The sequence below is a fragment of the Pirellulales bacterium genome, assembly GCA_035939775.1.
Classification (GTDB): Bacteria; Planctomycetota; Planctomycetia; order Pirellulales; family DATAWG01; genus DASZFO01.
Window position 1 is genome coordinate 1 of record DASZFO010000336.1, and the last position, 40,684, is coordinate 40,684.

Consider the following 40,684-nt stretch of genomic DNA (forward strand, 5'->3'; position numbering starts at 1 on the left):
CCGATCCCCAGCGCTCGCGGATTGATTGCGCCGCCGTGGTCGATCGTCTGCGAGAGGCGATAGAGAATGTGCTGATGGCCGTTGCCTTGATCGACGAGGCCGAACAAGTTGCCCACCTGGCTGATCGCGATGAGCACGCCGGCGCCCGCCATGAACCCCAGCACGACCGACTCGGAGATATAGCGTGTCAGGTCGCCGAGCTTGAAGAGCGCGATCGCGATTTGAATCCCGCCGACCATGACGGCCAACAGGAACATCGCCTCGGCGACTTTTGTCGGATCGGGATGCACCGACGAGCTGAGAAACGCCAGCGCGCTGAACACGACCAGCGAAATGGCGTTCGTCGGGCCGTTGATCAGAAACGACGATGAGCCGAAGACCGAACCGACCGCCGTCACCACGATGGCCGCGTAGAGCCCATAGCGCGGCTCGACGCCGGCGATCAGGGCGTAGGCCATCGCTTGCGGGGTGGCGATCGCGGCCACGGTCAGCCCGGCGATCGCGTCATGTCGCACGCCGCTCCAACCGTAGCCGCGGCGCGCGGCGACCCGTTCAGGACGCTCGGGAGTGGATTCCAACGTCAAGGCCATCGCAATCGGCTACTTCGGTTCCCAGCCCGGACGATACTCGCGAGCCCACAGTCGCATCGCATCGTCGTCGTGCAGAATGTGCCCGGTCTGCGGATCGCAGTCAAGAGCGCGGCCGACACGGTAGGCAATATTGCCGAGATGGCAGAGGAGCGACGATTTGTGCCCTTCCTCGATGTCGGCATGCGGACGGCGTCCGGCGCGAACGCTCGCCACAAAGTCGGCCATGTGGACTTGATCGCCAGCGGGGCCGGTCCCCTTGCCGATTTCCTTATTCATTAGGTCGTAAGCGGCGTAACCACCGCTGTTGATCACCATCGTTCCGCGCTCGCCGTGGAACGTGGCCCCGAACGTCTCGCCTTCCATGCCGCGCGGCGACCAGCTCAGTCCCTCCCAAAGAATCGACTTGCCGCCGAAGTCGAATGTGACCGTGTGCGTGTCGGGAGTTTCCTGGTCGTCGTCATAGCGGTATTTGCCGCCGCCGCTCACGACGCGCCGCGGATAATCGACGCCGAGGCCCCAACGGCAAACGTCCAGCGCGTGTACGCCGTTGTTGCCCAGTTCGCCGGTCCCCCAATGCCAGAATCCGTGCCAGTTATAGTGCAGATAATTATCTTTGAACGGGCGCTCGGGAGCGGGGCCTTGCCACAGGCTGTAGTCGAGCCAATCGGGGATCGGCGCGAGCTTCCCTTTGCCGATCGACGGTCGATGGTTGGCATACCAGCCGCGAGAGTACAGCACGCGGCCGATCGCACCGCTGCGAACTTTGTCGATCGCCTCGATGATGCCGGGCCAGCTCCGCCGCTGCGTGCCGACCTGAACGACGCGGTCGTGCTTCCGCGCCGCCGCGATCGCCAGCTCTCCTTCGTGCGGATTTTGGCAGCACGGCTTTTCGACATACACATGTTTGCCGGCCGCGCAGGCGAGAATCGCCGCCGGCGCGTGCCAATGATCTGGGGCGGCGATCACCAGCGCATCGACGGCCGGATCGTCGAGAATCTTGCGAAAATCGCCGACGCCTAGCGGCTTGCGCGGCTGTTTGCCGCCGATGAGGTCCAGGCCGCGCGCGAGCGCGCGGCTATCGACATCGCAGAGATAGGTCACCTCGGCATCCGGAAGCGCGGCGACGGCGGTCGCCAGCGCGCTGCCGCGCCCCAGGCCCATCACGCCGATCGCGAGCTTATCGTTTGCCGACGTCGCTCCCCGGGCCAGCGCACTAGCGGTCGCCGCGCCGACGGCCGCGGCCGCCACCGAAGATTGCAAAAAATCGCGACGACACAGTGCAGCCGCCATGGTGAATCCCCGGTATTTCGTCAATCGTCGGTTCAGTGCCTGGGTGCCACTGCTGGACAAAGCCAGCAGTGGCACCCGCTGAACCTACTAGAATACCGGCACTATAAGCGGCGGCGGCTCGGCTCACAATCGGCTTCGCACCGAAGAATCCGCGGTGTTTGCCGCGAGCCGACGGCGCTTGCCTTCCTCGCGCCGCATAATGAGCCACACGACAAGGAACAGCAACAGATAAACCAGCGTGACGATAATGCTCATCGCCGTCATCCAATACGGCCAGTGGTAGGCCCAGGGCTCGAAAAAGCTTTTAGCCGCTGGGTCTTGTCCATTGCCTCCCATCGCGTGAACGCCAAAGGCCGTCCCGCCGAACGCATAGTAGCCGCACGCCAGGCCCCCCATCGCCACGATCCCGACTCCGAGGCCGCCCCAGGCGAAGCCCCCCAGCGCCAAGCCGCCGAACGCCCCCAACAGCCCCACGGTGACGCCGCCGAGCGTCAACAATCCAAGCGACATCCCGCCAAACGCCACTCCGCCGACAGCCAATCCGCCAAAGGCAAACACCCCGACCGCCATGTTGCCGAACGCGAAGATCCCTTTGGCAACTCGATTCCGGCCCGTCGCCGGGTCGAGGCCGTACGCGACGTGGACCAGCGGCAGCCCGAACAACGTGGCCTTCGAGCGAAACTCTTTGCCGAACGCGCGCTGAATCGCCAACGGCGCGACGCCGGAGATCTTATCCAAGTCGATTCGGACTTCGCTGGCGTTCTGATAGCGCCGCTGCGGTTCGCGCTCGAGCGCTCGGAGCACGACCTCGTCGAGCCGCACGTCGACATGCACGCTCTTCGACGGCGGTTCGAATCGCCCCATCGGAAGATGGCCGGTGAGCAGCTCGTAGAACACCACCCCCAGGGAATAGATGTCGGCCCGATGGTCCACATCGTGCGCCCCTTCCATCTGCTCGGGGGCCATGTAGCGGAGAGTCCCCATCACCTGATTCGTGGCGGTGAGCGCCTGCACCGCTTGCTCCTGCCGAAGTAATTTGGCCAGCCCGAAGTCGGCGATTTTCACTCGGCCGCGCTTGTCGATCAGGATGTTCTCGGGCTTGATGTCGCGATGGACGACTCCCTCGTCGTGGGCGAATTGCAAGGCGTCGCAGATTTGCGGGACGATTGCCAAAGTCTCTTTCGACGAAAGGTGGGATTGGATCGCCTGCCGAAGGTTGACGCCGTCGACGAATTCCATCACCAGGTAGTAAAGCCCATCCACCTGGCCGAAATCGTAGACCGTGACGATGTTCGGATGATTGAGGTGGGCCAGCGCATGGGCTTCGCGCGTGAACCGGTCGGCGAAGGCTGGGTCGCGCCCGACCTCCGGCGGAAGAATCTTGACGGCCACGATGCGATTCAGCCCGCGTTGCCGCGCCTTGTACACCGCCCCCATCCCACCCTTGCCGAGCAGCTCGAGGAAATCGAGCAGCGGAAAGCGGGCCGAAAGCTGCTCGGGCGTCGGCGGCACGAAATCCCCGAACGACGATCGCGGCGGCTCGGTCGGCCGCGTCTTCGGATCGATCCCCGACTGGCTCCCCAACCCCGCCTTGAGCAAGCACTGCGGGCAAAGTCCGGCCGGCGAACCGGCCGGAATCTCGACACCGCAACCTGGGCATTTCAGAATATCGGGCATGAAGGAAGTCCTTGCTTGCGGGCAGCGTCTCTACACATCCGTGCAGGGAGCACCCTCCGCAGCGTTCCGGCTGAGGGAAGTCGTCGCTTTCGGGCAATGTCCCTACACTCTTCTAAAGCAATGCGTGCCCGTTGTGACCACGATTTCGGAGAAAATGGCTCCCTCTCCCTCTGGGAGAGGGCGAGGTGAGGGGAACTGACTTAAGTTGTTACGATCCCAGCGTCGTAAATAGGCTGCGGATTTCGTCGTCCACGTCCGCGGGGTCGGCGACCGTTTGGGCCAGCTCCTCGCGGAGCAGTTCCCGATATCGCCGCCGGAGGCGATGGGCCGTTTGGCGGACGGCCTCTTCCGAGATATCAAGCTCGCCCGCCACTGCGGTATAGTCAATCGCGCCGCGACCCCCTGCGAGCGCCTGCTTGAGCAAGTTGAACTGCCGCGATTTGCCTTCGGCGGCAAGCTCCGTCTTCAAACGCTCGACGACCAGCTCCAGCAGCGTCATCGCCCATTGCCGGTCGTAGAGTTTTTCTGGAGTCAGATCGTGGGCCGGTTCAAGGTTCAGCCGCGATTCGGCCGTGTCGAGCGCGAACGGCAAGAGCTGTCGACCGCCGCCGCGTTTCTGCGTCTTGGCCTTGTCCCACTCGTTGGCCAGAAAGTTCTTCATCGCCGAGAGCAAGAAGCTGCGAAAACGGCCGCGCTCTTGCGACGCGGCGGCCAGCACATTCTTTTCCAAAAGCCGCGCGAAGAATTCCTGCGTCAAATCTTGGGCCTCGCCCACGTCCTTGACGCGGCGCCGCACGTAGGCATAAAGCGGATACCAATACCGCCCACACAACTCAGCCAGCGCCGCTCCCGCCTCCCGACTCGCGCGATTCCCCGCATCGAGCACAAGGCTCCAATGCGTCGTCCGAAATTCGTCGGCGGCAAAGGTTGCAGGAGTTCGTTCGTCGGGTGCGCTCATGGCGTCAATTGTAGTCGCCGCGCAATTGTGTCGCACGCAAAATGTCGAGGGTCTACAGCGGCGCCGGTAGGTCGCGGCGGGAGAAGATCGCGGCCGCGACGATGTAGCAGACCATGCCGATCAGTAGCAGGGGCAGATTGTAGCTCATGGCAATTGTCGTGGCGTCGTATTGCGGATCGACAAATCGTTGCGGCTCATAAGCCGTAAGAAACGAGCCATAGAGCAGCCCCGGATAGCCGTCGGCCATCCGGCCGACGACTTTCAGCACGAGCGACACGACGTAGAACCCGGCGGCCAATCCAATCGTTCGCCCCCGATAGCGGTCGGCCGACGAGAGCAAGGTGGTGAACCCCGCCAGAAAGAACGCGTAGGCAAAAAGATTGAGCGCGCAGTAGCCATACGGCATTGCCGGCACGTCGTGCAACTTGGGGATCAGCGCCAGGCCGGTGCATGTGCCCAGCCAGCAGGCCGCTGCCATCAGGGCCGCCCCGACCGTGGCGATCACGGCGTTGCTCGCCAGCACCTCGACGCGGCGGACTGGCTGGGCCAGCACCATCTCGAGCGTGCCTCGATTCAGCGGCCCGCTCACCGCATCCGATCCGCGGGCGATGGCCCAGAATGCCATGCCGAACGCCACGAGCGGATGGTCGTAGCCGATGGCGATCCGCCCCGAATACGTGGCCATGCTGTCGACCGAGACGGGCAAAAGCCGCTTCCAATAGTCGGGCATGTTTCGCAGAAAATGCTCGAAAAGTTGCAGATCGAGTTGGCTGGTGACCCAAACGAAGAGCACCTGAAACCCGAACATCAATACCAGAAAGCAGGGGAGCGCCACCCGCACTTCGCCCAATGCTTTTTTCCACAAGGCGCGATTCATGACGCGGACACCGCATGATAACGGTCGTAGATGACTTGCAGCCCCACCGGCTCGATATGCACCTCAGCCAGCGGCAGCGTCGCCAGCCAGCCTAAGAGCGGCGCGAGTTCTCCCGGCGTCTCGATCGTGACTTGATTGTGAGGTCCGTGCGCGATCTTGAGTTGCTGAGCTAACTCCGGCGGAGGGACGGGAAACGGGCCGCTGAGCATCGCCCGAATCCGATGCTGCCGCCGCAGCTCGGCCACCACCTGCTCAAAAACCAAGCGTCCCTTTCGCAGCAGAACCACGCGATCGCATGATTGCTCGACCTCGGAAATCACGTGCGACGAGAAGATCACCGTCCGCCCGGCATCGCGAGCTTCAGTGACGAGCGCAATCACCTCCCCGCGCACGGTCACGTCGAGGTTCGAGGTCGGCTCGTCGAGGATCACCAGCGGCGTGTCGGCCGCCAGAGTGCCGGCCAATGCGAGCTTCCGTTTCATGCCGGTCGAAAGTTGCGACACGCGCCGCGATAGATCAAGCTCCAGCCGCTCGGCCAGCTTGAGCGAGCGCTCGTAAGAGCCAAGCCGAGAACCGCCTGCGGAGAGGGGGACAGTCCCCTTTTTCTCCGCCGACCTGCCTTCGGACGGTGGCCGCGAAAAAGGGGACAGTCCCCGGCGGTTCTCGGCTTGGCCATAGGTCGGTTGGCGGCGCACGTCGGCGAAGAACCGCAGCACCTCGCGGCAGTTCATCTCGGGAAACATCTGCATCTCACCGGGCAGATACGCGACGCGGCGACGCACTTCGAGCGATCGGCGATAGCAATCCAGCCCGTCGATCGCGGCCTCGCCGGCGGTGGGCCGCAGATAGCCCAACAGCAGCCGCAAGAGCGTAGTCTTCCCTGAGCCATTGGGACCGAGCAGCCCCAGCACTTCGCCGCGCCGCACCTGCAAATCACACCGATCCAGCGCCGTGACCCGGCCATAGCGTTTGGTGAGCGACGCGGTGCGAACGATCATGGCGGTCGGATGAGATGGAAAGCGACTCTAAGCGACCGCCCGATTTTTACGGATTCATCTCGCGAGACGGCGTATATCGTATTGTTTTAGCCTGATCGGAGTTTGCCAAGGGCAATTGACCAACGCATTATCCGCCGGCGGAGCCAAGCAATTGCTCCAGTCTGCGAGTCAATTCGGGACCGCGGGCGTTGAGCGACACGACATTGCCGCTTTGATCGATCAGGATCGCGGTGGGAACGCTGGTCACACCGTAATACACCGCCAGCGGGCTGTCCCAGCCGGCGCCGGTTTCGTCGTTGCCCATCATCACTGGCCACTTAATCTGTTCCTTGGCCAGAAACTCGCGAAGCGCGTCAGCATCCGTATCGAGGCTCACGCCGACGACTTCAAATCCGCGGTTGTGAAACTTTTCGTAGTTGCGTTTCACGTTGGGCAGCTCGCGGCGGCACGGCCCGCACCATGTGGCCCAGAAATCCACGAGCACGACTTTGCCCGCCAGCGGTGACGCGTCGAGCGGCGCGCCGTCGGGAAGCGAGCCGAAGATCTTCATCCGATGGCCGAGCATTCCGAGCCGGCGGGCGATGCCGGCGAATTTGGCTGCGCCGGCGGCGATCCGCTGATCTTTGCTCGTGCCGAGAATGGCGCTCAAATCGCGATAGGCGCGGATTGCCAGCTTCGCGGTCGCCGGTTGGCGTTCGAGCTGTTGCGCCGCCGCGGCCGCTTGCCGCAGCGCTTGCTCGTCGTCAGGTGCCTGGACCAGATTGGCCTTGGCAGCTTGCCAGAGTTGGGCTGCTTCAGCGGGGCTCACCTTCGAGCCGGTCTCGGCCGATGCAGCCGCTCGCGCCATGAGCGCAAGAATCGCCAGGGCGCTAAAGGCCGCCAGATAACGGAATCCACGTCGAAAACTGAGCCGTTCCATGACACTTCTCCGCGGTAAAGTTGACAGAATCAGACTGCGGGCCCAGTTGCCCAGTCTTCTGCTAAGCGCAACGCCGAGTGAAGTGTTACAGATTTGAGCGGTTAAATGGCCGTTTGAAGCGCCGCTGCGGCTTCGTCGGCGAACGTGCCGCGGATTGAGATGAACTGCTCTTGGCAGTCCAAGAACGCGGCCACAACGTCGGGGTCGAAATGCGTGCCCGACTCGTTGATGATGATTTCGCGGGCGGCTTCGTGCGAGTAAGCCTCTTTGTAAACTCGCTTGGAGGTCAACGCGTCGTAAACGTCGGCCAAGGCCACGATTCTGCCACAAAGTGGAATCTCAATTCCCTTCAGCTTGCGGGGATAGCCGGCGCCGTCGAACCATTCATGGTGCGAGGCCGCGATATTGCGGGCCATTTGCAGGAACTTCGCGCTCGGATACTCGCGCACGGCCGCTTCGAGCGTGTCGGCCCCCAGCCGCGTGTGCGTCTTCATGATCTCAAACTCTTCGGCCGTCAGCCGCCCCGGTTTGAGCAGCACGTGGTCGGGCACTCCCACCTTGCCGATGTCGTGCAGAGGGCTGGTCAGATAGATCAAGTGGATGAAGTTCTCGTCCACCTCGCATTCATGCTTCGGTTGCCGAGCAAGTTGCCGGGCCAAAGCGCGCGAATACGAGCGGACCCGTTCCAAATGCGCGCCGGTGTCTGGATCGCGCGACTCGGCCAGCTTGGCCAGCGCGAAGATCGCCAGATCGCGAGTTTCCAGCGACAAGATGCGCTCGCCCGCTTGCACGCGGGCCAGCAGCTCGGGGGGATGGAACGGCTTCGAGATGTAGTCGTCAGCGCCGGCCGACATCCCTTCCGCAACCTTCTGCGGGCTTTCGTGGCTCGTGAGCAGGATGACGTAAACGTATCCGCGGCTATCAAGGGCGCGAATCCGCTGGCATAGTTCGACCCCAGTCATCTCCGGCATGTCCCAATCCGAGATGACGAGGCGGCAGCCGGTGCGGCGCAGCACGTCGAGCGCTTGGCGCCCGTCGCCGGCCGATTCGACCTCGTGGCCAGCCGAGCGCAGCGCGTCGCCGAGCAGCTCCAGGGCGATGTCGTCGTCGTCAACCGTTAGGATCCGCATGACGACATCAACTCCCGGAAACCGCGGCGGCGGGTTCGTTGCAATCGGTCTGGTCGGACGACACGGTTTCGATCAACGGCGGAATCGCCGCTACAATCGCCTTTAACTCCGCATTCAACCGATCGAGTACTGAATCCGGCGGCAGACACTTTTCGTGAGCTGACCGCTCGATTTGCGCCGCGGCGTGGCGCAGGCGCTCGGCCGACAAGTTGGAAGCTGCTCCTTTGAGCGCATGAGCGGCGCCAGCCAGTCGCTCGCAATCGCCATCCGCGACTGCCGTGACGATTCGCTCACACCATTCGCCGGCGCGGCCGGCGAACTTCGCCAGCACGCGGGCGCACAGATCACGTTTGCCTTGGCAGCGAACGAGCAAACCGGCCAAATCGATCGGTTCCGCTGTCGCATCGAATTCGTTGTTGATCGCCTCGTCGCATGATTCCACACGCGCCGGCTTATCCGGCGCACAGGTCGCTGGCACTCGCTCGCTCGTCGGCCGCGATTCATCGGCGCTCGCCAACAGGGCTTGGATGGTTTCAATCAGCCGGATTGGATCGATCGGCTTGGTCACGTAACCGTCCATTCCCGCTTCGAGACAAAGCTCGCGATCTCCTTTGATGGCATTGGCCGTGAGCGCGACGATCGGCAGCCGTGCGGCACCGTCGCCAAGCTGCCGCTGACGCTCGCGGATCGCCCGCGAGGCCTCGAAGCCGTCCATCTGCGGCATCTGGCAGTCCATCAGCACCAAATCGTAATGGCCGCGGGCGACAGCTTCCGTCGCGGCCAGACCGTTATCGACCACATCGCAGACAAAGCCGGCTTGAGCCAGAATCTCGGAGGCGACGAGTTGGTTGACCTCGTTGTCCTCCGCCAGCAGAATTCGCCGCGAGCCGGCGGGAATGGAGTCGAGGTTCGAAGTGGATCGGGCGAGTCCCGAATCAACGTCGCGAAAACCGCGCGGATTGGCTGCCGCCGCGATGATCGCGTCGAAGAGCCGCGATTGCCGCGCGGGCTTGGTCAAATGGGCTGCCAAGCCGCATTCGTTCATTCGCTCGGCCGCGATCGACTCGCCGATTGAGGTGAGCATGATCAGCAGCACGTCGGCGATCGCCGGGCGGCCCTTGATCGCCGCGGCCAATTGCAGCCCGTCCATCTCAGGCATCTGCATATCGAGAATCGCGAGTCGGAAGGGCATGCCGGCCGTGGCCGCCTCTTCGAGCTTGCGAAGCGCCTCGGGGCCATTCTTCGACGTGGCGTAATCGAACTTCCAGGCGGCCAGTTGGGCTTCGAGGATTTCCAGATTGGTGGCATTGTCGTCCACGGCTAGCACGCGCAACCCCGTCAGCTCTACGGGGAGTTTGGTCATGCGATCGGCGGCCGGCTGTTTTTCCAAGCGGATCGTGAAGAAGAAGGTCGAGCCGCGGCCCGGCTCGCTCTCGACACCGATCGCGCCCCCTTGCAGTTCCACAAGCTGCTTGCAGACGGCCAAGCCCAGCCCGGTGCCGCCATAACGCCGCGTCGTCGAGGCGTCGACTTGCGAGAACGTCTTGAACAGCCGGTTCATCCGATCCGGCGGAATACCGATCCCCGTGTCGCTCACTTCGATCCGCACGACGGCGTCGCCGGGCGTCTCGGCCTCGAGCGACACGCGAATCACGACCTCGCCGCGCTCGGTGAATTTGATCGCGTTGTTCGTCAGGTTGACCAGCACCTGCCGCAGCCGGTCGGGATCGCCGCGAACAGCGGCGGGAACATCGTGCCGAACGTGGCAGGCCAATTCGAGCCGCTTATCCTCGGCCCGTTGGGCGAACATCTCCGACATGTCTTCGACCAACTGGTGAAGATCGAAATCGGTGTGGTCCAATTCCAGTTTGCCCGCCTCGATTTTCGAGAAATCGAGAATGTCGTTGATCAGGCTCAAGAGCGAATCGGCCGAGCTGCGTGCGATGCGGGCATAGCGCTGCTGCCGCGCGTCGAGGCTGGTCCCCGACAGCAATTCGAGCATTCCGATCACGCCGTTGAGAGGCGTGCGAATCTCGTGGCTCATATTGGCCAAGAACTCGCTCTTGGCGCGGCTGGCCAACTCGGCGGCCTCTTTTTGCCGCTCCAGTTCTTCCGCTTCCTTGCGCTTGTTAATGTCTTCGACCGTGCCCTCATAATAGAGCAGCTCACCCGACTCGTCGCGCACGGCTCGGGCGCATTCCGAAATCCAAATGATCGAGCGATCGCGGCGATAGATTTCCGATTCGAATCCCTCGACCGTGCCGCGCTCGGCCATGATGTCGATGAATTCCTGGCGGCGGTTCGGATCGACATAAAGCTGCCGGCTAATGTCGCAGATGCCCGACATCAAATCGGGAACAGAATCGAAGCCGTAAATCCGCGCCAACGCCGGATTCACGCTGAGATACTGCCCGCCGGGGGAAGTTTGAAAGATTCCTTCGACGGCGTTTTCGAAAATGCTGCGGTACTTGATCTCGGTCAGCCGGGCGGCTTCCACGGCCCGCGATTGGGCTTCGATCTGATCGCGGAGGATCGCCACCTGCTCGCTGAGCAAGCGGCAGCGCTGGATCAGCCGCAAATCGGCTGCATGCGCATCGCTGGCGAGCGGACCGCTCGGCGGGGAATTGAAATCGAGTGGCTCGGACGGATCGGTCATCGCGGCTCTCTTGCTGCGGCGCGCGGGACGGTCCCGCTCGCCTCGGGTGCGAGCAATCAAATCACAATGGAGCGCGACCTTGGAACGGCGCTCATCGCGCCGTTTTCCGCCCGAAAGGTCTGATGGAGCGGCAACTTCGCAATCCGGCGCGGTTTGCGCGGGCTGCGAAACGTGCCCCAGGCCGCAGGTTCCAAGTGCGAACCTTCAGCCAGAACTACCATAGCTTATCATTCCGTCGCGGTTAGCAGAAATCGGCGGCGCCCAATTTCGAAATCATGGGTGCCAGAAAACCCGCGGTCCGACAGCTTGGACCTCAATCGAGAAACGGCGGTATTTGCTTCCGTTCAAGGGAGGATTTCGACGGCGATGTCGGGAAATCCAGCCAAGCGGGCATCATTGGTGAGAAAACGGTCGCAACTGCCGACGATTGCCACCGCCAGGTGCAGCGAGTCGGTGACTCGATAGTTGTGATCGGCTCGAATTCGAGCTGCCCTGTCGCAGACGGCGGACGAGATCGCCAGAACGGCGGTCGTGCTCAAGAACTTCGAATAATCTGCCTGCAAGACGATGTCATTGTTGCGAAACGGCTGAACGAGGCATTCCAAGCGAGTAAGATCACTCGTCGCAAGGCGGTCGCCGGCGGCATTGGCGGCGGCGAGACGAGTGACCGCACGGGCCTAAAATGCCGGGGCTCCTTCAATCGTGTAGATCACGATGACCCAATCCAGGTAGATCAGCATTACCCGCCCATGTTGCCGTGGATTGTATTCTTGCGGATCTCGAGCGCCCGTTCCTCATAGCCATGATCGCTTCGGTCAACTTCCATGACAGTCCCGACGAAACCACGTTTCTGTTGATCGGCTAGAACCTCTTGAAGTATCTGCCACCAGTTGTCGCCCTTGGCGGCGCGGGCGCTGACGCTCATTTCTTCTGCACGACCACCTTGACTCGTTGGTGCTGTCCCAGCGGCAACAGTCGGTCGAGTATAAGCATTCCGCTCTCGTAAACCGCTTCGACTTCGATAGACATGGTAACGCCTCAAGAGTTTTAGCCGTCCGCACCCTGATTATACTTGCTAGCACGTCAGCCGGTCGATTCATCTTGCCGATTTTTCCGGCACAACGGTACTATGTGGCCCCGTTTGGTCTTTCACCGCCTCATTGCTATCGGCCATGACCCGTCGATTCACCCACTGCGCTCGGATCGCAATTCCGCTGTTCGTCGCCCTCGTTTTTGCGCAACGCGCGCGCGCCGATGAAGCGGACGACCAATACGCCGTCGCGGCGGGGCATTATGCGGCGCAGCGCTGGGAGTTGGCCGTCGAGGAGTTTCGGTCGCTAATAAAAGATCATCCGGAGCACCCAAAGAGCGTGAAGTCGCTCTTTTTTCTCGGTGAAGCGCTCGTGCAGCTCGGCAAGTACGAGGAGGCGGCCGCGGAGTTCAATCGGTTTCTTGCTCGCGATCCCCAGAGCACCTACGTCCCGCAATCGCTATTCCGCGCGGGCGAATCCGCGTTCATGGCTGGCCAGCGCGAGGCGGCCCGGCGGTCGCTCGATGACTTCCGCGATAAGTATCCCGACGACAAGCTAAACGCCTACGTGCTGATGTACCTTGGCGAAATCGCGCTGGCCGACAAGGACGCGAAGCGAGCGGAATCGCTGCTGGGCGAGGCGCTGGAGCGTTTCCCAACGGCCGCGCCGCGCGACGAAATCCGCTTCGGCCTGGCCCGGGCCGCGGAACTGAAAGGAGACCAATCTGCGGCCGAAAAAATGTACGGCGAGTTGGTGGCCGGTCACGACGGGGGCTTTGCCGAGCAGGCCAGATCGCGGCTGGCGATGATGCAGCTCGCCCGAGCGTCGTCTCTGATCGCGGCCGACAAGTTTACCCCGGCCGCCAAAGCGCTCGAGGCCTACCTCAAATCGCAACCGAGCGGAGAGTTCGCCGACCGGGCGCTGGCTCAGTTGGCTGTTTGCTATGCTCGCACGAAGCGGCTCGAAGATGCCCGCGATGCCTTCGCGCGCTTCAGTGCAAAGCAGTCGCGACCGCCGCGCGACAAAGGGCCGAGCGAATTATCGCTCGCCACGACGCAACAATTGGCCGAGGCGGCGCTGGCGGCCGGCGATTCACACTGGGCCGGCGAGTTGTTCGCCGCGCTCGCGGCCGACGGAGTTCCGCCCGAATTTGCGGTGCAAGGATTGAGCGGGCTGGGCTGGTGCCAGCTTCAAGCCGGAGAAAACGACAAGGCGGCCGCCACATTCGATCGGCTCTTGGATCAGTTCCCGGATGGTCCGTCCGCCGCCGAAGCAGCCTGGGCCCGCGGCCAAGTACTCGAGCGGCTGAAACGGTTCGACGCCGCGCTCGATTCGTATCGGTTGATCGTCGAGAAGCACGCCTCGAGCAAGCGATTCGAAGATGCCGCACTGGCCGCCGCGCGGCTGCATAGCCAGCTTCATCAGGACGCTCAAGCGATCGAGTTGTATCAGCGATTCATCCGCGAGCGTGCCGATTCGGCGCAAATCGACGCCGCGCGCTACGGTTTAGCGTGGTCGCTGCGCGATTCCGGAAAGCGCTCGGAAGCCGACGAGCAATTCCAGAAGCTGCATGACAATTTCCGCCCGAGCCGGTTCTGGAACGACGCGACGTTCCGGCTGGCCGAAAGCGCCCTGGCGGCGAAGCAATCGGACCGCGCCGAGCGCTTGCTCGACGAGTTGACGGCCGCCAAGCCTCCTGCCGACATTCGACAGCACGCGCTCTATCTCCAAGGGCAATCCGCCGCCGCCGATCAGAAATGGGACCGCGTCGCCGCGATCATGGGGCAGTTGGCGCGCGACTTCCCCGATTCCTCGTTGCGGCTGCCGGCCGAGTATTGGATCGCCGAGGCGGCCTATCGGCGGGGTCAGTTCGACGAGGCCGGCAAGCGGTTCGCCGCGTTGAGCGACCAAATCGCGGGCCGCAAGGACAATTGGCTGGCGATGGTCCCGCTGCGGCGAGCGCAGGTGCTGGCCCAGCAAAAGCAATGGGCCGACGCCCAAGCGATCGCCGTGCGGATCGAAATCGACTACCCCGATTTCAGCGAGCAATACGAGGCCGATTATCTGCTGGGCCGGGCGCTGGCGGCGCAGGCCGATTTCGACGGGGCACGCAAACGCTATCAGCGAGTGGTCCGCTCGGCCGGCGGCGGCAAGACCGAAACCGCCGCGATGGCCCAATGGATGATCGGCGAATCGTATTTCCATCAAGAAAACTACGAGGCCGCGCTGCGGGAGTATTTGCGAGTCGAGATTCTCTATCCCTATCCGCGGTGGCAAGCGGCGGCCCTTTTGCAGGCCGGCAAATGCCAGGAATCGCTTGACCGTTGGAAAGATGCCGCCGAATTGTACGCCCGACTCATTAAAGTCTATTCCAATACCGAGTTTACTGATGAGGCGACGCGCCGCCTGCATGAAGTGGAGTCTCGGACGGCCACCGCCGCGCGAAAACAAGCCAATTAAGTCGAAGCGGAATCCTCGCGTCTATGTAATCGACAAACTCGACCCAATCGTCTTCTCATCACGCAAGGATGCACGCATGAGAATGTCGTTGAATGTTTCCACCGTGCGCAGCCTGCTCGCCGGGTTCAGCCTGGTGATGCTAGCGGCCATCGCTTGCCTGCTGCTCGCGCGGTCCGCTCCGGCGGAATCGACGGCTAAACCGGCCAACGATGGAGCGGCTGTTCAAGCCTCGCCGTCGGACGACGCGGCCAGCGCCGCCTCCGCCAAAGCTCCGGACGAGGCCGCGATCCCGACCAAGAGCCTGCTCGGCATCTTGCGCGAAGGGGGCCTGGTGATGCTCCCGCTCGGCGCATGCTCCTTTATCCTGTTGGTGTTCGTCTTCGAGCGGTCGATCAGCCTGCGCCGTGGGCGAGTCGTCCCGCGACCGTTCGTGAAGCGATTCCTCCACCAGCTTGGAGACAATCAACTCGATCGCGAGCAAGCGGTGTTGGTGTGCGAAGAGAACGGCAGCCCGATCGCGCGCGTTTTCGGAGCGGCGGTCAAGAAGTGGGGCCGCCCGGCGGTCGAAATCGAGCAAGCGATCATCGACTCGGGCGAGCGCGTGGTCCACGAGTTGCGGAGCTATCTTCGCGTGTTCAACGGGATCGCCACGGTCGCCCCGATGCTGGGCCTGCTCGGCACCGTCTGCGGAATGATCCGGGCCTTCAACGACATCGCCAGTTCCGATGCCATGGGCCGACCGGAGCTATTAGCCAAGGGGATTAGCGAGGCACTGTTGTGTACTGCGATGGGGTTGATGGTCGCCGTGCCGGCACAAGTTTTGTACTGGTGGTTTGTGAGCGTGGTGGATCGGCTCACCGTGCGCATTGATTCACTCGGCCAAGACGTGCTGAGCACGATCTCCGCCGAAGCAATAAACGAGGCGAATCAATCCAAACCGGCCCGCGCGAGGAAGCCGGCCGCGTGAGCGCGGGCCGCCGCGCTCCCCTGGCGGGTCGCGGCTAAACTTCGGTGATTAGCCTTTCATACTTCGTACTTTGTACTTCGTACTTAGAAGTCATGCCGCTCAAGACTCACGCTGACGAAGATCCGGTGCTCAATGTGACGTCGATGATCGATGTCATCTTGGTGCTCACCATCTTCTTCATGGTGGCCACGAAGTTTCGCGAGGACGAGCGGAAGCTCGATCTCAAGGTGCCGGTCGTCAGCAATCAAGGTGCGCTCACGACCGCTCCCGAGCCGAAGGTGGTCAACGTCTATCAGGACGGCCATGTCTCGCTCGGGACGAAGCCGGTGAGCCTCGACGAGCTGACGAAATTGCTCGCCGCGGCCCACGCCCAATACAAGAAGTTGACGGTGCTGATCCGCGGCGACAAACTCGCCACCCATGGCCGCATGACCGAGGTCTACAACGCTTGCCAGCGGGCGGGCGTCGCCGAGCTGGCGATTTCGGTCAAGCTCGACACTGCGAAAAGATAGCGCGGAAGAGGTAGCGCATGGGATCGTTTTGGGATCAGCTTCGGCATCTCTTCGGCGGTCCGCAATTGCCGTGGACGATCCTTTGGCTGGGGCTGGCGGCGCTGATCGTCGGACTGATCGTGCTGACGCGCACGAGTTGGGGCCAATCGCACCCGCTGCACAAATGCGCCGCGATGTCGCTTCTGGCTCATCTGCTCTTGGCCGCCTACGCCACCACGGTGCAAATCGTCACCGCCGGCTCGCCCGAAGGACTTGCTGACCACGGACCGGTGAGCATGGTCTTGGTCAACGATAGCGGCGATGCGGCAGAGAGCACAGCCGGCGCGAAAGCGCAAAACGCCTGGGACAAATTGGTTGCCGGCGCCGCAACGATCCCCGACGTGATGCACCTCGATCATCCCGAGCCGCTGGCCGCCACCGCGCCGCCGCAGCCCGCGCTAGTTCGCGATCCGTTGGCGGCCAAGCCGTTGCTCGATCCATCGCCGGCCATGTTGGCCTCGCTGGTCAAGCCAACCGCCGATCCGGGCGCAGCCGCGACGGCCTCGCATCTGGAACCGGCCGCGGAGATCGAGGTTCCAACTCCTCGCGCTCCGCAGCCGGCGGCTGCCACGAAGCCCGATGCTGCCGGGCCAGACCGCCAGCCGATCTCGCCGAACGATCATGCGGCAGCGGCAAGCGATCCCGACGGTTCGCTTGTCGCCTCGGTCGACAAACCGAAGACGCTCGTCCCCAGCCCGGATGCGCTGTCTACGCCGCCCGAGCTGATCGGCGTCAAAACCGCCGCGCAGCTATCGTCCAGCGGAACCGACAAGGCGGTCGGCCCCACTCCGGTCGCGCCGGCATCGATCGATTCCGCCGCCGACAACAAAGCCGGCATGGATGCAACACCCGGAAACGCCAAGGCCGGCGGCAATGCGGCATCCGAGAATCACGGTCCAACGGGTCCCGGCGAAAGCCGGCTCGTCATGGTGCCAGTTCCCGGCACCGCAGGAGCATCCTCGGGCAACTCCGCAACCGGCGCGGCGACCGAACCGAAGGTTTATCGCGATCGAACGGCCAGCGATCGGACGGGCATCGTGCTTCGTCATGGCGGCTCGCCGGAAACTGAGGCCGCCGTGCAAGCCGCTCTTAAATGGCTGGCCACTCACCAAAGCACTGACGGCCATTGGGACGCCGACAAATACGGCGCTGGCCGCGAAGACCGCGTCCTCGGGCAAGATCGCCAGGGCGCCGGCGCCCGGGCCCACACCGCGATGACCGGCCTGGCGCTATTAGCCTTGCTCGGCAGCGGAAACACGCACCTCGAAGGGCCGTACGCCGACAACGTCCGCCGCGGGCTGAACTATCTGATCAGCGTGCAAGGGACGGACGGCAATCTTGGCGGGCAAGCCGAAAAGTTTGCCTTCATGTATTCTCACGGCATCGCCAGCTTCGCGTTGAGCGAGTCCTACGCCATGACTCACGATCGCCGGCTCGAACCGCCCCTCCGCGCCGCGATCGGCTACACGCTCGCCGCTCAGCACCCGGTCACCGGCGGCTGGCGCTATCAACCGCATGAGACCGGGGATACGAGCCAACTCGGCTGGCAGTTAATGTCGCTCAAGAGCGCCGAGTTGGCCGGGATTCCGATGCCGGAGACCACGCGTGCCGGCGTGGTGCGGTTCTTGAAGAGCGTCGCCTCGGGCACCAGCGGCGGGCTGGGGAGCTATCGCCCGAACGAAATGCCCAGCCACGCGATGACGGCCGAGGCGCTCGTCTGCCGGCAGTTTCTCGGCATGTCGCGCGACAATCCGGCCGCCGGTGAGGCGGGAGATTATCTGCTGGGAGAACTGCCGAGCCGCGACCACGTCAATCTCTATTATTGGTATTACGGCACGCTTGGGATGTATCAATTGCAAGGCGACCGTTGGCAGCGCTGGAACGAGTCGCTGCAAGCGGCGCTCGTCGGCCAGCAGGTGACGGAAGGAGATTCGGCCGGAAGCTGGGATCCCAAATGCATCTGGGGCGGCTACGGCGGCCGGATTTACAGCACCGCGATGTCGGCCCTCTGTCTGGAGGTCTACTACCGCTTCCTGCCGCTTTACAACGCCGAACCCAACGGCGCGGCAAAGCCCCAAGACGCCCCGTGACCCGCAAGTCATGGCTGGCGCATGGGATGCGTCGGTCCGAATTCTCGCGGCCGACTTGGCCGACAGTTTGACAACCCTATCGGCACTGGTACAATTGCATGGTGCCGGGCGTTGCTGTGGCGATCCGGCCATGCAAGGCTGTTGCCTTTAGGCACTTTGCGCCTTTCTCCACACCCACCGCGGAACGTTTTTTAGAGACTCCCCATGCCTGCCTTGTTTGCTTTCCTGCCCGGCGGAATGGACATGCTAATTCTCCTGTTTGTTGTCCTGCTCCTGTTCGGCAATCGCCTGCCGAGCGTCATGCGGAGTCTGGGGCAAGGCGTCACCGAGTTCAAGAAGGGTGTCGCCGGGATCGAAGAAGATCGCGACGAGCATCGGCCCAACGACCCCGGCCGCAAAATCGACGACAACCGGAAGACGCCCGAAGAACGTCCCGCTTAGTTCAGTCACATTGCTTCGGCCGTAACCTGCGGATCGTGTTGGCTCGTTTTCTTGGATGAGTGATGTTGATCGGTGGTGCGATGCTCTTTGCATTTTTGCCTGGCCCGAGCGATATGATGGTCATTGGCGTGGTGGCCGTGCTACTCTTCGGCAAGAATTTGCCGCAGGTGGCGCGGCAAGCAGGCCGCGCACTTTCCGAGCTGAAAAAGGGGATGGCCGGCATCCAATCGGAACTCAACTCGGCGATCTACGACAGCGATACCTCAAGCCGCGACACCTCTAGTAGCAGCTATCGACAGCCATCGTCGTCGTACTCTTCGTACCGCGATGACGACGACCGCGACGAGCAAACCGCCCCAAAGTTCGAGCCGCCTCCGGCGGAGCCATCGATTGAAGGGCCGCGGGCGTGACGCACGGGACCTCCGGCTCTAGCCGCTCTCATCGCCGGAGATTAAGATCAGCTAATCGGGCGGCTAGCTCAGTTGGTTAGAGCGCTATCCTCACACGGTAGAAGTCACAGGTTCGAATCCTGTGCCGCCCATTCGCCCGATGCGAGCCAGCCACGGGGACGCGACTCGTTTCGATTTCAAAGTCGTGTTTTCCGTTGTCTGCCGCACGTCCTCTTTCCTGTCCATCGGCCCGGGCTCGAGTCATCATTATCCCAACGACGGCGCAATGACTTCGACCCACCGGCGCACATCCTGCGGTTTACTTGCCCTCGCATTCTTCGCCTGGCTCTCGAGCGGATCCAGTGCCGCCGCCGCTGGGCTGACGATCGTGCCGACCTATGATTCGAGCGTCACGGGCCTTTCCAACTTCGCCCAGATCCAAAACGCGGTCAACTACGTTACCCAGGAGTTCCAGAGCTACTATTCCGATCAGATCACGGTCAACATCACGATCAAGGCGGTTGACGGAACAAGCGTTTTTGGCAAATCCTCGTTTAGTCTCGTTGGAACGACTTACAGCGATATCCGCAATAAGCTTGTGACCACCGCAACCACGTCCGCCGACAGCGTCGCGGTCGGCAGCGGTGGCTCCGTTGGCTCGGCCGATCCGACCGGTGGCGGCCAATTTTGGCTGGCCCGCGCACAGGCGAAGGCGTTCGGCGTGATCGGCGCCTCGGATCCCGCCAACGACGGCACATTCACGTTTGGCACCGGCAACCCATTCACTTTCGATCCGAACAACCGCGCTGCTGCCAATACGTTTGATTTCATCGGGGTGACCGAGCACGAGTTCTCCGAAATCCTAGGGCGAATCCCAGGGCTGAATCAGTCCCTTGGCGGTACTCCACCTCAATACGCTTACTACGCCTACGATCTTTTCCGATACACGGCGCCCGGCGTGCGAAGTCTCAATACGACCGACACGAATGTCTACTTCTCGCTCGATTCGGGTACGACGAGCCTAAGAAACTACAACGGTCCCGCCGCCGGCGGGGACCTTCAGGATTGGGCCTCTGGCCAGGGCGCGGATGCCGCGAATGCGTCGATTAACGGCTCTACGAGGAATCCCTTCACGTCGGTCGATGTCACGACTCTAGACGTGGTTGGCTACCACGCGACGACGGCCCTGGGCATTTTCACGAGCCCCGTCGGCGGCAACAACGTGGCGATCAATCAATCCTCGACCTCGACGATCTCGCTCGAGGCCGCGCCGCCAACCTACTTCGACCTGACGACTACAGGCACTGGTTCGACCACGCTCCGACAAACCGCCACGACTCGCTATCCGCTCTACGTGACGGACGCGCTCCAAGTCGCGAACAACTCGAACCTGTTTCTCGGCGAGAGCACGGGGAATCCCGTGACGCTCAACACGACGAATGTAGTAATCAAAGACTCGGGCGATCTGCGCATTCAATCCGGCTCGCTTCTGAACGGCGCGGCCGGGAGCATTGGCAATGCCGCTCAATCTTCGCCGGCCAAGATCGTAGTCACCGGCTCTGGCTCGACATGGACCAACAGCGGAAACTTGAATGTGGGGGACACCGGCAGCGGAAGCCTGTATGTACTTAACGGCGGTGCGGTGGCGACTGCCGGTGCTTCGATCGGCGCCAACACCGGCGCGACCGGCGTCGTCAACATCAACGGCGCCACGTCGTCATGGACCACGACTGGCCTGCTCGCAATGAGCGCGGCAAGCACGCTGAACCTCAACGGCGGCACCGTGCAGGCCGGCGGCTTTGGTACGACCTCGGCGACCTCCGCCACCATCAATCTCAACGGCGGAACTTTGAGCAGTCCCGGTTGGAGCGCCGGCTCGAATACGACGCTCAACTTCAACGGCGGCGCATTGCAAGCCGCCGCCAACTCGAGCGCGTTCCTGGGCGCATTGCCGGCCAATCAAGTCATCCTCTACGCCGGCGGCGCGACGATCGACACGAACGGCAACAGTATCACGATCCCGCAGAATCTGACCAACGCCGCCAACCGCGGCGTCAGCGCCGTGACGATTTTGACTCCCGACATCACAAATGTATTTGCTTCGCCTCCCGCGGTGACGTTCAGCGCCGGCGGCGCCTCGGGGTATGCCACCTTGGATTCCAATGGACATATCTCGGCGATCGTCGTGACCAACCCGGGCAGCTTCACCACGGCGCCCACCGCCACGGTCACCGGCTCGTCGGCCGTGCTGACTGTCGCCACCAGCCCGAATAGCACCGGCGGCCTGACCAAGATCGGCGCGGGACGATTGACTCTCGCCGCTCCGGTTTACTCGGGAAATACGGTGGTCAACGGCGGGACGCTGCGGTTCGCTAATGCCGACGCGGCGAGCATTGCCGCGGGAGCGACCGCAACGATCTCCGCTGGCGCGACCTTGGAACTGGCCGGCGCGGTATCGGCCTTGTCGTCCGGAACTCATCGCGTGAACATCATGAACAGCGGCGCGACTCCCGCGGGACTGCTCGTCTCCGGCATCCATCAACAAGTCGGCAACATCGACGGCGCGGGCGTCACCCAGGTCAACGCCGGGAGCGATCTGACGGCCAATCACATCGTGCAAAGCGCTCTGGTAATCGGCGGCTCGTCCTTCAGCCACGCACTGGTGACGATCGACGCTTCAGATTCGAGCGGCAATCCGCTCGACGCAGCTTTCGGCGAATCCCAAACCCAGTTGTCGGCGGAAGCGAGCAGCATGGTCTTGGCCGGTTCACTCGCGTCGGATAGCCCGTTTGAAGCGGGCATTGGCTCGCCCGGCTCGATCGGCGACTTAGAAACGAGCGGTTCAAGTCTTGCTAGTTCAGCGCTTGGCAGTGCGATCGCCGGCGGAGACGCGTCATCGGTCCCCGAGCCTTCGACCTTCGTGCTTATAATGATGGCCGCGATTTCGTTGGCCGTTCTCGCTCGACGCGCGGTACGCCGTGTAGGGAACCCGCCGTGGCGGGTTCCCTACACCGCATCACGCAATCCCATTTAATGGAGATCATCATGGCACGCTATTTACCGAAATCCACGTGGTCCACCATGGCGCTTCTCGCCGCGGTGACACTATTCCCCGCCGCCGCGGCCTGGAGCGCCGAGCCATCGACCATCGATGCTGAAGGAGCGCTCAAGCGGCTCTTGGAGGGGAACGCCCGTTTTGTCGAGGGCAAGTTGCACTCGCCAACGGCCGCGGAAGTCGTCAAACGCCGCGCTGAGGTCGCGCATTCGCAGAAGCCCTTCGCGATCATCGTCAGTTGCTCGGATTCGCGGGTTGGGCCGGAGATCGTCTTCGATCAGGGGATCGGCGACATCTTCGTGGTTCGCACGGCCGGAGAGGTGGTGGACAACGCCGCGCTGGGGAGCATCGAATACGCCGTCGCGCATCTCGGCGCGCCGCTGGTAGTGGTGCTCGGCCACGAGCGCTGCGGCGCAGTGTCGGCGGCGGTGGCGGGCGCCAAAGAGCCGGGCCACATCGCCGACGTGCTCAAAGCGATCCAGCCGGCCGTCGATGAGACCAAGGGCAAGCCCGGTGACGCGGTCGACAACGCGATTCGGGCCAACGCACTCGACGTGGCCGCGCACTTGCAAGCCACCGGCCCAATCCTCGCCGAGCAGGTGAAAAGCGGCCGTCTTAAGATCATGGGCGCCTATATCTCCCTCGATACGGGCAAAGTCGAGATGCTTGAGCGTGGGAAGAAATGATCCGATCTGATCGGATCGGCTCGTAACGTCCCAGTGACCAGTTAGTGAGGCGTCCATGTCGCGAGTTTCCCGCAATTTCTGGCTCCTCGCGGTCGCTTTTCTTTCGCTGCTCCCCGTCGCGGCGCGGGCGGCGACGCCGCACGTTTATGTCGTCCTGTGGTTCGACACGGAAGACTACATATTGCCGGCCGATGACGACGCCGCCCTGCATATCGCGGACTTTCTGACGCGAGTGAACATCCGCGGCACATTCAAGCTGGTTGGCGAAAAAGCCCGCACGCTCGAGCGCCGCGGCCGCAGCGACGTGATCGAGGCGCTGAAGAAGCACGAGATCGGCTATCACTCGAACTTCCACAGCGTTCAGCCGACGCCCGCCGTCTATCTCGACGCGCTCGGTTGGGATGACGGCGTGGCGGAGTTTGACCGCCGCGAGCGGCCCGGTTTCGACGACGTCAAGCGAATCTTCGGCGCGCCCCCCACCTGTTATGGCCAGCCCGGCAGCTCGTGGGCGCCGCAAGCCCTCGGCGCGATGCGGCAATGGGGGATGAAGGTCTATCTCGATGCCGGCCAACACGTCGGCCTCGATGGCAAGCCCTTCTATTACTGCGGGCTGCTCAACATCTACCAGATCGCGCATATGCCGCGGGCCGATCTCAACAACCCGAGCGCCCTGACGGAGGCCGAGGGCAATTTCAGCGCGGCCCGCAAGCAACTTCAGGCCGAAGGGGGCGGCCTGATCAGCATCATCTACCATCCGTGCGAGTTCGTGCACAAAGAGTTTTGGGACGGCGTCAACTTCCGCAACGGCGCCAACCCGCCCCGTGAAAAGTGGAAGCTGCCGAGGGCCAAGACTCCCGAGGAAACGCGAGTTTCTTATGAAGTCTTCGAGAACTACGTCCGGTTCATGCAGCATTTCGACGACGTGAAGTTCATCACGGCGAGCGGCGCGGCCCGCCTTTACGCCGACGCGGCAATCAACCGCACTTGGAAGACGGCGGACGTAAAAGAGCTGGCCGCCGCGGTCGGTGACGAACCTTGTTTCCAGCAGCACGAAGGCTACGCGCTATCGGCCGCGGAAGTCTTCGCGATCTTGAGCCAGTTCGTGACAGCCCGCGCTGCGGGACACGATCCCGAGATTCAATATCCTGGCAGTCCCTATGGACCGAGCAGCCCGGTAGCGCCGCTCGACGCGCCCGTCACTGTTGAAGGTGAGCAATTCCTTCGTTCCACGGCGGACGCGGCCGATTCAATTCGAGCGCACGAGCGAATACCGTCAACCGTATGGCTAGGGAGTCGCGCCGTGCCCGCCGAGGCGTTTCTCCGGTCACTGGCCCTGGTCGCTTTGAACATGGCCGACGGCAAACCGGTCCCGGCCACGGTCGAGATCAAGCCGGCTCGGCTGGCGGCTGTGAAGTACGTCGCCGACGACAACCCCGGTCTCTGGAAATGGGTGATCTTCCCGCCGAATTTCCACGCTCCGAACGTCATGGCCTTGGCCAAGCGGCAAGCCTGGACGTTGAAGCCGGCCTTTCGAAACGACACATCGGCCGAATGATGCAGCAGATGTTTTCTCGACTAGGATCATCCGCAGATTGCGCAGATTTTCATAGATTGAGAAATGTCAAATCTGTGTTCATCTGCGAAGTCTGTCGATCATTCTTCTTGACTGCCGCGACTCGAACTAGGAATGAATCACGTTCGCCGCGCGCCTTTTAGTCAGGCCCCCAAATAGAATCATCGTCAGCCCATTGCACCAGGAGTTCGGCCCGTGATTTGAGCAGGGGCGCAAGTTCGCGGTTCGAGTGCGGTCCAGGGATCCGAACACCCTCAAATTCTTGGCCGTCGTTCCACGCTTCAACTTGCTTGAGCCAACGCTCCGCGATCACTCGCAGCGCAAGCCGCGGGTGCTGGGGAGCTATGATATCCGCGGCCGAGATATAGTCGGTCGGAAGGTCGCCGCAGATCACCCACCAACCGATCCATTCTGGCCTCGCCCGGCTCTCGATGGCCCAGATCGAAACGTAGGGCAGGACATGCCAAGCGGGCCATTCACCGATGCGTCCATGCTCAACGCCTTCTGATCGAAGGTACTCGGCAACTCGCGTTCGCTGCTCATCGCACCATCGTTCTTCGTCATCGTGATCCGGAGCATTCATTGTCCGCCCATTGGAAGACAAAAAAGGAACAGGTTTAATGACCAGAAGTGGGACCGAGGTTCGCTTTAGTTGGCGCGGCGGTGGATCGTTGATGCAAGTTTGAGTCTCGTTGCACGTTCGCTGGCGCAATCGGCTGAGACGATGATCCACTCTCCGCCGGCACTTCCGCCACCGTCATGAAGCCCATGAACATCTCGTCCCATGTTTGCAGGCCGAATTTGACTTGTTTCGTCGGGTCGGGGTTCGTCGGGTTGCGGGCAGAGTTGTCGAAGCCGCCGGAGCAGATCACCCAGGTGCCGGCTGGGATGCGCTTCGGCTCGGCCAGGCGATGGCCGCTTTGCCAGTTGAAATCGTAGTGCGGCACGGAGAGGGCCGTCTCGCGCGTGCCGTCGGGGTAGAGGAACTGGAATTTGAACCATGAGCCGCGCAAGTGCATGTGCGGGCCGAGGTCGTAGAGCAAGGCGTCGCGCTTGAAGCAGTAAAAGCAAGAATGCTGGGCGTTCGATTCGCCGGGCGGAATGACGAGATCGCGGCACTCGCAGCCCCGTACCTCCAGCCGCATCTTCGGCGGCTCTTTGGCCAGGTACAGGCCCATCTCGCTTTGATCGGATTGCGGCTCGCCGTTGGTCGTGTAGTGCATCTCGAAGTTGAACCGCGCGCCCTTGGGGAGGAAGATGCCGGTGCCGGCCGGGAATTCCCCTTGCGGCACGCCCGGCGCCCAGGTGCTGATGAAATACGATTCGCTGGGTATGTCCTTGTAGTCTTGTGGATAGCGGACGCGGACGATGACGTGGTGCACGACCTTCGCGTTGTCCGGCCGGCAGACGGCGGCGCGGAGCCAGCCATCTTGCGGCATCGTGAAGTCAGCATCGAGATAGCGGTAGTCGAGCACGCCGGTGGCCGGGATCGTTTGCCGGCTCGGCAGCTTCACGACGAAATCGGGTTCGCCGAGAGCCCACTTCGCGGTGGGGGGCGCTGGAGCGGCCAGCGGATCGTCTCCGTCGCCCCGATTGCAGCCGTGTTCGATCCACTTCAAGAGCGTGCGAGCTTCAGCGGCCGACAGCGAGCAGTCGTTCGCGAATTTGCCGAACCGCGGATCGGCGTCCCACGGCGGCATGCGGCGATCGAGCACGACTTCCTGCATCATCGCCGACCATTGCTTCACCGCGTCGTAGCCGTCAAGCGCGAACGGCCCGATATGCCCGGCGCTGTGGCAGGCGACGCATTTCCTTTCGAGCAGCGGAGCGATCTGTTTGCTGTACGATGGTTCACGCTCCCCCAGCGTCGAGTCAAAGCTGATCAGGCAGCCTTGCGGCGGCGTCTTGGGATTAGCGACCGGCTTGCCGTCTAGAAACTCCGCCAGGGCCGAGTGCAAGTAATTCTCCGTCGGCTTCGGCTTTTGCGCACCGGGGACCATCTGATCGTCGATCGCGCCGCGATAGAGGATGGTCATGTTCTTCGCGTCGATCGCGATCGCCTCGCAAGTGCGCTTGACGCCGAAATAGTGCGTCACCAATTGGTCGCTATCTCGCAACAGCGGCAGCACGCCGAGGCGCGCCGTCAGCACTTGTTGCCTCAAGTCTTCTCGGTCGCCCAGCGCCAGCGGCATGGGCATCAGCCCGGAAAGATTGGAAAGCACCCGCGCTCGGCGAATTTCGTTGTCGGCGTCCGGTCCGTCGCGCGGGATCAGATCGGCCAGGACGCCGCGGGCCGCCAGATTGCCGATCACCTCGACGAATCTGTCCTTCGGGTCTCCTTGCGGCATCGAATTGATGAGCCAGACGATAACGCCTTTGTCTTTGAATTCGGCTTGCAGCGCTTCGACCTTGCTCATGCTCTGCCGGGCAATGGGGCAATCGAGGCCGACGAAGTACAGCACGACGACGCGCGCGTCGGCCCGCCGCAGCTCGTAATACTTGCCCCGGTAGTCGAGCAAGCTGAAGTTGACGACCGAATCGGCCTCGCTGGCGTTAAGGCGCGGCGCCCGCCGGCCACTCGCCCCCGCGCCGCTCGTCTCGGCGGCGATTGCGGAGGATGCGAATAGCACGAGGAGACCCATCAGCGGCAAGCACCGTAAGATCCGAATCATGAGAGCATTCCGATTTGAAATACGTTTGTTCGATAGATCAATTAGGTCGCCGCCGCTGGCCGCTTCGGGCATTATCGTCCGCCGCAAGCATCCTGAGCAAGAGACGCCAAATGCCGATACATTGGGACGCCGAATTCTCCTTACGATCGATTGAGATGCCGGCACTGACCGACTTCGCTGGGCAACGCCCCTTGGGGCAATTCTCGAACACTTTATTCTTGCCAATGCCGGAGGCGGGTTTTAGCATACTGGGGTGCCGGCTAAGCACCTCAAACGTAGGAGTGCCTCATGTGCGTGTCTCATCGGTTCGCCGTCGCGCAGGCCGCCGCTTGTCCGCGGCGCAGCCTATTGGGTGCGTTCAGGATTCTGCTGTTCGTGTTGTCGGCCGTTGGTGCGGCCGGATCCAATGCGCTGGCCGGCACTAACGGCACCTGGATTGACGCGACGAGCGGCGGGCTTTGGTCGGCCAACGCCAATTGGTCGGGCGGCAATATCGCCAACGGGACCGACGGAATCGCCGACTTCAGCACGCTCAACATCACGGCCGACAACACCGTCCATCTCGACTCGGCGCGCACAATCGGTCAACTGAAATTCGGCGATACGACCCCGAGCAACAACTGGATCCTCGACAACAACGGCAATGCAGCCGATATCCTCACGCTTGCAGTCTCGTCCGGCAGTCCGACGATTACGGTCAATAACGACACGGCAACGGTCAACTTGGTGCTAGCCGGCACGCAGGGCCTTACCAAAATCGGTGCCGGCGACCTGCTCCTCGACGATGGCAACACATTCACCGGCGCCGTTGCAATCAATGCGGGCACGCTGGCGCTCGGCAACTCGGGCGCGTTGGGGGGCACGTCCAACGCTGTCAGCGTAAACATCGGCGGCACACTGGATCTCGGCGGCCAGACGATCGGGGCGAACACCATGAACATTCAAGGCGCCGGCGTCGGCAGCAATGGCGCGCTTGTCAACGGCAGCACGACGGCGGCCAGCTACGCCGGGACGATCACCGCCAACGCACCCTTCACGGTCGGCGGCACGGGCGATCTTACGCTGAGCGGCAGCGTCAACACCGCGGTCAATGTACTCACTAAGATCGGCAACAACACGCTCACCTTAAGCGGCACGACGGACAATAACAACCTCCAACTCGTGGTCAACAGCGGCACGGTCGTCCTAGGTAAGATGAGCAACAGTAGCGCGCACGCCGTCGGCAGCCCTGGCCTGACGGTCAACGGCGGCACCGTCCAACTTGGCGGGACCGGCGGAGATCAGATCTATGACTTCGCCCCCGTTACGGTCACCAGCGGTACGTTCGACACCAACGGCCGGAACGAGACCTTCTCGACCCTTTTCCTCCAGGGGACGGGCATCGGAGGCGCCGGCGCATTACAGATCACCGGCTTCAATCAATTCTCGACGATCACGCCCACAAATGGCACGGTGCTGACTGGCAACGCCACCATCGGCGTTAGCATCGCTTCCGCTCTCACGCTCAGCAACGCCGTCAGTGGAAATTTCGCGCTCACCAAAGCGGGTCCCGGCGAGCTGCTGCTGAACGGCACGAACAGCTTCAGTGGCGGCCTCACGGTTCAAAGCGGCGGGCTCGGCGTCAGCACCCTCAACAACGCCGGCACCAATGGTCCCTTGGGCAATAACGCGAGCGTTACGCTCGGTTCCAGTGGCCAGACCGGCACGCTTTTTTACGGGGGTGGCACGACGTCGAGCAACATGCCGTTCGTACTGGCCACAGCGGGGACCGGCGCGTTTTACGTGGAAACTGGCGGCGTCAATCTTACACTCAATGGCGCCATCAGCGGCGGCGGCGCTCTTCTCGAAGACGTCGGCGACTTGACCCTCGCCGGCAACAACACCTTCACCGGCGGCGTGACAATCCTTTTCGGCACGCTCCAACTCGGCAACCCCGGCGCCCTCAATTCGAGTTCTCCTAATCCCGTCGCCTTCAGCAACGGCAGTGGAGGCAGCACGGGCACTCTGAGTCTCAATGGCAACAGCGTCACCGTCAGTGGTCTCACGGCTGCCACCGGGGGGGCCCCCGTTGTCCAAGACGCCAACGCCGCTTCGGCAGTCCTGACGGTCAATAATTCTGCCGCCAACACATACGCGGGCACGCTGCAAGATGGTCCCGGCGGCGGAAGCTTGGGACTAACGAAGTCGGGAAGCGGGACGCTGACTCTTGGCGGCAACAATACCTTCACCGGCGGCGTGACGATCAACGCCGGCAATCTCCAGATCGGAAATCCCGGCGCGCTCAATTCCAGTGCTCCTAATTTCGTTACCTTCGGGCCGTCCAGCACCGGAACGTTGAGCCTCAACGGCAACAGCGTCGCGATCAGCGGTCTCTTCAGCAACAGCGGCGCTCCGGTCATTCAGAACGCCAATAATGGAACGGCCGCAACGCTCACGATCAACAACGCCGGATTCAACTACTACGGCGGCACGTTGCAGGACGGGGCCGGCAGCACCCCGCTGTCGCTCGTCAAAAACGGCAACGGCCTGATCAATCTCGGCGGCGCCACCATGACCTTTACTGGAAGTGTAACGATCAACGCCGGCGACCTGCAAATCCCCACCAGCAACAACTTGACCGGCGGTGTGACGATCAACGGGAGTTCCATCCTCGAATTGATTGGCGGCAGCGGAGGCATATCGCCCGGCGTCGTCACGTTCGGCCCGGGCAGCACGGGCACTCTTTCGGTGGGCGTCAGCGGCACGATCGGCGGGTTGAACACCAATGCCGGCATGGTCGGCGCCCCCGTCGTCATGAGCAGCGCGTTTTCGTCGACGCTGACAATCAACAACTCGACGAGCAACACCTACGCGGGCGTTATGCAAGATGGCGTCAGCACGGCGCTATCGCTGGCAAAAAGCGGCGCCGGCGCGCTGACCCTTAGCGGGAATAATACGTTCACGGGCACGACGACCGTCAACGCCGGCACGCTGATTCTTGGCAATCCGAACGCCTTAGGCGGCACGGCGGGCGGCACCATCGTTGCCAGTGGGGCCACACTGGACCTCGGCGGTCAGACCGTTGGCGCCGAGCCGTTAACGATCATGGGCAGCGGTGTCGGAGGCAATGGCGCGCTAGTGAATGGCAGCGCTAACCCCGCCAGCTTTGCCGGAACCATCACCGAAAGCGGCCCATTCACGGTCGGCGGCGCCGGCGATATCACGCTCAGCGGGAGCATCAACTCCGCCGTCAACACGCTAACTAAAATCGGCGCCGGCACGCTAACCTTAATCAATCAGAACGTGAGCAACTGCCCGATCAACGTAAATGCCGGCACACTTGCCCTAAGCGGCGGAACGCTTACGGGAGCGCTGAACAATTCCGCCAACGTCGTGCTCAACAGTGGCACATTCGGCGGCCCATCGTTAGCGAATTCCGGCACGTTCACCTACAACGGCGGTACGTTCAACGGCCGGTTGATTAACGCCGGAACGGCAATCTTTAACGCCGATTTCACCGCCGGCAACGGGATGGAGAACGATGCCAACGTGTCAATTCCTTCCGGCCGAACGATCACGCTCAATGGCCAGGGGCTCGACAACGAGGGGACGCTCACGATAGCCGGCGGAACGCTCAATCTCAGCACCGACGCCAGCGCCGCCAACCTCAATCGTGGCAACATCAATATCTCCGTCGCGGTCCCCTTCAACCTCAACGGCGCGAGGTTGACGAACCTCGGCACTCTCAATGTGAATGGCGGCTTGATGAGCGGCACCGCTGCCCTGCTGACTAACGGCCCGGGCGGCACCGTCTCCGGCCCCGGCACGATCACCAGCCCCTTCACCAACAGTGGCGGACTTGTGGCGGTCACCGGCGGCACGCTGAACATCACCCAGCCCTTCCCCAACTCGGGCGCGATCCAGTTGTCCGCCATCACGGCCGCGCTCGGCGGCGGAGCGATCAATAACACGGGCACCATCAACGGCTTCGGCAATCTGGGCAATGCGGTCACGAACTCCGGCACAGGCACGATCGAACCCTTCGGCGGCATCCTCTACCTTGGCGGCTCGCTTTTCAACCAGGCCGGCGGGACGATCCGAATCGGCACGGGCAATAAACTGCTGGTCATCCCCGGTTTACCTACGAACGGCAGCCTCATCAATCTCACCGGCGGCACGTTCGACAACGGCGGCCAGCCGCTCAACAACTTGGGCCAGATCAGCGGCTACGGCACTTTCGCGACCGGCGGGACCGGACTGGACAACAACGGCAGTATTACGTTTTCTGGCGGCGTCACCACCGTCAATGGCCCCGTCACGAACGAGAATGGGAAGACGATTGTCGTGGCCTACAATCCGGCCATCTTCACTGGACTCGTCACGAATAACGGGGGCGGGACATTCAACATCATCAACACCACGGCCGTCTTTGCCGGCGGGTCGAGCGGTACCTTCGGCGGCACGTTCACCAACAACGCCAATTCCGCGTTCTCCGAAGGGGGCAGCGGGATTCTGGAGGCCGACGGCGCTCCGACGCTCGGTTCGGCCAGTTCGCTGGCCGTCAACGATTCGAGCACGTTGCGCTTCAAGGCCACGTCCGGCGCGGCCACCATCGGCACGGGCGTCACCGCGATGGTCAATAACGGTGCGACCTTGGAACTGGCCGGCTCCGTTTCGGCGCTTAGCAGCGGGTCCAGCCGAGTGAACATCACGAACAATAGCAGCGCCGCTGCGGGCATCCTCGTCTCTGGCACGCACCAGCAAGTCGGCGGCATCGACGGTAGCGGCACCACGCAGGTCAATGCGGGAAGCGACTTGACGGCCAATCACATTGTTCAAAGCGCGCTCATAATCGGCGGCACTGCCGGCAGCCCCGGCCTCGTGATAACCGACGCCTCGGACTCAAGTGGAAACCCGCTGGCCGAGTCCTTGCAGCCAAGTGGTCCCTTCGCTGTCGGCGCGGCGGGTTTTTCGAGCTTGGATCCTCCTAGCGCAGCGGGCTTCAGCGGCGATCCGATTCCGGCCGGTCCGCCGGTGGAAGGCGCGAATCTCGGCGGCAGCCCTTCCGCCGTGCCGGAGCCTTCCGGGCTGCTGTTGCTGGCTCTTGGCGGCGCCATTTGCCTGCTCCTTGGTCGCGGGAACTTTTCGCGCTCGGCCGTCGTCTGACTCGTGTTGGCCAATCTCGAACCACGAAAGGAGTAGGACCATGCGCCTTGCGCTCTCGGTCACCATCACTATTTCTCTGTCTCTTTTGACTGCTCGAAGCGCCGTTGCCATGGGGGGCACGCTGACGACGCCCAGCATCTCGGTTTCCGCAGCGTCGGGTCGCGATGCCAAGGACTGGCTAGCGGTGCTGGCCAACAAGAAATACAAATTCATCGTCGGCGACTTCATCAACGCCACGACGAACCTCTACTATGCCGGCGATACTGTTAGCCTGAACTCGTTCCTGTCCGACCTCGCGGCCGTCGACGGCACCGAGATCGAGGTGATGTTTTCCAAGGAATCGAAGGATGCATCGTCTGCGTTCGGGAGCGACCAAGGACACACCGGTCCCTGCCAGTGGCAGATCCAACATCTGGGATACTCACCGGAGTTGTTTCACGTTACGGTCTTTCTGGGAGATGGCAAGATCGACATCGCCCAACTCGCGCTCCCGCCAATCCGGAGCGAAAAAGCCAAGCCGGCAGACGGAGGCGCCGCCCCGCCAAAACCAAAGACCGACTTGGATCAAAAGAATCGCCCCTAGCGCCGGCACGCCCTCTATTCCGCGCGCACGGCGGCGACGGCGAGTTGTTGGAATGCCTCGCGGACTTCCGAGGCGTCGCTGTTGCCGAAATCGTTCCGCTGGACCATCAACACGAGGATCAGCTCGCGCTTCGGGTCGATCCAGCCTTGGGTGCCAAACGCGCCGCCGTGGCCGAACGTGCCCGGGGAGAGCATCCGGGTGATCCCTTGTGGCTGGCGGACAATGCACCAGCCCAATCCCCAGCCGTTGCCCGGCGTGAAACCGGTGACAATTTCGCCCGTCTGCACGCGGGTCATCTGCTCGACAGCCGCTCGAGAGACGACATGACTACCGGGCCCATTTAACTGGCCGTCGAGTGGGTTAGCGCTGTGGATCAACCGGCCAAGGGCCATTTGATAGAACCGGGCCATGTCGGACGCCGTCGAGTACAGGCCGCCGGACGGGCTCGGCGTGCGGCGCTGAGCCGGATCGGCGGATGAGAAAGTTCTTTCTACGGCCTCCAACTCGCCGTCCTTGGTGCGATGGTACATGGTCGCTAGGCGCAGCCGCGCTTTGGTGTCTGGAAAAAACGTCGTGTCGGTCATCTTCAGCGGCTCGAAGATGCGCTCCCGCAGGAATTCGTCATAGGGTTTCCCCGACACGGCCTCGATGATCGCGCCGCACACCGTGATTCCATCGCTATACTTCCACTTGGAGCCAGGCTCGAACTGAAGCGGCTCGGCGGCAATTCGTTCCGCAGTCTCGCGGAGCGACGTGGCCGCTCCCCGCCCTTTCCCGTTGGGCGAACTGATCCCCGCGGTATGGGTCATCAGGTCGCGGATCGTGATCGGCCGAGCCGGCGGATGATCGCCGAGCCGCACATCCTTGAATTGCGGGATGTATTTCGAGACCGGATCGTCCACCGAGAGCTTTCCTTCGTCTTGGAGGATCATGATCGCGGTGGCCGTGATCGGCTTCGTCATCGATGCGATCGCGAACAGGGAGTCGATCGTCATCGGACGGTCGTGGGCGATGTCGGCCGACCCGACTGCCTCGAGATGGACCACCACTCCCGACCGCGCCACGAACGTCACCGCCCCGGCGATCTGTTTATCGGCGACGAATTGCCGCATCCGCGGGCCGATCTTCGCTAGCTTGTCGGCATCCATTCCGACGGCGTCCGGCGCGCTCGGTTGAAGGGCCGTCCCGTGCGATTCTGCGGCGCGCAACCGGTTGAACGAAATGGCGACAGCAGCGATTAGAATCAGTGGAGCGATTCGATTCTGAATGGCGTTCATTTCAAATCCGCCTTTGTGGAGATGAGGATTAGTGATCCAAGCCAGTATCAGCATAGCGCAGTGCCAAGCCGCCGACAATCCTGTCGGCATACTTGGCACTGGCCCAGTTCAAGGCGCATAATGTGCGTGCGCGATTTGGACCATTGCTCATAAACCGGGAGACCCAGGCCATGGCAATCGACGAAGCGAAGATGCAGGCGTTTCTTGGTCAGGCGGTCGGGGACATCGGAGCGGCGATGAGCGCCGTGCTGGCGCTGATCGGCGACAAGCTGGGATTGTATAAAGCGATGGCCGGCGCCGGGCCGCTGAGCGCGGCGGAACTCGCCCGGCGAACCGGCACCTCCGAGCGCTATATTCGCGAATGGCTCGGGAATCAGGCGGCCGGCGGGTATGTCAGTTACGATCCGACGACCGAGACGTACACGCTCCCGCCTGAGCAGGCCGCGGCGCTTGCCGATGAGACGAGCCCGTTTTTCGTGTCGGGCGCGTTTCAAGTGATTGCCGCCATGTTCAAGGCCGAGCCGAAGATGGTAGAAAACTTTCGCAGCGGCGGCGGGCTGGCCTGGGGCGAGCACGACTGCCAACTCTTCGCCGGCACCGAGCGGTTCTTTCGGCCGAACTATCGCGGGAACCTGATCGCCTCGTGGATTCCGGCCTTGACCGGGGTCCGCGAAAAACTGACCGCGGGGGGTAAAGTGGCCGACGTCGGTTGCGGGCACGGTGCCTCGACCATTCTGATGGCCGAATCGTTTCCCAAGAGCCGTTTCTTCGGATTCGATAATCATGCCGCGTCGATCGAGACGGCGCGCAAGCGGGCGGCCGAAGCGGGCGTGGCGGACCGAGTGACGTTCGACGTCGCCGGATCGACTGACTACCCCGGCCGCGACTTCGATTTCGTCGCCCATTTCGACTGTCTGCACGATATGGGAGACCCGGTTGGGGCGGCGCGGCACGTCGCGGAAACGCTCGGTCGCGATGGCGCATGGATGGTGGTCGAGCCGCTGGCCAGCGACCGAGTCGAGGAGAACCTGAATCCGGTCGGGCGGGTGTTTTACGCCGCGTCGACGATGATCTGCGTGCCGGCTTCGCTCGCCTATCACGGGCCGGCGCTCGGCGCGCAAGCCGGGGAAGCGCGGCTGCGAGAAGTGATCACCGCCGGCGGATTCACGCGCCTGCGCCGCGCGGCCCAGACGCCGTTCAATCTGGTGCTCGAAGCGCGGCTTTAGAATAAGAGGCCCTCACAAAACGTGGCACTGCTTGACGGCTGCCATCCCGAGCGGAGTTCCCGCCAAGCAACGGCAGCCGTCAAGCAGTGTCACTCGGCGACGACGGTCAGGGAGAGAATGTGATGACGCTAGAGGACGCATGGCGACTGCTTTTTTTGCCGCCGAAGTGCGCGATTGCCCGCGTTTTCGCGGGGCGGACGCGGCGGGCGACGTGGCCTCTGATTGCGGCCCTTTCCGTGCTGGCCTGCGGGCGAGTTCCGATTTTTGCCGCGGAGCCCGTCAACTTGGCCTTGAACAAGCCGGCATCGAGTTCGTCGATTGAGAACGATGAGCACGACGCGGCCAAGGCGAACGACGGCGATGCGGAGACTCGCTGGTCCGCCGACGACGAACCGGAGGGAGGGCCGGAGTGGTGGCAGGTCGATCTCGAAAAACCCTTCGACCTCTCCGGTTGCCAGATCCGCTGGCCTTTCGACGGAAAAAGATACCGCTACAAGGTCGAAGGCTCGACCGACGGTAAGCACTGGTCGCTGCTGAGCGACCAATCAAAAACCACCTCCACATCGCAGCTTCACGACCTCAAGTTCGAGCATGCTCGCCAGGTCCGTCGCGTGAAGATCACCGTGACGGAGCTTGATGAGGGCTGCTGGGCGGGCATTAGTGAAGTCAAAGTCTTCGGCATCCAACATTCAGAAGGAACATCACGATGAAACTCGCGATTCCACTCTCGCTCATATTGCTTTTCTTCGCCGCGGCGGGGCCAGCCGCCGCCGAGCCGTCGAAACCCAACCTCATCTTCGTTCTTGCCGACGATCTGGGCATTGATGGAGTAAGCTGCTACGGCGCCGACAAGCACCAGACTCCGCATATCGATGCGCTGGCGGAATCCGGCCTCCGCTTTCGTACTTGCTATGCGTCCCCCCTGTGCGGGCCGTCGCGCTGTCTGCTGATGACGGGGCGTTACGCCTATCACACCGGCGGATTGACCAACGAGTCGTGGCGCGCCGGCGGGCCGGGAGCGAAGTCGGCCGACGAATATCCGATGGCCAGGCTGTTGAAGCAGGCCGGCTACGCCACGGGACAAGCCGGCAAATGGCGGCAAGTGGGCGAGGCGCCGAGCGACTGGGGATTCGACGAATACCTTACGGACAACACCGCCAACGGCTGGTATTGGGAAACCAGGTACAACAAGAACGGCCAAGCCCTCAATCTTCCGGAGGGCACCTACGGCCCCGACGTCATCCAGGACTTCACGTTCGATTTTCTCCGGCGGCACAAGGACAAGCCGTTTTTCTTCTATTACGCGATGCACCTCGTACATAAGCCCACGCTTCGCACGCCGGATACGGCGCAAGGCACGAAGAACATCGACAAGCTCTACGACGACAACATCCGCTACATGGACAAGCAGCTTGGCGCGCTCGTGGCCGAATTGGAAAAGCTGGGGCTGCGGCAGAACACGCTCGTCATCTTCTCCGGCGATAACGGGACCGCCGCCGGTTACCCGGCGCCCGTGCAAGGCCGGATGGTCAACGGCTGGAAAGGGAGCATGCTCGAAGGCGGATCGCGCGTTCCGCTTATTGCAAGCTGGCCCGCCGTGACGCCCAAGGGAAAGGTGCTCGACGACATCATCAGTTTTGCCGATCCGTATGCCACGTTCGCCGAGCTTGCCGAAGTGAAGCCGCCGGCGGGATTCAAGACCGACGGCCAGAGTTTCGCTGCGCAGCTTCGCGGCGCGGCAGGCACGCCCCGGGCGTGGGCCTTCGTCCAGCTCGGCGCTCACTGGTATGTCCGCGAGCCGGGATTCAAGCTGAACGAGGCGGGCAAGTTCTTCGACATGAGCGACGCGCCGTTCGTCGAGAAGCCCGTCGATCCGGCCAGCGGCAACGAGCAAAGCAAAGCCGCGAGGCAGCGGCTCTCCGCGGTCTTGGCGGAACTGAACCCTGCCGCCGGTAAGACTGACCGGGAGAACGACGGTCCCCGCAGGAACAATCGCGTCGCCGTCTCCGGATCGGCCAGCGCGGTCGGCCCATGGAAATCGGGTGACAGCTTGCCCAGCGCGGAAGCGCCGAGCATCGGTGGGAAGGCGCTCGAAGTCTCGGCGGAGATCGAGGCGGAGGGAACCGAAGGCGTGATTGTGTCGCAGGGGGGGCCTGCCCGCGGCTATGCCATTTATCTCACCAAGGGGAAGCTCGCCTTTGCGGTTCGGCAAGGCACGGAACTGACAGCCATCAACGCCAAAGATCCGTTGGGAAATGGCCATTTCGTAATCCAAGCGGCACTCCGTCAAGACGGCGCCATGACGATCTCAGTCGACGGAAAGCAAGTGGCCGAAGGCATGGCAAACGGCCTGATCCGACAGCAACCCGGTGCAGGGCTCACGGTTGGTTCGTCAGGAAAGGCGGCGGTCGGCGAGTATACCGCTCCCAATCCCTTCGAGGGCAAAGTAACCAACGTCCGCGTCAAGGCCACCGCCGCCGCGAAGGAAAAGTGATCGAGACTGCCTGAACCACTTCCCGCTTGACGAGCGACCTTTTCTAGAAGCAGTTTCAAAACCGCAGGGGACTGTCCCCGTTTTGCGCAGTCTTCGGAGTAAAATGGGGACTGTCCCCGTCGCCCCAGCGGTTTTGAAACTGCTTCTAGTGACAAGACGTTTTCGAGGTAGACAACCATGAGCGGCCCACGGAAGACAGCCATCGTGACCGGAGCTTCGCAGGGGATCGGCGCGGGAATCGTGAAAGCGTTCGTCGAACGGGGTTTCAACGTCGTTGCAAATTCGCGGAAAGTGACCCAATCCACCGAGGTCGCGGCTTCCGACCACGTCGCTCTGGTGGACGGCCACATCGGTGACCCGACGACTGCCGCCAAGATCGTCGAGACGGCGCTGTCTCGCTTCAAGTCGATCGACGTGCTGGTCAATAACGCCGGCATCTTCTTCACCAAGCCGTTCACGGATTACACGTCCGACGACTTCAAGTCGCTGGTCTCGACGAATCTCGAAGGTTTCCTGTACATCACGCAACTCGCCATCAAGCAGATGCTGGCGCAAAAGACGGGCGGGAGCATCGTCACGATCACGGCGGCCCTTGCTCGCAACCCGATCCGGGGCGTCACGGCGGCGGTGCCGATGATCACCAAAGGGGGTCTTGAAACGATCACCCAGCACTTGGCGATGGAGTACGCGAAGGACGGCATCCGCGTGAACGCCGTCGCGCCGGGCGCTGTCTACACGCCGCTTCACCGCGACACTCCGAAGGACGTGATGGAGAGCCTGTCGCCGATGGGTCGGCCTTCGACGGTCCAGGAAATCACGGACGCCGTCATCTACCTTACCGACGCCGCGACGGTCACTGGTGACATCCTATACGTTGATGGCGGCGCTCATTTCGGCCGCTGGTGATTGAAAGGAGCTTGCGGGGATGACCCTTACGTCGACCCTCTCCCAGCGGGAGAGGGAGGTTGCGACGGGGATGGTCCCCGCCGGATTCGTCAGGCGATCTATTTGTCGTCCGGTTTCCTCTCGTCGTCGGATTTCTTGGCGAGGTCCGGTTTGTTTTCGTCGGCCGGCTTCTTCGCGCCGTCGGGCTTCTTCTCTTCATCCGGCTTCGTCGCGTCGGCGGGCTTGGTCGCCTCGTCCGGCTTTTTTGCATCCGGCGAGTTGGCGTCGCCATCCGATTTCTTTTTGAGCTTCGCCTTGGCGGCATCTTCTTCGCTGAGCAACTCGCGGACCGGCTTTTTCTCCTTGTAGCTATCGAGTTCCTTTTGGAGCTGTTCCTTGATGGCCGGGTCGTTGGCTTCCGGATCGGTTCCGGAGCGGGCCACCTCGACGGCCTTCGACGACCATTTGATGGCCGTCTCGAAGTCGCCCGTCTCGGCGTAGGCGGCGCCCAACGTGCTCAGAATATGGGCCTTTTTGTAGTTTTCCTCGTCGCACGACTTCTTGGCCATCTCGAGCGAACGCTTACCGTCTCGAAGTTTCTCGTCGGGTGAGGTGGCCAGCACCCAGGCGAAATTATTCAGCAGCCCCGAGTCGTCCGGCGCTGATTTGAACGCCTCCTCGTAGTCCTTGATCGCCTCGACGTGTTTGCCGACGTTGAGATAGGCATCGGCGCGAGCGCGATAGATCTGCCAGCTCTTCTTTTCCGCGTAGTCCAGCGCACTGTTGTACTTCCCGATCGCCTTGGTGTATTCCTTGTTGATCGAATACAACTGGCCGATCTGGTAGAGCAGTTCCGCGTTCTTGGGCATGATCTTGAGCAGCTCTTCGAGTTCGGCGATGGCCTGGTCGTAGTCGCCGGCGCCGGCCGAGATCGCCGCATCGAGCGCTCGGGCGTCGATCACGTCGGGTAGATCGGGGTGTGTCTTGAGCACCGCCTCGACGTCGGCCTTCGCCCTCTTCAAGTCCCCGGCTTGCTGATGAACCCGCGCCCGCGCCAGCAGCACGGTCGCGCTGTCGGGATCGATCTTCAAGGCCGTTTCCAAATCCTCGAGGGCCCCCTTCATGTCTTTCTGCTGCGCTCGCACTCGGGCCCGCTGGATATACGGCTCGACCGAGTTGGGCTGCAAATTAATGGCCTTGTCGTAACTTTCAATCGCCTTCTCGGGCTGCTTGAGCTGAAACAAGACCATGCCGCGAACTTCATAGAGCCGCGGGTTCTGCTGCGGGTTCGCGGCATCGGCCTTGATGAGCGCGTCGAGGTCCTTGAGCGCATCGTCGTATTTCTTCTTGCCGATGAGCAGCACGGCCCGAACTTGGAGGGCTTCCTGATCTTCCGGCTTAAGCTGAAGCGCCTCGCTCAGGTCGGCAAGCTGCTTGTCGGAGTCGTCCGAGACGGATGCCCGCACCACGAGCGCCGCCGCGGCGAGCGCCGGCTCGTCGATCTTGTTGATCAGTTTCACGGCCTGTTCCGCGGCCGCGAGGGCCTTGGCTCGATCCCCGTCGGGCAGAGCTTGCAGTTTGGCGATCATCAACTGGGCGGTGCCGGATTTCTGATCGCGGGTGACGACTTTGTCGAGATCGACCAGGGCCGAATCGCGAAGTTGCTTCCAACGCTGGGTGACCCCCTCCTTCTGGGCGAAGATGGCCTGGGTCAGGATCGTGCCGCGCTGGAGCAACGTGCTCGTGTAAAGATCATTCGCGAACTGGGTGTTAGCGGGGCTCAGCCCCTTCTTCATCGCCGATTCGCAAAGCTTGAGCACGTCGGCCAAGTCGTCGAGGTTTTCGGACGAAAGCTTTTTCTCTGTCGCCTTGTCCAAATCCTCCTGGCCGTCATTTTCGCCGGCTCGCAATCGCGCGGCGCAGACGAACAGGGCGGCAAATAGCAGCGCGAAGGGCAGGTAGCGTTTCATCGAATGGCACTCCGTCGGAAAAGTTTCCCCAATGCGCATATTATTACAGTTCAGAGGTATGCCGCCAAGCGAGAATCGGAGGTCGGACCGTTGG

Annotated in this window: 29 protein-coding genes, 1 tRNA gene and 1 pseudogene; 16 read left to right on the forward strand and 15 right to left on the reverse strand. The window is 62.5% G+C overall.

The annotated features are described in order from the left end of the window. From VGY55_21375 to VGY55_21430, 12 genes and pseudogenes are all read right to left on the reverse strand, one after another. Window positions 1-590: SulP family inorganic anion transporter (locus VGY55_21375; protein ID HEV2972534.1), on the reverse strand; the 590-nt coding region annotated here is incomplete at its 3' end. 9 nt (window positions 591-599) lie between these two features. Beyond that, entirely contained in the window at window positions 600-1,880 is a 1,281-nt protein-coding gene (locus VGY55_21380; protein ID HEV2972535.1) for a Gfo/Idh/MocA family oxidoreductase, read from the reverse strand. 123 nt (window positions 1,881-2,003) lie between these two features. Then, a complete protein-coding gene (locus VGY55_21385) occupies window positions 2,004-3,557 on the reverse strand; it encodes a protein kinase (protein HEV2972536.1) in 1,554 nt (517 codons plus the stop codon). Window positions 3,558-3,765: 208 nt separating this feature from the next. Beyond that, window positions 3,766-4,515 carry a sigma factor gene (locus VGY55_21390; GenBank protein HEV2972537.1) on the reverse strand — a complete coding sequence of 250 codons (750 nt, stop codon included), beginning with the start codon at window positions 4,513-4,515 and terminating at the stop codon, window positions 3,766-3,768. 52 nt (window positions 4,516-4,567) lie between these two features. After that, a complete protein-coding gene (locus VGY55_21395; GenBank protein HEV2972538.1) occupies window positions 4,568-5,392 on the reverse strand; it encodes an ABC transporter permease subunit in 825 nt (274 codons plus the stop codon). Further along, window positions 5,389-6,390, reverse strand: a complete 1,002-nt coding sequence (locus tag VGY55_21400; protein ID HEV2972539.1) for an ABC transporter ATP-binding protein — start codon at window positions 6,388-6,390, stop codon at window positions 5,389-5,391. The genes VGY55_21395 and VGY55_21400 overlap by 4 nt, the downstream gene beginning before the upstream one ends. A gap of 127 nt (window positions 6,391-6,517) precedes the next feature. Beyond that, the gene (locus VGY55_21405; GenBank protein HEV2972540.1) at window positions 6,518-7,309 is read right to left on the reverse strand and encodes a TlpA disulfide reductase family protein; all 792 of its coding nucleotides are present in this window, start codon (window positions 7,307-7,309) and stop codon (window positions 6,518-6,520) included. Between the two features lie 101 nt (window positions 7,310-7,410). Then, a complete protein-coding gene (locus VGY55_21410) occupies window positions 7,411-8,439 on the reverse strand; it encodes an HD domain-containing phosphohydrolase (protein ID HEV2972541.1) in 1,029 nt (342 codons plus the stop codon). Window positions 8,440-8,446: 7 nt separating this feature from the next. Continuing rightward, on the reverse strand, window positions 8,447-11,095 hold the full coding sequence (locus VGY55_21415; GenBank protein HEV2972542.1) for a response regulator: 2,649 nt from the start codon (window positions 11,093-11,095) through the stop codon (window positions 8,447-8,449). Window positions 11,096-11,439: 344 nt separating this feature from the next. After that, window positions 11,440-11,736: pseudogene (locus VGY55_21420) on the reverse strand (PIN domain-containing protein). Window positions 11,737-11,834: 98 nt separating this feature from the next. Continuing rightward, window positions 11,835-12,020, reverse strand: a complete 186-nt coding sequence (locus VGY55_21425) for a hypothetical protein (GenBank protein HEV2972543.1) — start codon at window positions 12,018-12,020, stop codon at window positions 11,835-11,837. Beyond that, window positions 12,017-12,124 (reverse strand): antitoxin AF2212-like protein, encoded by a 108-nt coding sequence (locus tag VGY55_21430; protein ID HEV2972544.1) that lies wholly within the window; start codon window positions 12,122-12,124, stop codon window positions 12,017-12,019. The genes VGY55_21425 and VGY55_21430 overlap by 4 nt, the downstream gene beginning before the upstream one ends. 143 nt (window positions 12,125-12,267) lie before the next feature. On the opposite strand from VGY55_21430, the gene VGY55_21435 reads away from it, so the two are divergent. The 10 genes from VGY55_21435 (at window position 12,268) to VGY55_21480 (ending at window position 24,320) form a co-directional block, all read left to right on the forward strand. After that, window positions 12,268-14,586: a tetratricopeptide repeat protein gene (locus VGY55_21435; GenBank protein ID HEV2972545.1), complete on the forward strand. Its 2,319-nt coding sequence runs from the start codon at window positions 12,268-12,270 to the stop codon at window positions 14,584-14,586. 76 nt (window positions 14,587-14,662) lie between these two features. Continuing rightward, on the forward strand, window positions 14,663-15,553 hold the full coding sequence (locus VGY55_21440; GenBank protein HEV2972546.1) for a MotA/TolQ/ExbB proton channel family protein: 891 nt from the start codon (window positions 14,663-14,665) through the stop codon (window positions 15,551-15,553). A 92-nt stretch (window positions 15,554-15,645) separates the two neighbouring features. Continuing rightward, complete coding sequence (locus VGY55_21445; GenBank protein ID HEV2972547.1) at window positions 15,646-16,065, forward strand: biopolymer transporter ExbD; 420 nt, start codon at window positions 15,646-15,648, stop codon at window positions 16,063-16,065. A gap of 17 nt (window positions 16,066-16,082) precedes the next feature. After that, window positions 16,083-18,194 carry a hypothetical protein gene (locus VGY55_21450; GenBank protein HEV2972548.1) on the forward strand — a complete coding sequence of 704 codons (2,112 nt, stop codon included), beginning with the start codon at window positions 16,083-16,085 and terminating at the stop codon, window positions 18,192-18,194. Window positions 18,195-18,398: 204 nt separating this feature from the next. After that, window positions 18,399-18,635, forward strand: a complete 237-nt coding sequence (locus VGY55_21455; protein HEV2972549.1) for a twin-arginine translocase TatA/TatE family subunit — start codon at window positions 18,399-18,401, stop codon at window positions 18,633-18,635. 62 nt (window positions 18,636-18,697) lie between these two features. Next, window positions 18,698-19,045 (forward strand): twin-arginine translocase TatA/TatE family subunit, encoded by a 348-nt coding sequence (locus VGY55_21460; GenBank protein HEV2972550.1) that lies wholly within the window; start codon window positions 18,698-18,700, stop codon window positions 19,043-19,045. A 57-nt stretch (window positions 19,046-19,102) separates the two neighbouring features. After that, window positions 19,103-19,176: transfer RNA gene (locus VGY55_21465), tRNA-Val, on the forward strand. A 134-nt stretch (window positions 19,177-19,310) separates the two neighbouring features. Continuing rightward, window positions 19,311-22,058 carry an NF038122 family metalloprotease gene (locus VGY55_21470; GenBank protein ID HEV2972551.1) on the forward strand — a complete coding sequence of 916 codons (2,748 nt, stop codon included), beginning with the start codon at window positions 19,311-19,313 and terminating at the stop codon, window positions 22,056-22,058. An 11-nt stretch (window positions 22,059-22,069) separates the two neighbouring features. After that, window positions 22,070-22,765, forward strand: a complete 696-nt coding sequence (locus VGY55_21475) for a carbonic anhydrase (GenBank protein ID HEV2972552.1) — start codon at window positions 22,070-22,072, stop codon at window positions 22,763-22,765. Window positions 22,766-22,820: 55 nt separating this feature from the next. Further along, window positions 22,821-24,320 carry a hypothetical protein gene (locus VGY55_21480; GenBank protein ID HEV2972553.1) on the forward strand — a complete coding sequence of 500 codons (1,500 nt, stop codon included), beginning with the start codon at window positions 22,821-22,823 and terminating at the stop codon, window positions 24,318-24,320. A gap of 635 nt (window positions 24,321-24,955) precedes the next feature. Here VGY55_21480 and VGY55_21485 read toward each other — a convergent pair. Beyond that, a complete protein-coding gene (locus tag VGY55_21485; protein HEV2972554.1) occupies window positions 24,956-27,010 on the reverse strand; it encodes a redoxin domain-containing protein in 2,055 nt (684 codons plus the stop codon). Between the two features lie 288 nt (window positions 27,011-27,298). On the opposite strand from VGY55_21485, the gene VGY55_21490 reads away from it, so the two are divergent. Continuing rightward, complete coding sequence (locus VGY55_21490; protein HEV2972555.1) at window positions 27,299-32,155, forward strand: autotransporter-associated beta strand repeat-containing protein; 4,857 nt, start codon at window positions 27,299-27,301, stop codon at window positions 32,153-32,155. Window positions 32,156-32,195: 40 nt separating this feature from the next. Then, window positions 32,196-32,738, forward strand: coding sequence for a hypothetical protein (locus VGY55_21495; protein ID HEV2972556.1), 543 nt, complete (start codon window positions 32,196-32,198; stop codon window positions 32,736-32,738). A 14-nt stretch (window positions 32,739-32,752) separates the two neighbouring features. Here the strand turns inward: VGY55_21495 and VGY55_21500 are convergent, their stop codons facing one another. Continuing rightward, window positions 32,753-34,015, reverse strand: a complete 1,263-nt coding sequence (locus VGY55_21500) for a serine hydrolase domain-containing protein (GenBank protein ID HEV2972557.1) — start codon at window positions 34,013-34,015, stop codon at window positions 32,753-32,755. 170 nt (window positions 34,016-34,185) lie between these two features. Here VGY55_21500 and VGY55_21505 point away from each other — a divergent pair, with 170 nt between their 5' ends. The 4 genes from VGY55_21505 (at window position 34,186) to VGY55_21520 (ending at window position 38,641) form a co-directional block, all read left to right on the forward strand. After that, window positions 34,186-35,241: a class I SAM-dependent methyltransferase gene (locus VGY55_21505; protein HEV2972558.1), complete on the forward strand. Its 1,056-nt coding sequence runs from the start codon at window positions 34,186-34,188 to the stop codon at window positions 35,239-35,241. 122 nt (window positions 35,242-35,363) lie between these two features. Beyond that, window positions 35,364-35,951 carry a discoidin domain-containing protein gene (locus VGY55_21510; GenBank protein ID HEV2972559.1) on the forward strand — a complete coding sequence of 196 codons (588 nt, stop codon included), beginning with the start codon at window positions 35,364-35,366 and terminating at the stop codon, window positions 35,949-35,951. Beyond that, a complete protein-coding gene (locus VGY55_21515) occupies window positions 35,948-37,735 on the forward strand; it encodes a sulfatase-like hydrolase/transferase (protein ID HEV2972560.1) in 1,788 nt (595 codons plus the stop codon). The genes VGY55_21510 and VGY55_21515 overlap by 4 nt, the downstream gene beginning before the upstream one ends. Window positions 37,736-37,912: 177 nt before the next feature. Further along, a complete protein-coding gene (locus tag VGY55_21520) occupies window positions 37,913-38,641 on the forward strand; it encodes an SDR family oxidoreductase (protein ID HEV2972561.1) in 729 nt (242 codons plus the stop codon). Window positions 38,642-38,739: 98 nt separating this feature from the next. Here VGY55_21520 and VGY55_21525 read toward each other — a convergent pair whose 3' ends face one another. Then, the gene (locus VGY55_21525; GenBank protein HEV2972562.1) at window positions 38,740-40,590 is read right to left on the reverse strand and encodes a tetratricopeptide repeat protein; all 1,851 of its coding nucleotides are present in this window, start codon (window positions 40,588-40,590) and stop codon (window positions 38,740-38,742) included. Window positions 40,591-40,684 lie beyond the last annotated feature (94 nt).

Coding starts and splice junctions, on each gene's coding strand:
- VGY55_21445 (HEV2972547.1), top strand. CDS start 15,646: ATGCCGCTCAAGACTCACGCTGACGAAGATCCGGTGCTCAATGTGACG.
- VGY55_21425 (HEV2972543.1), bottom strand. CDS start 12,020: ATGAGCGTCAGCGCCCGCGCCGCCAAGGGCGACAACTGGTGGCAGATA.
- VGY55_21520 (HEV2972561.1), top strand. CDS start 37,913: ATGAGCGGCCCACGGAAGACAGCCATCGTGACCGGAGCTTCGCAGGGG.
- VGY55_21500 (HEV2972557.1), bottom strand. CDS start 34,015: ATGAACGCCATTCAGAATCGAATCGCTCCACTGATTCTAATCGCTGCT.
- VGY55_21415 (HEV2972542.1), bottom strand. CDS start 11,095: ATGACCGATCCGTCCGAGCCACTCGATTTCAATTCCCCGCCGAGCGGT.
- VGY55_21400 (HEV2972539.1), bottom strand. CDS start 6,390: ATGATCGTTCGCACCGCGTCGCTCACCAAACGCTATGGCCGGGTCACG.
- VGY55_21525 (HEV2972562.1), bottom strand. CDS start 40,590: ATGAAACGCTACCTGCCCTTCGCGCTGCTATTTGCCGCCCTGTTCGTC.
- VGY55_21480 (HEV2972553.1), top strand. CDS start 22,821: ATGTCGCGAGTTTCCCGCAATTTCTGGCTCCTCGCGGTCGCTTTTCTT.
- VGY55_21410 (HEV2972541.1), bottom strand. CDS start 8,439: ATGCGGATCCTAACGGTTGACGACGACGACATCGCCCTGGAGCTGCTC.
- VGY55_21490 (HEV2972555.1), top strand. CDS start 27,299: ATGTGCGTGTCTCATCGGTTCGCCGTCGCGCAGGCCGCCGCTTGTCCG.
- VGY55_21460 (HEV2972550.1), top strand. CDS start 18,698: ATGTTGATCGGTGGTGCGATGCTCTTTGCATTTTTGCCTGGCCCGAGC.
- VGY55_21435 (HEV2972545.1), top strand. CDS start 12,268: ATGACCCGTCGATTCACCCACTGCGCTCGGATCGCAATTCCGCTGTTC.
- VGY55_21385 (HEV2972536.1), bottom strand. CDS start 3,557: ATGCCCGATATTCTGAAATGCCCAGGTTGCGGTGTCGAGATTCCGGCC.
- VGY55_21475 (HEV2972552.1), top strand. CDS start 22,070: ATGGCACGCTATTTACCGAAATCCACGTGGTCCACCATGGCGCTTCTC.
- VGY55_21390 (HEV2972537.1), bottom strand. CDS start 4,515: ATGAGCGCACCCGACGAACGAACTCCTGCAACCTTTGCCGCCGACGAA.
- VGY55_21395 (HEV2972538.1), bottom strand. CDS start 5,392: ATGAATCGCGCCTTGTGGAAAAAAGCATTGGGCGAAGTGCGGGTGGCG.
- VGY55_21440 (HEV2972546.1), top strand. CDS start 14,663: ATGAGAATGTCGTTGAATGTTTCCACCGTGCGCAGCCTGCTCGCCGGG.
- VGY55_21495 (HEV2972556.1), top strand. CDS start 32,196: ATGCGCCTTGCGCTCTCGGTCACCATCACTATTTCTCTGTCTCTTTTG.
- VGY55_21510 (HEV2972559.1), top strand. CDS start 35,364: ATGACGCTAGAGGACGCATGGCGACTGCTTTTTTTGCCGCCGAAGTGC.
- VGY55_21455 (HEV2972549.1), top strand. CDS start 18,399: ATGCCTGCCTTGTTTGCTTTCCTGCCCGGCGGAATGGACATGCTAATT.
- VGY55_21430 (HEV2972544.1), bottom strand. CDS start 12,124: ATGTCTATCGAAGTCGAAGCGGTTTACGAGAGCGGAATGCTTATACTC.
- VGY55_21450 (HEV2972548.1), top strand. CDS start 16,083: ATGGGATCGTTTTGGGATCAGCTTCGGCATCTCTTCGGCGGTCCGCAA.
- VGY55_21405 (HEV2972540.1), bottom strand. CDS start 7,309: ATGGAACGGCTCAGTTTTCGACGTGGATTCCGTTATCTGGCGGCCTTT.
- VGY55_21380 (HEV2972535.1), bottom strand. CDS start 1,880: ATGGCGGCTGCACTGTGTCGTCGCGATTTTTTGCAATCTTCGGTGGCG.
- VGY55_21470 (HEV2972551.1), top strand. CDS start 19,311: ATGACTTCGACCCACCGGCGCACATCCTGCGGTTTACTTGCCCTCGCA.
- VGY55_21505 (HEV2972558.1), top strand. CDS start 34,186: ATGGCAATCGACGAAGCGAAGATGCAGGCGTTTCTTGGTCAGGCGGTC.
- VGY55_21485 (HEV2972554.1), bottom strand. CDS start 27,010: ATGATTCGGATCTTACGGTGCTTGCCGCTGATGGGTCTCCTCGTGCTA.
- VGY55_21515 (HEV2972560.1), top strand. CDS start 35,948: ATGAAACTCGCGATTCCACTCTCGCTCATATTGCTTTTCTTCGCCGCG.